Origin of the sequence: Blautia ammoniilytica, assembly GCF_025566965.1 — a bacterium.
GTDB lineage: Bacteria > Bacillota > Clostridia > Lachnospirales > Lachnospiraceae > Blautia_A > Blautia_A ammoniilytica.
Map to the genome: position 1 here is coordinate 1 of NZ_JAOQJL010000023.1, position 57,671 is coordinate 57,671.

Below are 57,671 nucleotides of genomic sequence, written 5' to 3' on the forward strand. Positions count from 1 at the left end.
ACGAGATGTTAGGAGATTTTTCAGCGGATAAATATTTGAATTTAGAAAACTTACAAAAATCATCTTGACAAACTCGTTCCCGAAGGAACAGGATATCGTGCAAAGTCCAGATTTGCACGGTTTTATAATATCCCGGAACTGATGAATATGTTCAAGGAGATTGCAGATATCAAGACTTCCGATCAGTTAAAGCTTCCTGTGCCGGAAGCAGAATATGAAACAGTGGTGCTGAAACCAACGGAACAGCAGAAAGAAATCGTAGAAAGCCTTGGAGAACGTGCGGAAGTTGTCAGAAATGGCGGAGTAGATGCCGCGGTTGATAATATGCTGAAAATCACCAATGATGGAAGAAAGTTAGCATTGGATCAGCGTTTAGTGAACGAATTATTGCCAGACAATCTGGAAAGCAAGATATCAGTCTGTGCAGAGAAAAGCTATGAAATCTGGAAAGACACAGCAGCACAGAAATCAGCACAATTGATTTTCTGTGATTTGAGTACACCGAAAGGCGATGGCAGTTTTAATGTCTACGACGACCTGAAACGGAAACTGATGGAAAAAGGAGTGCCGGAAAAAGAGATTGCTTTTATTCATGATGCAAATACAGAAGCAAAGAAGACGGAGCTGTTTGGAAAAGTGAAATCCGGACAGGTTCGTTTTTTGATTGGTTCTACAGCAAAGATGGGTGCAGGAACCAATGTGCAGGATCGTCTGATTGCGTTGCATCATCTGGATATTGGCTGGAAACCATCTGACTTGGAACAGAGGGAAGGACGTATTATCCGTCAGGGAAATCATAATAAAAAGGTTCATATCTTCCGGTATGTAACTGAATCCACATTTGACAGCTACATGTGGGTGCGACACGAAGTCGCTTAATTTAACTGTTTGGCGGTAATTCCGACCAAACCATCCATTCCGTTGGATGAAGCCAATATCCCCGGCTTTGCCAGTAATGGCATTGTTCGGAAGCGGGTATAAATGGAACCCTATTTGGAGCAAATCCCGTGAGGGAGAAGCAAAACTGCCAGCTACAAGGCGGTTAGGGTGCAGGCTTTCTGATAGCATGGTTAATTAACTGAATCACCGTAAGCTTCGTTAAGGCTGAACAAGCCAAAGTAGCTGACAGGCTTGAACCAAAAGGTGTGCAGTTGGATATTCCTCTCCACGATAGGAATACACGGACATAAAACTGCCGGAGTAGAGGTGGAACCTAAACTATCAATGATTGTTGATTAAGTGGAACGTGTCAAGCCCGTATTCTCGCCTGCAAAGGCAAGTGGACCATAAGGGAAGCCGTTGGGAATGCGGGTAAAGGATTGCGGAGGAAGCGAATGCCGACCTTGTAATGAGGACGGACAGAGGTTCAAAATTTGCCCCACCCGAAAGGGGAGCAGAATTCCGCATGGTGCTTAATTACGAGAGAGTTTATAGAATTTTTGAAAGGAGTAAGGCAAATGAACATGAAAATGTGTGCGACTTCTGACGTTGCTAAGGCATGGGACAGCATCGACTGGAACAAAGCGAATGCATACGTTAAAAAACTGCAAATGCGTATCGTAAAGGCTCATCAACAGGGCAGAACCGGCAAAGTAAAGTCTTTGCAATGGCTGCTTACACACTCTTTCTACGGACGTGCTTTAGCTGTAAAAAGAGTAACGAGTAATAAAGGCAAAAAGACAGCAGGTGTAGACAAAATCTTATGGTCTACTCCCAAACTGAAATATGAAGCAATTCTCAGCTTAAAACGCAGAGGCTATAAACCATTACCGTTAAAGCGGGTATATATCCCGAAAAAGAACGGAAAAATGAGGCCGCTCAGTATCCCATGTATGAAGGATAGAGCGATGCAGACATTGTACAAATTTGCACTGGAACCGATTGCGGAAATCACTGCTGACCCTAACTCCTATGGATTTAGAGCAAAGAGATGTGTACAGGATGCAATCGAACAGTGCTTTACCTGTCTGAATAAAGCAAAATCCCCTAAATGGGTGCTGGAAGGAGACATTAAGGGCTGTTTTGATAACATCAGTCACGAATGGATACTGAACCATATCCCAATGGACAGAGATATTCTGCGAAAATGGTTAAAAAGCGGGTATATCGAGACCGGAAGATTATTTCCAACAGACCTCGGCAGCCCACAGGGTTCGGCTATCTCACCAACTATCTGCAACATGGTGTTGGATGGTCTGGAAGTCCAGATTAGGAAGAAATACCACAAAACTAAAAGGGATGGAAAAGCATATTTTCCAAAAGTGAACTTTATACGTTATGCTGACGATTTCATCGTCACAGGCGAAAGTAGAGAGCTTTTGGAAGCAGGTGTTCTCCCGATTATCCGGGAATTTTTATCAGAGAGAGGATTGGAACTGTCAGAAGAAAAGACAGTGATTACCCATATCGAAGATGGTTTTGATTTTCTCGGATGTAATATACGGTGGTATAAAGAAAAGCTTCTTACAAAACCATCCAAAAAGAATTATAAAGCCATTGTGAATAAGATACGGGGGATTATAAAGCAAAATCCATCTATGAAGCAGGAAGATTTGATAAGAAAGTTAAATCCGGTCATCAGAGGATGGGTAAATTTCCAAAAGTATAATGTCTCCTCGCAGGCGTTTGACAGGTTTGATTTCGATGTATGGAGATGTCTGTGGAGATGGTGTAAACGTAGGCATCCGAAGAAAAGCCACAAATGGATAGCAAAGAAATATTTCAGGAGAGTCGGCACAAGGAACTGGACATTCAGTGTAAATATGGCAGACTCATTTGAATTACATCTGATATATGCTACTGATACTAAAATAGTAAGGTGGCTGAAAACAAAATCAGAAGCGACACCATTTGATGAGCGTTTCACAGAATATTTTGAGGACAGAGACACAAAGAGAATGCTTCGAGAAATCAATGGAAGGAAGAAATTAAATGCACTGTACAAAATGCAGAAAGGCATTTGTCCGCATTGTGGTGAACCCATCACAGTGGAACGGGGATTCCGAATCCATACGGAAGTGGGAGCAGATTTTAAAGAAAAGAATGTCTTATTACATGCTGATTGCCACAGAGAACTTCATTACTCGAAAAATGTTGATGAACTGGTTCTGCTAACGCAGGGCTTATAAGTGCTTGAGCCGTGTGAGGGGAAACTCTCACGCACGGTTCTTAGAGGGGAAAGCGGTAGTAATACCGCTGACCTACTCGACCAGTTGATTGAGAACAAGCAGAAATTCATTTCTCAGATTATGACCAGCAAAGCACCTGTGCGAAGCTGTGAAGATGTAGACGAAGCGGCACTTTCCTATGCAGAGGTCAAAGCTCTTGCAACCGGAAATCCGGCAGTAAAAGAGAAGATGGCATTGGATGTTGATGTGGCAAAATTAAAACTTTTAAAAGCCAACCACATGAATAACCAGTATCGACTGGAAGATGATATTGCAAGGAATTTTCCACAACAGATTGCAAAACTGACAGAGATCATTGACAGCTACAAGGCAGACATCGCTCATTTTTCTGAGTACAAAATCACAGATCCAGAGCAGTTTTCTATGGAAATCAGTGGCAAAGTGTTCACAGAAAAGAAAGAGGCAGGAGCGGCTCTTCTGGCGGTCTGCAAAGAAATTAAGTCTGTGGATGCAGCTATGGATATTGGAAGCTATCAGGGATTTAACATGAGAATCCAATTCGACAGTTGGAGCAAAGAGTTTATCCTGTCTGTAAAGCATGAATCGGTAGCTAAAGTTCGATTGGGAGCCGATGCGCTAGGAAATATCACTCGTATCAATAATCTTTTAGAAAGTTATCCGGAGAAACTGGCAGAAGCAGAACAACGGCTGGAAACGGTACAGGAGCAGATGACAAACGCCAAAGAGGAAGTCGGGAAGCCATTTCCAAAAGAAGAGGAACTGAACCAAAAACTGGAGCGACTGTCAGAGTTAAATGCACTTCTCAATATGGATGAACGGGAAGATACAGAAACAGAGCAGTCGGAATCAAAAGAGAAAGAAGAAAGACCGGCACGAGGTTCTATCCATGAGAAACTGCAGATTTATAAGGAAAAGAGTCAGCGGGAAAGTGAAACTGGCAAGGAAACCAGAAAACGGGACTTCGGTCTGGAATAAAGAGGAAAGATGGCATAATTTGGTAGAAGAAGGTTCTGTCGGTTATGCCATTTTTTAGAACACAGGAGGAATTTATATGGCAAGAAACAGGATAACGGGTAGAGAAACACAGAAAATGCAGGAATACACGCAGGGACAGATCAGTCAGGCAGAGCGTAGAGGCATAGAATTTCCAACAGATGTAAAAGAACAGCTTTTTGAATATGCGAATCTGATCGGTGAGGAAGAGAAAGTTAGGACTCTGGTAAGAAATCTAGCAGATGCAGTGATCCAGGCAGATGAAGAAGGGGTAGAGGATCTACTGGATGATGCAAGAATGGATATTCAGGATCTACCAGATCCAACCATAGGTAAGCTGGAATTACGTGATTATGGATATACAGCAGAAGACATGGTGCCGCTTAGAAAAGAAGCAGCTTTGGATTATCACAGAATGGGTTCTAAGATTTATTGCCTGGGCAGCGATGGCAGCAAGGGAGAGTATGCAAGTAAAGAAATGATACAGGCGCATGAAGGTCTGTTTGGCATGGAATCGCAGATGTGGGAACGGATAGAGGAGAATGACCTGGATTATGCCGATGAAGATTTTGGAGCATTTCAGGAGCCTATGAGTGTCATTGAGCAGGAAGAAGCACTGAAATTATACGATGCCGGAGCAGATATCTATCTGATCACTAATTTTTCATCACCAATGTATGTCACGGAACGCATGGAAATTGAACGAGGACCGGAGCATTATCAGATGTCTATGACAGAACTGGAGCGTTTCCGTAACCTGGAATGGGAAATGCAGAAATATCCGCAGATTCAGTCTTTGAAAGAGGCAAACCTGTTGTTAGGAACAAGGCGAACCTTTGGTATTTATCAGATCAAGGACGATTCACCGGGCGAAAACTATGCATTTATGAATATGCGCTTTATTGAAAGTCATGGTATGCAGATAAAAAAAGAAGATTATAAGCTGGTCTATGTTGGGGAATTATCGGGAAATATGTCACTGGATGATATTTTTGAAAGGTTCAACATTGATAGACCGGAAGATTTCCGTGGGCATTCCCTGTCTGTCAGTGATATCATAGTTCTGAATGACGGGGAAAAAGTAACCGCTCATTTTGTAGACAGTATCAGTTTTGAACAGCTGGATTCTTTCCTGAATCTGGAAGAACAGGTTCTTAGTGAACTGGCATATGAGGTAGGAGAACGTTACTTTGCTATTCAGAGAACAGAAGAAGGATATGATTATTCGTTTTACGATGAAGATTTTCGTCTGATGGATGGTGGCGTCTATGAAAATGATCAAATTTCTATTGAAGAAGCGGCAGAGGAACTTCTGGAAGACGAAGGCTGGACTGGAGAACGCATCCGTGGAGATTATGATCAGTTGATGGAAAAAGTAGAAGAAATGGATGAAGTTGTAATGGCAGAGATTCAGAAAAGCCAGGGCGAATATAAGCCTTTGGCAAAGGTGGAGGAACTGGAAGAGGCGAATTATAACATGATTGATAACGTCCTTAATAATATGCCACCGAAGAAAGAGCCTTATCTGGAATATTTCGCCACAGAATGTGATGAGTTCCATGATATGGGAGCTTATGAAAAAAGTACCGATGTTAATCAGATTGCTGCGGTCTATGAAAAATATAGGGAGAATCCTAAAACTGCGTATCTGGGATGCTCAATGGGAATTATTTATCGTGATCCGGAAGACAGTTACTATGATGAAGCCGAATTTGCGATCGTTAAAGGGAATACCGTATTCGGAAATCTGATGGATGATGTTCGATTTTATGGAGAACTTGCACTGGTACGGGAAGGGATCGAGAAAATTCATGAAGCATTGCCGGACTACAAGTATGTACCGATGAGGGATGTTCGAGAAGCAATGTATCCTGAGAAAATGACCACAGAACAGCTGGCAGAGGCACTGGATGAGATTGCAGAAGCTTTTGATCCGTATGAGTATCGAGATAATGTGGAGAGGGGAGAAAATACGGTGCAGGAAGTAATGCTGGATTTGAGAAGTGGAAATATTCATTCCTATATTTCATATCTGAAGGATATTGTAGACGAAGAATGCGATCTGTCTGTTCGTGCAGGAGTATTGATTGAAAGACTGAAAGCCTATGAACCTGAACTTCCAAAGGATATGGAACCAATGGTGTATGTAAACTATTGTGAAGAAAGTGATCTCATGAATCCAAGATGTCAGAAGCTGTCTGAGCTGGATGCAAAAACAGCAGAAATGGATAAAGAATGGTATGCAAAACGTGATCCGAAGACAGAGGAACCTACAAAAATTGCAAAGATATATGTGACTGTATATTATGCGGAAAAAGGTGAACAGATGCTGCATCATTTTAAGAAGTCAATGGATATTGGAAATGGACATGGCGGTATTGTGAGTCAGTTGAAGTATGATAATGAAATGAAGCTTACAGATGAGTATTGGATCAATTACCAGAAAGGCAAAGGAAGTGAAGAGTTCCAAAAGTATATGGAAGATCTGACAGACATGCAGAATCATGTGCTTCCGTATCTGCAGAGTTTTTGCAATCTGGAGGAAAAAGGTGTGAAGGAGAGACGAGAACAGCAGATAGCAGAAAGATATGAAGGAAGAGCAGATGAGAGGGTAACAAGTACCGAAGCGAATGAAGTTGTTAAGGATGTAGGAAAAACAGATAGAAAACCGGCACAGCAGAAGCAGGCGGTAGATGGAAAAGATAAGAAATTATCCATTCATGAACGGCTTGAGATCAATAAGAGGATTATTCAAGAAAAGCAGGGAAAAGATAAAACGGAGAGAGGAGTTGATTTGGGTGTAAGGACAGTGTAGAATAAGCAGAACGAGTCGGAGGTCATGGATGATAACGTGGCTTCCGGCTTTATTGCGTATTGTCGGAAGAATTATAAATGGTATAATGAATGTAAATGCGATAAAAGAATGTCGCCTGTTATGCGACTTCCAAATGAGAAAAGTGTGTTATTCTGAGATCAAACAAGAGGCTAATAGAGTCAGGAGGATGACATTATGAGTAAAAAAGGATATAGCAGACCAGGATTCTTTGGATCCATAAACCATTATGATGCAAACGGAAAAAAGTAGGCGAGAGCAGACCAGGATTCTTTGGTGGTATGAACGACTATGATGCAAATGGAAAGAAAATCGGACATAGTTCGCCTTCCTTTTTTGGTGGTATGAATCATTATGACAATAACGGGCATAAAGTAGGTGAGAGTCGACCAGGATTCTTTGGCGGTTTAAACCATTATGATGACAAGGGGCATAAGCGGGGGCATAGCAATCCAGGATTTTTAGGTGGATTCAATCATTACGGTTAAAACTGCACAGAGAGCAGCACAAGCGGCAAGGGCTGCGGCAAAAGCCGCCGTGGTTACGGTAAAGGCGATTGCCAAAGCGACCGCACTTGCCATTAAAGCGATTATTGCCGGAACGAAAGCCTTGATTGCCGCTATCGCCGCAGGCGGCTGGGTGGCGGTTTTGGTTATTATCGTGATTTGCCTGATTGGTATGATCCTCGGCTCAGTATTTGGCATTTTCTTCTCAGACGAAGATTCCGGCACTGGAATGAGTATGCAGACCGTTGTGCAGGAAATCAATACTGAATACGATACCAAGCTGCAAGAGGAAAAGAACTCGGTATCCTATGATGTTCTTGAAATGAGTGGCAGCAGAGCCGTTTGGAAAGAGGTGCTTGCCGTTTACTCTGTAAAAACGAATACGGATCAAGATAACCCCCAAGAGGTTGCCACAATGGACGATGGCAAAAAGCAACTCTTAAAAGACATCTTTTGGGAGATGAATCAAATATCTTCCCGAACAGAGAGCAAGACCGAAACAGTTATTACCGAAACCGATGACGGACACGGTAATATCGTGGAAACTGAAAGCACGGTCACACAAACCTATCTGTATATTACCGTCAGCCACAAGACTGCCGAGGAAATGGCGGCGCAATATGGTTTTAACGAAGAACAGAAAGGCTACCTCGCTGAACTGCTTGCGGATGAAAACAATTACCTTTGGTCACAGGTGCTTTACGGCATTACAGGCGGCGACGGACAGATCGTGACCGTTGCACTCTCTCTGGTTGGCAATGTGGGCGGTCAGCCGTATTGGTCGTGGTACGGTTTTAACTCCCGTGTAGAATGGTGTGCTTGCTTTGTATCTTGGTGTGCCAACGAGTGCGGCTATATCGACGCTGGAGTTATCCCAAAATATGCAGGCTGTGTCAACGGAGTACAATGGTTTAAGGATCGTGGACAATGGCTGGATGGAAGCGCCGAGCCTGCCCCCGGAATGATTATTTTCTTCGATTGGGCAGACGAAAGTGGTCAGGATGGATTATCCGACCATACGGGTATTGTTCAAAAGGTCGAAAACGGCAAGGTTTATACGGTCGAGGGCAACTCCGGCGACAGTTGCCGAGTCAATGAGTATTCTATCGGTTATTACGAGATTCTTGGCTACGGCGCACCTGCCTATTAAAATACACAAGCCGCCTGCATTTTGCAGGCGGTTGGATTACATATCAGAAAGATATTGTGCCGGTTTGAAAACTAAAAGTCTCAAAATACAGACTTAATAATTGCGATTTCACTCTCAAAGTGCTATAATACAAACTATATTTGGGTGGAGGTGCGGAAATGAAAGTACGGTACAACAAACTTTGGAAACTTCTGATTGACAAGGGAATGAAAAAGAGTCAATTACGAGAAGCGGTCGGGGCAAGCAAAAGTACATTTGCGAAACTCGGAAAAAATGAAAATGTTACCCTTCCCGTGCTGTTGAATATATGCGAATACTTAGAGTGTGATTTTGGCGACATAATGGAAGCCGTACCCGAAAATGAGGTGTAGGATCAATGAACAAGAAGATTTTAATTGTGGATGACGAAAAAGAAATCGTTGATCTGCTTGAAGTGTATTTGAGTAACGATGGTTATTCAGTATATAAATGTTATAATGGGTTAGAGGCGATGAAATGTATCAAACAGTCGCAGATTGATTTAGCGATACTTGATATTATGCTGCCGGATATTGATGGTTTTCGACTTTGCCAAAAAATTCGGGAAAAGTTTTACTTCCCTATTATTATGCTTACCGCCAAAATTGAGGATAGCGACAAGATTATGGGGCTTACGATTGGTGCGGATGATTATATAACGAAACCGTTTAATCCTTTAGAGGTTGTGGCAAGAGTAAAGACGCAATTAAGGCGTTATCAGAGCTATAACAGTCCTAATTTGAGCCAATCCGAAGAAAAAGACGAGTATGACATCAGAGGTCTACTGATAAACAGAGTCAGCCACAAGTGCTACTTGTATGGCAAAGAAATAGCCTTGACTCCGTTGGAGTTTTCTATTCTGTGGTATCTGTGCGAACATCAGGGTAAAGTTGTCGCCTCGGAGGAATTATTTGAAGCCGTGTGGAAAGAAAAGTATCTTCGCAACAGTAACAATACGGTAATGGCGCACATTGGGCGGCTTCGGGAAAAATTGAATGAACCTTCAAAAAATCCGAAGTTCATTAAAACTGTTTGGGGGGTAGGGTATGAAATTGAATAAAAAAGAAAAAAACTATCTGCTCTCTACCTTGTTCAAAGGGTATGTAATTCAATGTGCGATTTGCTCTGTGCTTATTTTTGGCGGTACTTTTCTTTTAGGAATTATGGCAGAGGAAATTCTCCGCAAGTATGTTTTGTATTATTACTTGTATTACAGAACAGTATATCTTTATATAGTGGCTGTAATCGTGTGGGGTGGCTGTATTATATACATGACATACCTACTTTTGAAAAAAGTAGTCGCCTATGTGTACGAGGTACAGGCTGCGACAGGAAAAATGTTCGATCAGAATGTCAGTTACATTGAAATGTCCCCGGAGTTGAGTGAAATCGCCGCTAACATCAATCAGTTAAAACAAGAGGCTGAAAGTAATGCAAGGCTTGCAAAAGAAAATGAGCAGCGAAAAAATGACCTGATTATGTATCTTGCACACGATTTGAAAACACCGCTTTCTTCTGTAATCGGGTATCTTACTTTACTGCGTGATGAGTCGCAAATCTCAAAGGAACTTCGAGAAAAGTACCTTTCAATCACTCTTGGTAAGGCAGAACGGTTAGAGGATCTGATTAACGAGTTTTTCGAGATAACACGATTCAATATATACGATATTACATTACAATACACGAAAATCAATTTAACTCGCCTGCTGGAGCAACTTGTATATGAATTTAAGCCTATGCTCAAATCAAAGAATTTGCAATGTAATCTTTGTGTTGATGATGATATAATGCTTCGATGTGACGCAGACAAAATTCAGCGTGTTTTTGATAACCTTTTGAGAAATGCGGTTATCTACAGTTTTGAAAATACGGATATCACGATCAGCGCACAATGTCAGGAAGATACGGTCAGCATTATTTTTTGTAACCACGGCGATACTCTGCCGGAAGAAAAGTTAAACAGGATTTTCGAGCAGTTTTATCGGCTTGACGCAGCGAGAAGTACAAGCAGTGGAGGAGCTGGATTAGGTTTGGCGATTGCAAAGCAGATTGTTGAACTACACAATGGTACAATCGTTGCAGAGAGCCAAGAGGATCAAAACAAGTTTTCAATTACTTTGCCGTTGGCGTAGGAAAATTGTAAGAATTTGCATAGAAAAAAAGAGGAATATCTTACGAGCAATCAAGAAAATACGGGCTTCTGTTTTGGTACAATAAAAGTATCAAGATAGAGGCTCGTATTTTTTGTGATACAGCATAAGGAGGAATGATGAAGTTGCTAAGAAAACAAATGCTGCTATGTTCTATTTTGTTTCTTGTATTTACGCTATCTGCCTGCTCTGCAATTGGGCAGACAGACGAAAACAATCTTACAGATAGCGCAACATCCGCAGAAAAAACGGTATCAGTTGTACGAGGGACAATTACTCCAACCGTTTCAATGCAAACGACTATTGTTCCGGCAGTACCGTTTATTATTTCCTCACCCGAAAATGGCATATTTAATACAGCGGTAGAATTAGAAGAAAAAATCACTGCCGGGCAAATTATTGGAACTGTGAACGGCAAAGAATTGAAATCTCCGGTGGATGGTACAATTACCTCTATTGCCCCATCCAATGAAAGCGTACCGAGTAATTATCCCGTAGCGATAGTGCATTATACAGGATTTGCCCTCAATGTAGAGGCAGATAATTTTTTGAGTACCTTACCGGAGTATGCAGAGTTGAAAGCAAAATTTCAAGTATATGATGGTGTAGGACCAACCGATATGATTGCCGTGGTGTCGCCTGCCGCAGATGAAAATGCGTTTACGGGAATCGTGCCGCAAGAGGGCATTCTGCAATGCTTGATCAGTCAAACAGTCGATGTGAAATCGGGGCAAAGTGCAACGGTAGTCATAACGGCGACAACGAGAAATGATGTCCTTATATTGCCGCTGTCGGTAATAGCGGGTAGACAAGGGACGGGATTGGTTACTGTAATTACTCCGAATGGAGAAAGAGTGGAAACAAAAGTGACATTGGGTGTGACAGACGGAGCCAATATAGAAATACTGTCCGGCTTAGAGGAGGGCGATGTAGTTTCTGCTACTCCGCCAAACCTTGATCCGAGGGGGATTTGATAAAATGAAAGGAATTTCCGAAAAGACTTTAATCAAAATAAAGGATTTGAAAGCAAGCGTCAAATTGAATAATGGCGATATGCTGACAACAGTAACCAACGCTAATATGGAATTGCAACGAGGGCGCAGTTATGCCATTGTCGGAAAGTCCGGCTCAGGCAAAACAAGCCTTATATCCATTATTGGCTTGTTAAATCGGGAATATGAGGGCGAGTACCTTTATGATGGTATATCTATTTCTGCTTTGAAAGACCGTGATCTGTCTATACTGCGAGCCAATAATATCGGATTTGTATTTCAGAACTACTCTCTGATTAAGCACTTGCGGGTATGGGAAAATATCGAATTACCCCTACTCTATGCCAAAAAGTCGTTTACCGCCAAACAGCGTCACGAGATAATTACAGGCTTGCTAAAAAGTGTCGGCTTAGAAAGCAAGGAAAATGATTACCCAATCAATTTGTCCGGCGGTGAACAACAAAGAGTTGCAATCGCAAGGGCGCTTGCAGTATCTCCGGAAGCCATTTTATGTGATGAGCCTACGGGAGCGTTGGATAAAAAGACGGGAACGCAGATTATGGAACTGTTGCACAGCGTCGTAAAAGAAAATGGAATTATGCTGCTGTTGGTTACGCACGATCCTGATATTGCAGATACCTGTGATACGATTTTTGAAATGGATGGAGGGAGGATAACTTGTGCTAAAAATGATACTTAAAGACCTTCGTCTGTCTCCACTTAGAAGTATTCTGACAAGTGTTTCAATGCTTGTAGGCATTATCGCAATGCTTGGATCGGTATTAGTTGGTACGCTTGGACGGGAGTATTTGATTTCCGTAAACGCACAGGTATATGGCTGGTCACCTACTTACTCATTCGTGATAACGGAATCCGATTTTCACGATAGAAATAAAATGGAACAATTATTCCAGAGATTTGAAGCCATTGATGATGTAGCCGCTGTTACTTTTTCTATGGGAGAAGATATTCGATTTGCACCAATGAAAGATTTAACGCCAATACCGCCGAATGATGTTTACCAAAACCTGATGGCTTTTGATTTAGTTTGCACCACGGAGGCATATAGTCAAGTCTATAATCTTCCAATGACATCCGGTAGATGGTTAGAGCCTTCGAGTGAGGGCGGATCGCTTGAAGTGGTCATAAACAAAGAAGCTAAAAACTATTTTAATGATTCGCCCTATGCTGCAGGAAATGTAAAAAGCACACTTTCGTTAACCCCATTCAATATTGTCGGAATAGTAAACGATGGCAGGGATTTTCCGACTATCTATGCGGATTCTGCGGCGATCCTCAATTTCGCACCAGCAATGTGGCAAGTACAAAATGCAAATGTGTATTGGCATCCCACAACAGGACTGACAATCGAACAGATACATTCTGCCCTTGGCGACATTTTGACTGATACCATTGGCGGTTACTGGGAAAGTGCTGGGCGGAGTGATATTGGAGATACCTATGATTCGGTATTGTCCATACTGCAATTAGGGCTTTTGGTTACTTCGCTTTTGTTGCTGTTTGTTTCCGTATTAGGGCAGATCAATATCGGACTATCTTCATTGGAACAGCGCACACATGAGTTGCTGATCCGCAGAGCGATAGGTGCTTCACGAACAAATATTGTGGCATTGGTTTTAGGCTCACAGTTGATTTTATCAATATTCGTTTGCTTTGCAGCTATTTTGATTTCGCTGATTTTGGTGCATTGTATTGGAGCGTTGCTCCCTGTGGATTCCCCGGTGGGAACACCGAGTTATCCAATCAGCGTTGCTGTTGTTGCAGTTGCTGTGTCTGTGCTTACAGCATTATTGGGCGGATTATTACCAGCATTGAAAGCAGCAAAATTAGAGCCTGCATTGGCTCTTAGATAATAAAACTCAATTCAAGGAGGAAACAAAATGAAACGAACAATCTCAAAATCCGAAAGACCGTACAGACTGTTATTGTGTGTTATGATTTCTTTGCTGGTGATTATGCTGGCAGGCTGCTCCACTTCTTCGGACTCCGACACAAACACAAGAGGTTTCACGGACTTTGCTACCATTGAAGAAGAATACCTAACGACCATTGAGAGTTTGAATTGGCCGGAGGGCTTTACGCCGCCTGATGCTTTGGAAGGCGAAGATACGGGAGCGTCTTTTCAGATAGGATATGGCGATACAAGAGCATCTAACCTTTGGGAATATTCTTGGATGCAGGAATGGCTTGATACTTACAATACGGATTCGGAAAGGGCGGCAAAAGCCTTAGCTGAACTCGAAAAAGCCTTTGATATGCCTTATATGGGAACAGATCGCTGTGATGACGCCACACGCAAATATCTTCGTGATAATATTGATAAAGCTAAGTTGGGAGATCCGTCTGGATTTACAGAGTGTATTCAGGCAAATTATGCCGATTAAAAATGGCACATAGGAGTTTTGGTGTTGGGAGGTGAGCACATATATGCAGAGAAAACACCGTAAGAAAAAACGATTTGGAGTATTTTTGTTTTTGCTTGTAGTTTGTATCGGCATAGGTATAATGTTTGTGCCGTGGGCAATGCAGCCGGAAAATTTCAGAGAGGTAAAGAATAAAATAAATGGTTTTCTCTACAAAGAAGATTTTCCTGACTCTTATAATGCAAAATCGCTGATTTTGGTGGATTGTTCTGATGATGAAATATTTGTTTCAAAAAACGAGAACGAGCCACAAATTCCTGCAAGTTTAGCCAAGCTGTTTGTTATTGAGTATGCGTCAACTTTAGCAGACCTTGATAGTATCGTTGTTGCAGACTATGGTGCTATTTCACTCACGAAACCTGGCTCGTCTGTTGCTCAAATCAAGGAAAAAGAATACTTTTTACACAATCTATTTGCGGCAATGTTAGTACCGTCAGGGAATGACGCAGCTTATGTGGTTGCTGATTATTGTGGAGGATTACTTTCGCCGCAAGCAGAAAGCTGTCAAGAGCGTGTGAGGATTTTTATGGAGAACTTAAACCTGCATTTGCAACAGCAGGGGTACTTAGACACAGTTTTATATGATCCGAGTGGTTTTGATATGGAGGCATTTACCACCACTTTAGATTTGAAAGAAGTAGTATATCGGTTGTTGGAATACTCGTGGTTTAGAGAAATTGTATCTCAAAACACTTATACGGCAACACTGCCTGATGGCAGTACACAAATATGGCAGAATACAAACGCCTTTCTTGATCCGACATCCGAATATTACAACGAAAATGTATGCGGAATTAAGACTGGCTCTCTGTCTGACGACTATAACTTGATTGTGCTTTATCAGCAGCACGGAAAAGAGTTTTTGATATGCAGTTTAGGCTCTCAGTCCGATTCCTCTCGTTATGACGATGTGAATTTTATTCTGAAAACGATTGATGAATCGTATTATCTCACGCAATAAATCTTATGTTGTCCAAGACAAAAAAACTAACCAAGGGGGGTGATAATATCGGACGAATCGTAATAATGGAGTTCAAAGCACAAGACTCAACAGCCTTTGACGATATGCTGGCTTTTGTAAAACAGCACCCTGATTTTGAAAAATTAGAGATTTCATATGAGCCGACATTATCCCTTTCCGGCTTAGAAATCAATTTGAGCCGGCGCAGAGTTATCAATAACGGTCAGGAAATTGAACTGACCGTCAAAGAGTACGATATACTCTGCTTGCTCGCAGCCAATAAAGGTCGTGTTCTTACATACGAGCAGATTTATGATAAGGTGTGGGGCGAAATATCAGCAGGCAATGAAAAGGATACCGTAGGCTTTCACATTCGGAATCTTCGTAAAAAACTTTGTGATACAAACTCTCGCTTTTCCATAGATAGTGTTCGTGAGATCGGCTACCGCTTTAACAGTCAGTAAGCAGTCCCTCGTAGTTCATAATGAATTGCGAGGGATTATTCATTTTCTAAGACGGTATGTCGGAATTTGATAAATCCCTGCAAATGTTGATTTTATACGACTGTTAAGAGCAATATCGTGTCTAAACTTGCGACTGGACTTTGCATTTTCTACGAGTTATCTTCGTAATATCTCGGCATTATACTACTGGAATGTTTATCATAAACAGGGCATGATTTATGGCAGAATGGGCAGTCGTTCTCGTGCCATTTATTAGGTCTTGCTTGGATACGAATATGTTTAACTCCATTCTTATCAGAGTAAAGATTACAATTTTTTATAACTGTGTTCTTGACATTAAGGACACTTTTGCATAATGTATTAACTGAAGCCACTTGTGAATACTCCTTTTGTGTTTTTCTTCGCAGTTAATACATTAAAGGACACAAGTGTTTTTTCAATATGGTGTTGTTAATTTATGGTGTTAGGCTTCCACCATTATGCCAGAAGCCTCATATAAATTTATTGGGAAGAGTTACCGATCAAGTTTTCTCAGAATCCGAAGAATGGGATATTGATACGGTGTCAGAAACTATTGCATCGGAATATGAAAGAGCAACGAATCTTTCGATAAATAAAGAGAAGCAGAATTTGCCAATAGAAGAAAAACGAACGATAGATGTTAAAGAAATACGAGAATGGCTGAACTTTATTATTACGATTATATCAGTTGTTTTGGGAGTTACGAATTCTTCAGCAACAACGATAAATAATTACAATTATACACAACAAGTCAATAATTATTACATCGTTGGAATGGGATATGATGCGAAGGAGCTAAATACGACTAAATATAGAATCGTTAATAGAGAATCTATTGTACGACTGAAGCATGACTGCCATTCGATTGTAATTGAAAAGCTTGAGGAAGGGAAAGTTGTTAGAATTATAGATAAATATAAAAAGTGGCGACAGATAATTTGGGAGAATGAAGATGGTGAAGAATGTATGGGGTGGATTCAAAATTATAAATTAACTGAGTTTAAAGTGCCTAGAAATAAATGATGTATATTTGATGAAATAGAATCTATAAGTGAAGGAAGTATTATGTGTGGTAGATATTATATTGATTCTGATATGGCAGATGAAATCGAAAAAGTAGTGCATGATATAGACCAACGGATCCGGCAGGAACATTTTGCAGGAGATATCTTTCCAACCAATGTAGCACCGATCATTGAAAAATCAGAACATGGATTGAAACTGGATGTTTGCAAGTGGGGATATCCATTGTCACAAGGAAAGAATCTGGTTATAAATGCAAGAGCAGAATCTGTTATGGACAAACCTTCTTTTCGAAATGGAATCCTCTATCACCGCATTTTGATACCGGCAAGTGGGTTCTATGAATGGAATCGGTTAAAAGAGAAAAATACATTTTCCAGATATGATGCACCAGTATTGTATATGGCTGGCTTCTGTGATTGGTTTGAGAATGAACGACGATTTGTGATTATGACTACAGCAGCCAATGAATCTATGATAAAAGTACATGATCGTATGCCGCTGATATTGGAAAAAGGACAGCTGAAAGATTGGTTCGATGACAGGAAAATGGAGCAAATTCTGCATCAGGTACCGGTTCAGCTAAAACGAGAGGCAGAATACGAACAGCAGAGCTTATTCTTATAATGGTTCAGAGGAGAAATAGAAAGATGCAAATATTTGTTGATGCAGATGCCTGCCCAGTGGTTGCGATCATTGAAAAGATTGCAAAAGATAATAGTGTTCCGGTAATGTTGTTGTGTGATACAAACCATGTTCTGTCATCGACTTATAGTAAAGTTGTTGTTGTCGGTGCAGGAGCAGATGCAGTAGATTATAAACTGATTAGTATCTGCCATAAAGGAGATATTGTCGTATCACAGGACTATGGTGTGGCTGCAATGGCATTGGGAAAAGGTGCTTATGCTATTCATCAATCAGGTAAATGGTACACGGATGATAATATTGATCAGATGCTAATGGAACGTCACCTGAGTAAAAAAGCCAGAAGAAGTTCCCGTAAATGTCATGTCAAGGAACCGAAGAAGCGGACGGAGGAAGATGATGAAAGATTCGCTCAGTCTTTTGAAAAAATGCTTTTGATGGCACGGGAGAAAGAAGGCAGATGAGGAATTGTAGATGCAGAGGAACGACAGAAGCTATAAAGACTTAAAACAAAAACAGAAGAGTGCAATAGCAGATAAAACATACAAAATGCACTTGAAGTTTTATCTTGAGAATCAGCGAATGCCGGATGCTACTGAAATGAATGATATATGCAAAAGTTTGTTTACGGCAGTTCAATCGCTTGCTCCTAAAACGGAATATGAAGAATTTTATAAAATTGTTGAAAAGCGTGAAAAGAGTTATGAAGAACGTATCCTGAGAGACATTCAGAATGGAATTATAATAGAAACACTTATGGCAAAAAAACATAAGAAAACGCCGGAAGAAAAAGCAGCTGTTGCGAAACAAAAGAAGCAGCAGAGGCGAGCAAGACGGAAACAAGAAACAAGAGATAATCTGGCTAAAGAAGAAATCTTGCAAGATGACAGATTTTTCGTTATTGCCGGTTATACCTCCGGAGGTGCACCGTATGGTGTCACCTGGGAGGAAATGGGTCTGAAACCTTGGGAAGATTTGGAAGAGAATAATTGAGTTGTCAGTGCAATCTTATTTATCTCTTGTGACAGAAACAGGTTCCCGTTTTGCCGGAAGTAAGTCTGAATTGATTTCAGGAGCATCGAGCAGCACAGAGAAATTTTGCTGAATGATATCCAGTGTTTTCTGCTTTTTCTGTAATTTCTGTTTTTCCCGGACGGTAGCAGCTTGTTCAGATTCAAGATTTTCAATCCGCTTCTGGATTTTTTCAGAGCTAGGGATTTTGGTAACACCGAGATCCTGAAGCTCTTTTTTTAGTGAATCGTGGAGTTGGTATTCTGCCAGATGCTTGGAACGGTATTCTTTTGGATTTTTTGCAGATTTGCAATCTTCTATCACTTTACGGCAGAGCCGGTAAGAATCACAGTGTTTCTGAATGACTTTCTGCGTGCTTAGCTCACTGGTGATGTGTGCTATTCTCTGATCAGCCGCTTTAACAGAAGCATCAACATCAGAAACATGCTGCCTGAAATCCTCATAATTCAGTAGGTTATTTTCTGAAAGATAGTTGAAGGTGCGGGCTGCCTCTTTTAGATTATTGAGTTTTGCCCAATGTTCAAATCCTTCTCGATTGCCAGTCGTTACATACGTGGAGATATTGATATACAGGCGAGCTTCTCTGGACAGATGTTTTGTAGTTTTCACTTTGCTACGATTTTTAGCTAAGCGGATGCGGACGTTTTCTTCCGTATAATAACTTCCCAGAGATTTCATATAAGTGAAATTTTTTTGTTCCGGTGCACGGAAAGAAAGATGCTTTCCCTGCCGGACTTCATATCCAGCTAACTGCATTTTTTGTAGAAATTCCTCATAGTTGATGGAAGTCCAGATTGCTTTATCAACTGCAACACGTAGCTTGGCTTTCCAACTGGTGCCACGATGATATTCCATGTTCTCTTTATAGCTTTTTCCTTTTTCTCCGGTTGGCATACTGGTGGCAAGTCCATTTTCCAGGCAGATACGATTACTGATTCTGCAGAGTTTATGGTAGCTCCGCTTATTGGAAACATACTTGTGATGATCAACAAAGCTTGCAGCGTTGAAGATGATATGGTTATGAATGTGCTTTTTATCAACATGGGTACTGATCACGTATTCATATTTTCCTTTCAGTACTTCGGCTGCAAATTGCTGTCCTAAGCGATGGGCAGTTTCGGCATCAACTTCTCCAGGTTTAAATGACTGGATCAGATGAAATGCCAGGTTATCACCTTTGTCCATTCCATTCTTTTTTGCCATTTCTCTAGTCATGGAAAATTCGAGATCAGCAGTTTCCGGGGAACAGCCAAAACTGGAAACCAGCAGTTTTTCATCAGTCTTGTCTGGATTCGTGATATAGTCCAGAGCTTTCTTGTCTGTTACTTTAATGGGGAAGATCTTAATATATGCCATAGTTCTTTCACCATCTCTTTCAATTCTTGCATTTCTTCCGGATATAGATCTCCGGTGGTATTTACCTTTTTTGCAATCTGGTTGATATTTATGCCAATCTTGTGCATTTCCTCATACTGTTTCTTCAGAGGAGTTGTATCTGTGTTGACGATGTAGCCGTCGATTGCCATCTTACGCAGATAAGCTCCCATGTTCTTGGTTTTTGATTCTATCATCTTCCTGCGGATTAGCTTTCGTTCTTCTTCTGTGACATAAAAATGAATTTCTTTGTTTCTTTTTCTTTCAGCCATTAGCAGTTTCTCCTTTCTGAGAGGGCAGTAGTATCGTTGCTTTCAGCGTTTTTCAATTCAGGGCAGGGTACCCTAAATTGGGATTTTCCGGAAGTGTATCCTCACTTCCTGTCCTTGCTGTTTTACCCCTCTATTAGTTAAAGTCAGGAGAACCGGGAAAATGCAAAAGAATTTGGCAGGTAGTACGGGAACTGAAAATATGGTATGATTATGGGCAGGATATCAGAAGAATCAGGAGTTGAATAAACTGTGAAGAAAGAAGAAATTTTTGAATATGTGAAGAAACAGTATGGTACGGTGCCGGAGTATTTATGGGCACAATCACCAGATAATGCTGTGCTACGACATAAGAATGGAAAATGGTATGCTGTGGTCATGACGGTTGAAAAATCGAAACTGGGATTAGAAGGAAAAGATCCGGTTGATATCATGGACGTAAAGTGTGATCCGGACATGACGAATATGATTATTCAGACTTATGGATTTTTACCTGGATACCATATGAATAAGCAGCACTGGATCACGATTTTACTGGATGGTTCTGTCAGTGAGGCTAAGACACTGGACTTTTTGGATATGAGCTATGACCTGATTGACGGAGCAGGCAGAAAAGAAGAAAATGTAAGTGGATTACAGTGATTTTTGAGCAAAAGGAAAACCGGGGATTTTACTCCTCGGTTTTCTGGCTGTTGTGCTTCAGTCTTCAACTTGAAAAATATCTTCTACAGGCACTTTCAGGTAATGTGCCAGCCGGATTGCAATCTCAAGAGAGGGATTTCGTTCTCCACGTTCGATGCGGCCTATCGTCTGGCTGCAGGAACCTATGGCTTCAGCCAAATCTGCTTGAATGAGATTCCGTTCTTCACGAATATCTTTTAATGTATTATTGATTGCCATTCAATCACTTCCTTTGCTTATTGTTATCAGTAGGATCATGAACCTGCTGTTGAAATCTAATGAAATCCTGGAATTTCTGCACCTTTGCATTTCCCGATTACTTTTCCAAAAATCTTAAAAGAGTCAGATTCCAAAACTTGGATAGGACGATATTTTTGATTTAAAGAGATCAGATAAACACCATCTGGCTCATCGTGTAATTCCTTGATGTAAGTATTGCCGTTGAGATAGAAGATTCCAATTTCACCATTAGCAAGAGAATCTTTTTTCTGAATCCATGCAACATCGTCTGTATGATAAAGTGGCTCCATACTATCACCAGAGATCCGCACACCAAAGTCAGTCTGCTCAGGAGCAAGATGTCCTACGTCATAGGTTTCTTTTACAGAATCTTCCAGGTAATTTCCAGTACCAGCAGAAACTGGTTCCCAGGTAATTTCTACAGGATGATGGAATGGGATAATCTTTGCAGACAGTGGAGAAAACTTTTTAGAAGCTTTCAAAATATCAGCAAATTCAATCAATTTATTTCTGCCTTCTTCATTCAATCCACTCATAATGTTATATGGATTTTCTCCAAAGAAGGATTCATATATATCTTCGATATCAAGTAACTGGCAAAGTGTCAGGAAAACATGTAAAGCGGGTTCTCGTGCATTGTTCTCCCATTTGGAGAGTGCTTTTGTAGTGACCTGAATACCTTCCTGAGAAAGCAGGTTTACCAGATCTGATTGAGAGTATCCTTTCTTTTTTCTATTTTCTGCTAATATTTCCCCGAAATCACGCATTTGTTCGCCTCATTTCTATTTGAATTTTCTATATGCATTATACCGTATGTTAGAAATAAAATCAACAATAATCTCCGAAATGGAGAAAATACAACCAAGATGTTACTTGACTATCTCCGAAATGTCGATATATACTAAACATACAGAAATTGATAAGACATTATGTTGAAGGAAGCAGCTGGGAGGTGAAAAGTTTGAGTGAGCGTGTGATCCTGCATAGTGATATGAACTGTTTTTATGCCAGTGTAGAAATGCTACATCATCCGGAATTTGCTGGAATGCCTCTGGCAGTCGGTGGTGATCCGGAAGCCCGGCATGGAATTGTGCTGACAGCAAATTATATTGCCAAGAAAAAAGGAGTAAAAACCGGAATGGCATTATGGCAGGCGAAACAGGTTTGCCCGGAAATTATTTTTGTACCACCACGGATGGATTTATATTTGCGATTTTCTCAAATGGCAAGGGAAATCTATTCAGAGTATACAGATAAAATTGAGCCATATGGAATTGATGAAGCCTGGCTGGATGTATCAGATAGTGGAAATCTGAAAGGAAGCGGAATGACGATTGCGAGAGAAATCAGCCATCGGATTAAATACGAACTTGGAGTAACAGTGAGTATTGGAATTTCCTGGAATAAGATTTATGCGAAACTTGGTTCAGATTACAAAAAGCCGGATGCAATCACAGAGTTTAATCGAGAAAATTATAAAGACAGGATATGGCAGCTTCCTGCGTCAGATTTGCTTTATGTCGGAAGACAGACAAATAAGAAATTGCAAAAACTTGGAATCCGGACAATCGGGCAACTTGCGGAATCAGACGAAAAGTTGTTAGAGAGCCATTTTGGAAAAATAGGAAATGTATTATGGGCTTTCGCAAATGGCTGGGATGAAGATCCGGTTTGCAAGGAAGGGTATGAAGCTCCAGTAAAGTCGATAGGTAATAGCACCACAACACCGAGAGATCTGGAAAATGATCTGGATGTTTGGATCATTCAAATAGCATTGGCAGAAAGTGTAGCTGCACGATTGCGGAAACATGGATTTAAATGCAAAACAGTAGAAATTACAGTTCGAGATAATGGATTGTATAGTTTTTCCAGACAGATACATTTACGACAGCCAACGAATATTACAAATGAGATTGTAACTGCAGCATTTCAGCTATTTAAAGATAATTACAAATGGGAACATCCCATTAGAAGCCTGGGAATCCGAGCTGCGGATCTTGTGTTAGATGATATTCCCGTGCAGTTGGATTTATTTGGAAATCAGGAGAAAAAAGAAAAGTTAGAGAAGCTGGATCGTACTGTAGATGAGATAAGACGACGGTTTGGATATTTCAGTATACAGCGAGCGGCAATGTACCAGGATAAAGTCTTATCCCACTTAGACGCTGGTACGCACACGGTCCATCCACACAGTTATTTTCATGGGTAATTGGAGGGATAGATTTGAAAAAAGCATTAACCAGAAAACAGGAAGAAAGTTATCAGTGTATTTTGAATTATACGAAGGAGCATGGATATCCGCCGACAGTTCGGGAATTTGGAGAGTTGATCGGGGTGAAATCAACATCATCTGCTTTTTCCAGAATCAAGCAGTTGGAGTTAAATGGATATATCCGCAGAATCCCGGCATCGCCAAGAGCAATCGAGATTTTATAGTGAGGTGTCGGCATGAACAAAGTATATGTAGATGTAGTGGCAGAGTTTCGGAAAGACGGACAGCTGGTTCCCATATTTTTTACATGGGAGGATGGAAGAAAGTATAGCATTGACAGAATTTTGAAAATCGAGCGATGCGCCAGCAGAAAGGCAGGCGGTGTAGGAATGATGTACACCTGTATGATACAGGGACAGGAAAGCCATTTGTTTTACGAAGTGGATAAATGGTTTATGGAGAGAAAAACAGCATAAGGAGAGATAGGTATAGACGATATTATTTGGATTATTAACCGGCAGGGATAGTCACTTTCCCTTTATATTCCTGCAGGTTTTACATAAGAAGATGGATTCCGGTCAGCAAAGGCAACTCCCACAATGCCTTTTGGATATCCGCTTCTGCAAATTGTAGTAAGTAATTGCTTCCCATCAAAATCATGGGGAAAGCGAACTGGTCTGAAAGACCGCCAGTTAGTGTGATGATGATAAGGAGATTTTGAAACTGATGACAGACAGAGATTATGCAATTAAATCAATGAAAGAGATTACCTTCCAGATGGCAAGCCATGCACAGGATTATCTGGAAGTTACAATCGAAAGACATTATACTGATATTAAAGAACTGATGACAAGTTACCAGAAGCTGATTTTGGAAAATCAGGTCGTATTGGAAGAACTGGATATGGAGTGCCAGGAGAAGATCAATGAAGATATGGCATATGCGTTAAGCTACCTGAGCATTTATAATCATCAGCTGAACGTGCCAAAGATGCACCGGGAGATGAATAACCTGATGATTATTTATGGACTGTCGGACATGATCTATCGGGGAATGACACTGGTGAAATTTTATGCTCCCAATGGTGTGACACTCAGTGAAATTCTTCATTCCTGCTTTTGCAGTCATTACAATAAGACAGATGTGGAAGTGCAGCAGGAACTGGGAATAGGCAGGACTTCTTTTTATAAGATGAAGAAGCAGGCCCTTGGATATTTAGGATTTTATTTTTATGAGATCGTGGTACCGCAGGCAAAGGATAAAAGATTTAAACCGTCACTGGGCGTAGAGGAAGAGTAGGTGAGTAATATGAGATACGAAGATTCGATGAAAGGTGTAGCTGCTCAGATAATCAAAGAACAGCAGCGAGCCAGTAAAATAAAAAACAATCCAGAAGAGTTCCATTGGCATGACGAATATGCAACGTTGAATTTCTTTCGGTTTATCTGCAAAAATATCGGTAACTTGGGAAATGGAGAAATTGAGAAAATGGTCACACGCTTGAAAAGCATAGATCAGAAAGCAGTGGAAAACCATGTGAATGGTGCTGTTTGGGCATTTGATTATGATAAGATGTTCTGTGTACTGATGGAAAATGAAATTTGCCGAAAGGTGTGTGAAAAGAATAAATATAATAGTTGGATGAAGTTGATTGGACAGTATTGTGTTTCAATGGCTTAAAGATGAAGAAAGTTGTTGGAGGGAAAAAACTCTCCAGCAACTTTGTCTTTGATGAATAGAGGTCAATTTTTTGTTCAATTATTTTCACTATTGTTTGATTCAGTGATTTTTTTCTTCTTTGGAGAAACCAGTTTGTGACCGGAATAAATGGACATGCCCATACAAAGCAATGAAGAATAGGCAAAGTATTTATGTGCAGTCATAGATTTTCTGATTCCAGAATAAATGCATCCCAACATACAGAAAAGTGCGCCTAGGGACCAGTATTTATGTGATTTCATGATTTGATACCTCCTTTGATTTAGCTGCTTCAATCATAACTCTATTTTACGAATATGCAAAGAAAATCTTGAAATATAGTTCTGTAGAATTAGAACTTGGCTTTGCGATTCTGTATATTTAAGATATCCACAAGTATACTAAATCCAGAACGATTATTCGTTCTGGAGGAGGTGTTACGATGGATTTGAAGGCAGTAGGACAGCGAATCAAATCAGCACGAGAAGCAAAAAATCTCACGCAAGAGGAACTGGCTGCATTAGTAAATTTAAGTCCGACGCATGTGAGTGTAATAGAGAGAGGCTTGAAAGTTACAAAATTGGATACCTTTGTTGCAATTGCAAATGCATTAGATGTTTCTGCAGATACTCTTTTGATTGATGTTGTGGCACATTCAGTTACAGGTGTTACCAATGAGCTGACAGAGAAAATAGAAAAACTTCCGATCAAAGAGCAGAAAAAAATTATCAAAGTAATTCATACATTATTGGAAGAGTAATATGACAAAATGGGAAGAGCAAGTAGCTCTTCTTTTTTTTGACTTTTTATTCCGCTTTAAATTGTAAAGTGTCTTTTCATGATAATAGAAATATGCTAAATTAGTTCTATAGAACAATGTGTAATTCTACTTATATATTGGAGGAAAATGAATGAGAGAGAAAACTATTTATGAGAAAATTGCAAAAAAGTACAACACAACACCAGAAGAGGTACGCAGAGAAATGCAGATAGCCATAGATGCAGGATTTGATAATCCTGATCCGGATGTGCAGGAAGAATGGAAGAAAATGACACTTAAAGGAGACAGACCCACACCGGAAGAAGTAATCAATTACGCAGTAAAACAATTAAAAGGAAATTAATGAAAATATGAAAAGAAAGATAATTGCAGTAATCTCAGGAGCAGTCATCTTGATAATTGCTACAGGAAGTATTTATGGGAAACCTGAATCTGGTCATAAGGAAGGTGAACCTGATGTAGTAGGAACATTTTCCATAAATCAGGATGAAAATCTAACCGTAGTAGCTAACCGGGAAAATATTGAGGATAGAGAAGCGTTTGCAAGAGAACTTTTGCAGATGTACAAGGAGAATTCTTTTCATTCGACAAAATTCTCCACAGACAGGGGATATGCGACGAGTCTTGATATGAACATCTATTTATGGAAAGAGGATATTGAAGATGGGGAATCGGTAATGACAGCCGAATACAGACCTGTAGAATATGGAAAGGACTATGATGTTGTCAATAATCCTGATAAATTTCAACTATATATAGATGGAAAAGAAGTAGAAGAATAACACGGTGAACTTTTTATACTGAAATATGTACGATTTCAATAATGATGTGAACTTATAGGAATGTATTGCGGATACTTTGTGAACTTTATCCTGATACAATGATTATGCTGATGAAAGAAGGCATAGATAACTGAATATAAGAAAGAGACGAAAGCCTCAGTAGTTAAGAAAAAAACTACTGGGGCTTTTTTTCGTGCCTGAATTTCTCAGCCAATAACTGCGGGTATGTCCCGGCAGGATAAAGGCGGAGCAGGCATGATTCTAAACAGAGGTCCGCCTTCTGGATTTGAAACAAGCAACGAGATTTCAAATTCAGGAGGAACGGACATGTATATTGAACACCCATATTTTTATGAAGGAAAGTATTACGCAAATATTGATGGAGAGATGATTGAGATTACAAAAGAGGTTGCGTATGCGATGAACAATTTTTATAGAAGCAGCAAGGCAAAAAAGGTAGAAATCAAAAACGAATTGGGAGAGGTCGTGGACAAGATGTTGAGGGAAGTACCTTACAGTGGTCAGTCCATTGATGGAGAAGGCTTTATGATAGAGGATTTTCCGGATCTGAATTGTGATGTGGAGCATAGTGTGCTGACAAAAATGGAACAGCAGGATATCCACAAAGTGATCAATCAGCTGAACTCCGAGGAACGCATGATTATTTACGGTATTTTCTTTGAAAACAAGACACAGACACAGATGGCAGAGATTATGGGAATTTCCAGACAGATGCTGTCATACAAGCTGAAATCCATTCTTAATAAGATGCGTGAAATGTATATGAATAAATTTTTTTAAAAAATTTTTCAAAATCTTTTGCATCTTCCGAAGTCATTTGACTTTAGTAATTAGAGGAGCTTTAAGGACTCCCTAAAACGCACCGTGATAACTGAATATCCAATAATAACTGACGTGACATTTCATACAGTGAGCACGAGGAAGATGCCGCTATAGGATTATAAGACGTAAAAACATTTTTAGAGCTAATAATGCTGCGAAAAAGCACTGACCAAAGCCAGTCGGCAGGCTGGTGATGCGATGACATGTGTGAGATGCGATACACTTGCAGACCCTGAGAAGTCTGTAATTGGTAAACCTATGAACTGCCAGAGCCTGGAAACGAGAGTTTTTGGGTTGTGGTCCGGAGTATAGCATTCGGACAGGTTATTATTCCCTTCCTGCAGATGCAGGAGTAACGATTCGGGGTATCGAGGATAAATAGAATCGAGCGAGCACTGTTTAATAATCAAATTGGTTATAGAGGTTATGCGGCAGAGCTTTCCATCTTGGAAAGGAACTCTGCCGTATTCCTGTGGAGCCAATATAGCGCTAGGGATGCTTTACAAATAAAAAAAGATTGGAGAGATGACAAGTGACGATTCGAAGAGGAGATATCTTATGGGCGGATCTCGGTATGTTTCCGACAACTTCGGTTCAGGGTGGAGTAAGACCGGTGATCGTAGTAAGTAACAACAAAGCTAATACATACAGTTCAGTCATTACAGTAGTTCCGCTGACGTCAAGAATATATAAGAAGCGGTATTTGCCAACACATGTATTTATCAGTAAGTACGATATGACAGGGATCCGAAAAGGAAGCCTGGCATTGGCTGAACAGGTTATGAGTATTTCTACAAAATGTATTATTGAGAAATGCGGAAGAGTAAATAAGTGGAGCCTGGATCGGGTACTGAAAGCAGTACGGATTCAGATGGGAATGGAAGGAGAAGGGCATGACAGCAGAGGAATATAGAAATTATCTGGATCAGGATTTCAGTGATGTGGATATCAATGAAATGACTGATCTACGGATGATAAAAACAGACAGAAATAAATCGCTTCAGGAACGGAGAGATATTTTTCTGAATAAAGTAGGAAATCCTTATCTGGTCCGGATCGGTAATATGAAAGTAAAAGTCAGATTTGCAAATAACGGTATATCTATGGAGCAGGCATTTGAGAATATGCTTCTGAGTGTCTGAAAAAGTACTGGTAAAATTGAGGGGACTGTGTTAGAATGTCGGTAAGGACAAATTATGCAGCCCCCTTTTATTACATGGATTTTCTGACGTAATAAAAGGAGGTAAGATATGTATCAGAATATCAATAAAATCTATCATGCCGCCATCTATGTCAGATTATCTAAAGAAGATGGCGATATTTCCAGTTCAGCAAAACTGGAAAGTAACAGCATTTCTAACCAGAAAGCTTTGATTCTGGATTTCCTGAAAGACAAAAAAGATATTGAAGTTGTTTCAGTCCGAGTTGATGATGGCTACTCAGGCTCTAATTTTGAGCGCCCTGCATTCCAGGCAATGCTGGAAGATATCCGGCATGGGATTGTAGACTGCGTAGTGGTAAAAGATTTATCACGATTTGGAAGGGAATATATTGATTCCGGGAAGTATATCGAGAGATTATTCCCGGCTCTTGGTGTGCGTTTTATTGCTATCAATGATAATTATGACAGTCTTAAGGGAAAGAATCAGGCAGACGAAATCATTATCCCATTTAAAAATTTAATCAACGATGCTTATTGTCGTGATATTTCTATTAAGATCAGGAGTAATCTTGAGATTAAGAGGAAAAAAGGTGAGTGCGTGACTCCGTTTGTAGCATTTGGATACAGGAAGACAAAGACAGATAAGCATAAATTAGAGATTGACCCATCTGCAGGCAGCGTAGTACAGGATATTTTTAAGATGAAGCTGCGGGGAATGAGTCAGGATGCGATCGCTAATCGTTTAAATGAACTGGGTATTCTTTCCCCATTTGAATATAAAATCAGCAGCGGCAGTCATTATGAAACTGGCTTCCGGCAGAAAGAACAGTCACTTTGGAGTTCCGTTACAGTCCGTAGGATACTGGAAAACGAGGTTTATATCGGAAATCTTGTGCAGGGAAAAAGGACAACACCGAACCATAAAGTGAAGCAGACTTATGTGAAACCGGAAGATGACTGGATCCGGATTGAGAAAAATCATGAGCCACTGGTGAGTGACCGTGATTTTGAAATTGTGCAGAGGCTTCTGGGCATGGATACACGTACTTCACCTTACCAAAAGCAGGTATATCTGTTGTCCGGAATTGCTGTATGTGCGGATTGTGGTGCACCTATGACAAGAAAGGTTTCCACTGTGGCAGGAAAAAAATATGCTTATTATCTATGTTCCACAAATAAAGAAACAAAACACTGTTCCAGTCACAGAATACCGGAAAAGGATCTGGAAGATGCCGTACTGGTGATGTTGAAACAGCATATCCAGAATATCCTGCACCTGAAAAGAATCCTGGAATTTATTGGTACTGTGCCATTTCAGAAGATCAATATGAAGAAGCTGCAGGACAGGCTGGAGAAGAAAAAGCAGGAGACAGAACGCTGTAAGGAGTTACGGATAATGCTCTATTCGGATATGAAAGAGGGCATTGTATCAAAAGAAGACTATGTAGAGCTTCATGCAGCCTATGGAAAGCGGCTTAGAAATGCGGAAGAGAGTATCCGTGCGATCCAGAAAGAAATGGATAGTGAGCTGGAAAAAGCAGACAAAGCCAATACCTGGCTGGATTATTTTGTGAAGTATCAGGATATTGAAGAACTGTCCCGCACAGTGGTGGTAGAACTGATCAGGCAAATCAGAGTATATGATAAAAAGAATATAGAGATCACTTTTGATTTTGATGATTGTTATCAGACATTGCTGAATCAATTACCGTCTATGGGAGTTGATACGGTAATAGATGATGATAATAATCTGCAGGTCAAGGTAAAGGAGGTTGTATAAAATGGCACGAAAGAGCAGGAAAAACATTCCGGAAGTAGTCAGCAGTGCAATCGTCCAGACAGAGGTGAGCAGACCGTTCCGGGCAGGATTGTATGCCAGAATTTCAATGGAAACAGAAGAAACATTGGAAAGAGGAACGATAGAAACCCAGGTGGAATTGATGAAAAACTTTGTAGCAGATACGGAAGATATTTCGGTTGCGGAACTTTATAAGGACTCAGACTATTCAGGTACAAATTTTGACCGTCCTGGATTTGTACAGATGATGGAAGATATCAAGCATGGAAAAATCAATTGTGTTATTGTAAAAGATTTGTCCAGACTTGGAAGAAATTATGTCGAAACCAGTAATTATATTGAACGAGTATTCCCTTTTTTCCATGTAAGATTCCTGGCTGTGACAGATGATTTCGATTCCTTCAGAGAGGGTGTGGATCTTACAGTTCCACTGAAGAATATTATCAATGAGTTCTATTCGAAAGATCTTGCCAAAAAGAGCAGCAGCGCAAAAAAAGCTCTTTGGGAAAAAGGAAAATTTACAAGTGCCTGGGAACCGTATGGTTACAGAAAGTCAGAAGAAGACCATCATCAGCTGATTGTTGATGAAGAAGCTGCAGACCATCTGAAAAGTATATTTTCTATGTATATGGATGGCAGGAACTATAGTGATATTGCAAGACAGCTCAATAAAGATGGAGTTTTATCACCGACTTTACAGAGAAAATTCTATAAAACCGGTGAAAAGCCGCTTCCGGAGTCAAAACCCTGGAACAATTATGAAGTGAAACGAGTTCTTCAGGATGTTCATTGTACAGGTGATTCTGTATTTGGAAAATATCAGCAAAGTGTTTTCCAGGGAAATAAACAGAGAAACCGACCAGAGAGTGAATGGGTGCATGTGGAGAACACGCATGACGGGATTATAGATAGAGAGTTGTTTCAACAGGTACAATCTAAAATCCAGGAATATACGGAAGCTTATAAAAAGAAACATCAGCAGAACAATGGGGCTATTCGAAACCATAATTTCTATACAGGAAAGATATGGTGCGGAGGCTGTGGCAACCGCATGACGTTGTCCAGAGAAAGAAATGGCACATTCTTTTATATCTGCGGAGCCAATACCAACCATAAATCAGGGGGAAAGCAATGCAAAGGGCACAGAGTCAGAAAAGAATATGTGGATGACGATGTTCTTCGCCTGATTCAAACGCATATGAAAACCGTATTGGATACGGAAAAAATGATTCGGGAAATGAATACAGCTTCTAAAAATCAGACACAGTACCTGCTTTTGGATAAAGAGGTGGGGAAACTTCGACGGGAACTAAGCCGTATCAGTAAGCGTAAATCGGATTTATATGAAGACTATTCCGAACGTTTGATTACAGAAGAAGAATACATACAGTTTTCTCGGATCTATTCCAATGAAATTGAGCATATCAAGAGCCGTATGGACACAGTATTGGCGGCACAGGTTCGGTATTCCCAGGATTACCACATTGAAGAAGGCTGGGGAAATGTGATACATACTTATATGTCAAAGCGTAAGCTGACAAAAGAAATGGCAGATGCCTTTGTGGATTCAATTATTATCCATGGTAAGTATGATTATGAGATCAAGCTGGTATATGACGATCAGTTTGCAGATTTACAGAAACTAAAGAAAGAGAAGGAGGCGCAGTCAAGATGACAGATCTTAGAAAAACAGCTGTTTACATCCGTTTGTCTGCAGAAGATGACAATGTAGATGGCAGAGCCAAAAAAGAGAGCGACAGTGTAACTTCTCAGAGAATTCTGTTAAAATCATTTGCAATTGATGAGCTGGGTGTGGCTGAGTCGGATATTCTGGAATATGTGGATGACGGTGTCAGCGGTACTCATTTTAAAAGGCAGGGATTTCAACAGCTGCAGGATGACATGAAAAGCGGAGAAATCGGCTGTGTAGTTGTAAAAGACTTTTCCAGATTCGGAAGAGACTATCTGGAAGTTGGATTTTATATTGAATATATTTTCCCACTTCTACAGATTCGATTTATTTCGATTAATGACAGCTATGACAGTGCGGCAAGCAGCGGAATGACTGGTGGAATGAATGTAGCATTGCAGAATCTGGTATACAATATGTATAGCCTGGATTTGTCCAAGAAAATTTCATCAGCATTGCAGACAAGAACAAGAAATGGTACACGCCTTCCGGTAAATGCCAGATATGGCTATAAAAAAGGAAAAGATGGAAGGCTGGAAGTTGATCCGGAGGCTGCAAAAGTCGTGAAAATGATTTTTAAGATGGCAGCAAAGGGAACAAGTTTTGCAGATATTACAAGGGAATTGAACAGACAGGCGATTGCCACTTGTGATGAGCAGAAATTATCAAGAGGGGATCAGGTGCAGTTCCAGAGGTTTGATACGATCAAAAAGAAACACTGGAGCCCTACGACAGTAGCGGCAATTGTCCGGGATGAGATTTATATTGGAACCAGAATCTGGGGAAAAACACGTTGCAGTATGCATACCGGTCATAAAGCAGTTCTGAATGATGAAACAGAATGGGTTCGCCTGGAAAATCATCATACGGCAATTATAGACAGGGCATTGTTTGAAAAAGCAAATGAAATGCATCCGAAAAAGAAGAGAAGTGTTGCGGAATCACGCACCAATTTTACTCTGGAAAGGCGTAAAAAACAGCCGGCATTACTGATATGTGCCAACTGTGGGCATTCTTTACTAAAAGAAACGGAGCATCTGCTAAAATGCTCAGATGCTCGAACCAATGGAGATCCTGTGTGTCGAAGTCTGGTGATCCGACGGGAACCGCTGGAGGAGAATATCCTTGGGCTTGTTCATCAGTATGCAGCGTCAATGTTGGAAAAAGAAAAGAAAGTATCTTCCAACAGGCAATGCGACTACAAAGAGATCAATACCGCAGAATTGCAAAAACAGAGCCGACAGTTGACCTCGGAAAAGATGAAACTCTATGATGATTACAAAGATGGTCGTATAGATCGTGATTCGTATAAGCAGAGAGCTGCAACGATAAGTGTACAGCTGGATGAAATAAAACGAAAGATAGAAGATGCGGAGAATAGCAAAAAGCTTCTTGAACAAAATGAACTTTCTGATAAAATAAAACTAAAAGATTTCTTGGGAATTCAGAAGTTCGATACAGAGAAGCTGCGTGAGATTATCAAGGTGATCCGTGTTCATAGTCAGGATGAAATTGAAATCGAATGGAATTTTGACGATATTTTTTCGGAACAGAGATAACTTGAGCAGGACAAGAATGACTTATCAGAAGATAATCAAGGTGCTGGGACTACCTGATGGAAGCGTCAGATAGTCTTCGGCAGAAAAAAATAAAATTTTTTTTGTCCTATACTTGACACATCCACATGTATGTCGGCACACCTATTGCTCAAATATGGCAAAATCCGGAATGAATCCAAAAGCATTGCAATATTTGATGGGCCACTCAGATATCAGCGTAACGCTGAATACATATACGCATGTAAATCTTGAGGATGCCAGAGAAGAAATCGCCAGACTTCGGATTGTTTAATTAAGATTTTTAATTAAAAACAGCAAGGTGTAAAATCTAAAAACATACACCTTATTTTACACCTTTTGCTGACGATATTATGCGAAAATAAACCAGGTTATGCCAGAAAGCAAATATTTACAAAGGCTTACAAAGCCCCGAAATACCAAGAAAAACTAAGAAATGCGAGGTTATGCAACAATGATAAAAGTGCTATTTGTATGCCACGGCAGAACCCGTACTTTTGTCTGAAGAGGTTTAAAATCAAGGCTTTTGAGGAATGAGAATGGGATTTGTACCCCCATTGTACCCCTATTTTATTAAAACAGTAGGATTATCAACCGGACTGTCCTCGATAAAAATGAATATGATTTGTGGTGAAAGGAGTTCCTACGGGGGACTTCTTTTCGTTTACAAAAAAATGTCGGTTTGAATGTCGGTTAAGTGTCGGTTTGTTTATATGGAACTGTTGCATTTGCAGTCCTGAGATGGAAGTTGATAAGTATGAACATTACGATGCACCGAAATGTTATCAAAATGTTCCGAATTGTTATTAGAATAATTATTAGTTCCGGTATTTGTATCAAAATTGATAAAAATGAAAGAAACAATTTGATGATTGACTGCAATACATACTATGTGGTTGTACTATTAATAATAATCTTATACCTTACCTAAACATGCATAAAAACCAAGCTGATCACAATAAAATAACATAAATGATTGAAAAGTAACAAAGAATATGTTATCATATATAAAAATATGTTACAAGGAGACGTCATATGCAAAAGCAATTAGAGCAGTATTTCGGCTGCAAAGTAAAGATAGCAGAATACAAGAATAAATTACCATTGCCGATTTTTATGACTATGCGTGAGATTACGATGGTTGAAATATATGGTGTTAATTTTGCCATAATAGATGTTATGAAGGAAACGGAGCTAAGTGTTGCTGCAATGAAAAAGCAGAAAGCAAAGTATGAGGAAGCATTGCAGTGCCCGGTAGCATATGAAGTAGCGTTAAACAGCGTATCCATGAGAAATGCTCTGGTAAAAAGCGGAGTTCCGTTTGTGGATCTGCCGGGAAATGTATTTTTACCATTTATGGGAATTATATTGCAGGATGTGTATCGCAAGCAGTTTGTCAAGGCAGATAAGATGATGCCTGCAACACAGATGGTGTTCCTTGAATTGTTATATATGGATGATGAGGAATCTGTGTTAAAAAGTGAAGTTGCGAACAAGTTGAATCTTACCAAGACGTCCATTACAAGAGCAACAGCCCAATTAGAGGGAATGGGACTCATCCGCCAGATGAAATCCAGAACAGAGATTGCTATTAAGAGAAATTACTCACGCAAAGAGTATTATGAAAATGCAAAAGCATATTTGATTAATCCGGTCCAGAAAGAGATTACAATTATGCGATGTGAAGCAACCTTTGAATCATTTAGCGCAGGAGAAACCGCTCTTAGTCAGGAGTCAGAATTGAATCCGCCTAGAATTGAGGAACGGGCAATCTATAAGGGCGAGGAAGTTGTTGACCAATTGGAAATTGTGGATGCCAGATCGGAAGACATGGACGACTGCTTGAAGGTACAATTATGGAAATACAATCCTTCTTATTTTGCAAGAGAAGGATGTGTTGATCCTGTTTCGCTTGCATGTACATTCAAAGGTAACGAAGACGAAAGAATAGAAATGAGTATTGAGAAACTGTTGGAGGAATTATAAATGGTACCAGGGCTAGACTCTTTTAGAGAAAAATTTAAAAATTATACGGATTATTACACTATTATCGGCGGAACTGCTTGCGATATTCTACTCTCAGAGGCAGACTTGCCGTTTCGAGCGACAAAAGATATTGATATGATCCTGATTATGGAGGACAACTTCCCAGAATTTGCGAGCGTATTCTGGGAATACATAAAAGAAGGCGGCTATAAGTGCGGATGGAGGAATGAACAGAATATGCACTTTTATCGCTTCACAGAAGGCAAATTCGGTTATCCTACTATGATTGAGTTGTTTTCAAGAAAGCCGGGATATCTTCTTGAAATTGAAGAAGGAATTGTACCGATTCATATTGATGATGATACTTCCAGTTTATCAGCGATTCTTCTGAACGATGATTATTATAAATTTATGATGTCCGGACGTAGAGTGGTTGATGGTATTGGTGTTCTGGGAGCAGAGCATCTGATTCCATTCAAAATGTATGCGTGGATTAATCTTTTAGAACGAAAGAGAGCCGGCGAGCATGTCAATGAAAAGGATTTAAAGAAGCATAAGTACGATGTATTCCGCTTGCTACAGATTGTCACAGCTGGAACAAAAGTTGAATCAGAAGGGCTGGTGACAGAGAGTATACATAGATATATCGAGGAAATCAGTGTACTAGATGAATTGGAAGTAAGACTTTTGCAGATGGGAATGCCTTTTGATAGAGATAGGGGTGTGGAGTTGCTGAAGGAGATTTATTTGTAAGCCAAAACTGTTTTACATCCAACCTGTTCTGCTAATTTTCAGATAAGTGAGATCCTTTTGCATATGGAATAATTATAGTGAAACTAAAAATAAAAACGGAAAATCCGTAGATAAATTCAGAATGTGGTAGTATATCGTGCGAAAAACCAAAATAAAAACGGAAAATCTGTTTATGATTTTGCAGCATGAATGAGACAGGCCCAGGTGAGTTATGCATATTGATCGCTGATGCCGTAAAAAAAATACGGAATAAGTTGAAATTTTCTACAGATCTTCTACCGGAACCAGATCATTGGCTCTGTTTTATTATTGGTATATCCGTATGGAGAAAGCATCCTTTGTATTCATAGATGAATTTGATGCATTTTACCATTTTGAATTATCGGAATCGGTGCAGAGGCATCTGAAACAGATATCCGGTGTTCAGATATTTACAACGACTCATAATACAGATTTGATGAGCAATGATCTTCTCAGACCGGACAGCTACTTCTTACTTGAAAATAATAGAATCCAAGATATTTCTGAATTAACAGAGAAGGAACTGCGACAGGCACACAATCTTCAGAAAATGTATAAGGCAGGTGCATTTAATGGCAGATAAAGACTATAAAGTGTTTATAGTCGAAGGAGAGGTCAGAGAATCACAAATCATTGATAATATTTCAAAATTTTCTCTCATGGGTTCACGTTTCTGACCGGAGAATTTGCAAGTTTTATGGAGAATCTTGTAAAATACAAAAATATAGTAGAATTGGGAAAACTAGGAAAAATGAGACATTTTTATTTGTAGCGATTGGCAATAAGGAATATAATTAAAATACATAATCTAAGAAAGGCTAAAAAATGAGCAGTAGTGTAGCAAAGCCAATTATTAAGCAAATTAAAGATAGACAAGATGCATTAGATTTCTTTGAACACGTGTCTTTGCCCAAGGAGGATGAGAAGACGCAGGAAATCATTATGAATTTTCCAACGGTGTATATTCACAATTGGCAGGAATCTGGAGACTTTGAAGTATATGTTGGTGAGTCAAATGACATATTCAAGAGAACACGTCAGCATTACGATGCTGCTTCAGATAATTCAAAATGGCAAAGCAAGTTGCTAGAAAAAGATGCAAGTCTTTTTATTATAGGACATGAGCATTTTAATAAATCTTTGACACTTGATATAGAGAATCGATTAATGCATTACATGATGAGTGTAGATCGTGTGAAGCATGTGCATAATCTAAGAGATAATCCTCAGACAAGTTATTATCCAATGGAAGAATTGGATGAAATTTTTAGCAAGATTTGGAGAGGACTTAGAAAAGAAAATAAGGAGTTATTTCCAACTGAAAGTGTAATAAAGGATTCGGCAATATATAAAGCATCGCCACTTCATAAGCTTACTAAAGAGCAGGAAAAAGCAAGAGAATTAATTATCCAAAAGGTTTCGGATGCACTTGAAAATGGGGAGACAAAGCAACTCATTTTTATAGATGGAGAAGCCGGAACTGGAAAGACTGTTCTAAATAGTAGCACTTTTTATGAATTGTATTGTCAGGCGGAAGAAAATAACAAAGAAATAAAATGTCATTTGCTTGTTAATCACGATGAGCAGATCACTGTATATGAGCAGATAGCAGAGAAGCTTGGATTGACTGAAAAATATGGAAAGGTTGTTAGTAAACCTACGACTTTTATCAATAATCATTCAGAGGGTGATCCTGTTGATGTGGCATTTGTTGATAAAGCGCATTTGCTTCTTACACAAGGAAAACAATCTTATCAAGGTGAGAATCAGCTAAAGGATATCATAGATCGAGCGCGAGTGACTGTAGTAATGTTTGATGAGAATCAAATTCTAACCACGGAACAGTTTTGGGAGTCTCAAATTCTTGAGAAGTATAGAAATCAAGCTAAGGCAACGAATAATTATATTGTGTTAGATAAACAACTTCGCATGCAGGCTGATGCGGCAACTATGGATTGGATTGATTCTTTTACAAAAAAAGGTCAATTGAAAAAATTACCTAATACATTTGGGGGATATAGTATCAAGATATTTGACAATCCAGAATTACTTGATATGGAAATTCAAAAAAGAGCAAAAGAGAGTGATTCTGCTTTGTCGAGAGTGATAGCAACCTATGATTGGGAATATAGTTCAACGCGAAAACCCATGGCGCAGGATCATTTAGTGAAGTATTGGGGAGTTCTTATTGGAAAATGGCACAAACCTTGGAATCGAGAGCTTGAGTCCGAACTTACAAGAAAAGAAAAACGAGATATAAAAGGCTTGGCATGGGCAGAGCAACCTAAAACAATTAATGAGGTTGGATCAACATTCACGATTCAGGGATTTGATCTTAATTACGCGGGTGTAATACTCGGTCCATCGGTGAAATATCGTGACGGAAAGATCATATTTGATCCGTCGGCAAGTCATAATGAGAAGGCTGTACGAAACAGAACATTATCAGATGGAACGAAGAAGAAGTTTGGAGAGACATTGATTCAACCTGAAGTTAGAGTACTTATGACACGTGGAGTCAATGGAATGTACATATATGCATGTGATCCGGAACTTCGAGCAGCGCTTTTAGCGGCAGCAAAATAAAGGAGCAATTATGAAACAGGAAACGATAGATAGAATCAGAAAGTTTACAGAAGACAGAGATTGGGACCAGTTCCATTCACCGGCAAATCTTGCAAAATCAATTGTGATTGAAGCAGCAGAGCTTTTGGAGTGTTTTCAGTGGAATGATGAAGAGTATGATATACAGCATGTTAAAGAAGAACTAGCTGATGTCATAGTTTATTGCCAAAATCTGATGGATAAACTGGAAATCAATGCAGATGAAATCATCAATATGAAGATGTCGCAGAATGAAGCAAAGTACCCAGTGGAAAAGGCAAAAGGAAGTGCTGCAAAGTACGATCAGCTGTAGAAAAGATAGGCGAACATGAATAATGGGGTATATATAAAAGAATAGTTACATCATTAATTATCAGAATATTCAGGGCAATGGTATGACTGGGAATTTGGCATTACCTTCATTTATAGCATTGTGCTTTATTGCTTTGGGAAGAACGGTACAAAGTTCATTAACTGTTATGGGAGAATTAGTATAAGCGGAAAGATGATCAAAGTGGATGAATTAGGCAATCCCTACAAGTGTGTTTAGAAAGTTTTGATTCTGACGGTTTCAATGATGGATTTGGCCACAGTACCAGCAGATTTGATGAGTGCCTTTCAGTTGATTCCGTATCAGAGTGCAGAAGATACAGTGTTTAAGGCATTAGGAGTTGAATAAAGAATAAAAGAGAAGATGTATATGAGTAAACAGGTTTATATTAGCGCAGATTATGCTACAGATAGTGGAGATCGGGATGTTGTTGATGTTCTTCAGACATGGGGATCTGATAATTATCACAGGGTGGATTTTATCGACATGTCTCAAGTTTCATCGGGGAGTGTGTCAAATGATCCTGATTGCCGTCCATGTGATTTAAAGAGTGAATTTAACAGACAGATTAATGCTTCTTCAGCGGTAATTTTTGTTGTAGGAGATAAGACAGCAAGTAGAACAGCAGGAAGTAGTTGTAATAGAAATGGAAGTACACAGGCTGCTAGTTCTTGTACACCATATAAGCAAAATACAAATGGTAAGAAGTCATGTAAGGTGCAGTCAACGGTTAGCGCTGGTTCAGACAATGTCGGAAGTATAAATTCGTATTCTTACCTTAGACATGAATTTGAACAGGCTAAAAAAGCAAAGAAAACTATTATTATTGTGTACAACTCACTTAGAAATGAATCAGCTTGGCTTCCTTCATATATGAATGGGTACGAAGGTATTGCTCGTCCATTCTGGAAAAAGAATGCATATGAAAATAAGGTTGGAGACTATGATTCATTAAAGAGGGAGCTTGGATTTGAATAAATACATAAAGAGAAGCAGGGCATGGGCTGTTAGTATTGTATCATTTATATTTATGTTTGTTCCCGAGGAAATGTTTAAGTCGCAAATCATATTTTCAAATTTGTCAATAGAAAAAAATGTGATAATCAATAGAGGAATTGTATTCTTGGCTGTTTTCTTTTTAGCGTTATTAGTGAATGCAATTTATCTTGGTTATAGAAGAAAAGTCAATATCAAAGGGAAAAACTATACCATCCAAATCAAGTATGGGGATCTCTTTAAGCAAAAAGACTGTAAGGTTGTTATTCCATTTGATGAATGCTTTACCACAAATGTCGGGATGGGGACTGCGGATATTAATCCTAAATCGTTATGCGGGCAGTATTTGCAGGCAAATCCATCTATTGATATGGAACAACTGATACATTCTTCCGGCATTTTGGTAAAAGGCAAATCGAAATATGCTGGCAAGGAAAAGTACGAGTCTGGTAGAGTGATTCAAAATGGTAAATATCTTTTGATGGCATTTGCGAAACTTGATAAAGTGGGAAAGGGCATTCTAACAAGAGAAGAATACATAGAGAGTTTATCTGTATTGTGGGAAGAACTTGATAATTACTATGGGCAGCAAGATGTATGTATTCCTATCTTAGGTTCTGGAACAACGAGAATAGGAGACAATGAATTGACCCAGCAAGAGTTATTGGACATCATTATAAATTCTTATAAATTGAGTGTTCATAGAATAAAAAAGCCGAACAAGCTATGTATTGTATGCAGGTGTATGGATGATTTTTCATTAAATAAAATTGAAGGAATATAGTGCAAATCGTGGTGATATTTGTTTTAGGTATATAAAACGTTGAATATCCCTTAGAAACTAAGGGCGCACTTCTATACCTACCTAATGGCAGGTATAGAAGTGCACCTTTTCTAATTCGATAATTCGGTGGTATACTCTTTGTGGATTTCAGAATTTGTTTCTCAGCTTTCGGTATTCTCTTGGCGAATATCCTTTCAGCTTGTGAAAAAGCCGGCTGAAATAAAGCTGGTTATCATATCCGACAATCTTAGAAATCTCATTGATGGAATAAGTTGTTGTTTCAAGTAACATCTGAGCATTGTTGATGCGGATTCCCACAATGAATTGCATTGGTGTAGAACGGTATATTTTTTGAAATTTCGGATAAACCAGCTGACACTCATGCCTCGTGAGGCAGCATAATCATCAATATTGATATTTTGATTGTAGTTTTCACTGAAAAAGGTAACAGCATTATCCATCTCATGATCAAGATATTCATTTTTTAATATGTGCTCTTTTGTTAGTTCCCGGTGGAAACTAATCAGAAGATGACGTAGCAAAAGGACAAGCATTTCCTCATAATTATCTTGACAGCGTTGGAGCTCGATAATGATACGTTTGAAAATTTGTTCATATTCATTAGATGTACCCACTTGAAAGACACGTTCTTTATCCGGAAACCCATATTGATGTAAGATATTTTTCACATTGCTTCCTGTGAAGTGAATCCAGTATACTTCTGTCTTATCTTCTCCGTAATATTCATATTTCTGAAGTTCTTTCGGTCTGTACAGTACAATGTTGCCGGCTGGAACAATCGTTTCGTTATTTACATTATCAAAATGAAAATGCCCACAACCAGCAGTGATATATATAATCTGATAATCCAGACGACCCCTTGGACGGTAGGTAGGAAGTTTGGGATGTCTGGAAAGACGGTAAGTACCACAGCTACCTACAATCAGCGGACGACTTTTGTCTTTGAAATCCATATGTGAGTGGTTCAAATAACCGGTGTTCAAATACATAGGACAGCACCTCTTTTCGCACTTTTTATCATTGTATCATTTAGTGCATATTTTGTCTAATCCAATTCATAGACATATTTTGCGGATTAGGATAAGCTATATATAGCATAACTAAGGAACGTAAACAAAAAAGTAAAGTATAAGGTTTGCTTTAGGGAAACAAAGAACAAAAAAGTATATGTATTGGAGGAGAGTTATTTATGATCGTACCACGTTATTATGAAAATCTAAGCGTACTGCACGAAAACACAATGCCAGCCAGAGCCTATTATATTCCGGCATCCAAAAGAATGGATAACTTGGTGGAACACAGAGAAGAATCAGATCGTATGCAGTTATTGAATGGAACTTGGAAATTCCAGTATTTTAACAGCATCTATGACATTCAGGATTCTTTCTTTGAGAAGAATTATGATACAGAAAATTTTGATGAGATTCAGGTTCCAAGTGTATGGCAGATGGCAGGATATGATACACACCAGTATACAAACATCCGGTATCCGTTTCCGTTTGATCCACCATATGTGCCACAGGATATTCCGTGTGGAGTTTATGTACATAATTTTGAGTATAGCAGAGATGAGAAAGCATCAAAAGCTTTTTTGAACTTTGAAGGAGTAGACAGCTGCTTTTATGTATGGATCAATGGCTCTTACATAGGATACAGCCAGGTTTCACATATGACCAGTGAGTTTGATGTTACCGATGTACTTCAGGATGGAACGAATACGGTGGCAGTGTTGGTAATGAAATGGTGTGATGGTTCCTATTTGGAAGATCAGGACAAATTCCGTATGAGTGGTATTTTCCGGGATGTGTACATTTTGAAACGCCCAAAACAGGCAATCAGTGATTATCATATTAAAACAAGAATTGAGGATATGCTTGCGAAAGTAGAAATTGAAATGAAATTCTACTCTCCCTTAAATGTAAAAATTTCGATTGAAGATAGAAACGGAGCAGTTGTAGCACTAGGAAGTATTGCTGAAGAAGGAACAGCTGTATTAGAAATTGCAAGTCCGGAACTTTGGAATACAGAAAATCCATATCTATATAAACTGATTCTTGAAACAGAGAATGAAGTAATTGTAGAACACATTGCATTAAGAAAGATAGAGATTAAAGACCAGATCATTTACCTAAATGGACAGAAGATTAAATTCCGTGGTGTCAATCGACATGATTCCGATCCGGTTACTGGATTTACAATCAGTCTGGAACAGATTACAACCGATCTTACGTTAATGAAGCAGCATAATTTTAATGCGATCCGTTCCAGCCACTATCCGAACGCACCATTTTTCTATGAAATGTGTGACAAGTATGGATTCATGGTAATAGATGAAGCAGATATTGAAGCTCATGGTCCATTTATGATCTACAGAAAAGAAGACACTGATTACAATCGGTTCAAACGATGGAATGAGATGATTGCAGATGATCCGGCATGGGAAGAGGCAATCGTTGATCGCGTAAAACTCATGGTGGAACGTGACAAAAACCGTTTCTGTATTGTTATGTGGTCAATGGGAAATGAGAGTGCTTATGGCTGCAACTTTGAAAAAGCACTGGAATGGACAAAGAATTTTGATCCAGACCGCATCACACAATATGAGAGTGCAAGATACCGTAATTATGATGAAATATATGATTACAGCAATCTGGATGTGTACAGCCGGATGTATCCGGCGCTTTCCGAAATTCAGGAATATCTGGATAAAGATGGAAGCAAACCCTTCCTTTTGGTAGAGTACTGTCACAGTATGGGAAACGGACCTGGAGATTTTGAAAATTACTTCCAGATGATTCAGGATAATGATAAAATGTGCGGAGGCTTTGTCTGGGAATGGTGTGACCATGCGATTGCTCATGGAACTGCTGAGAATGGAAAGACTATATATGCTTATGGGGGCGACCATGGCGAAGAAATTCATGATGGCAACTTCTGTATGGATGGATTAGTATATCCGGACAGAACGGTACATACAGGACTTTTGGAATACAAGAATGTTTATCGCCCGGCAAGGGTTATTTCCTATGACAAAGAAAGCGGAGAACTGGTGCTTCATAACTACATGGATTTTGATGACTTGAAAGATTATGTGAAGATCAGTTATGAACTGACGCAGGACGGGCTTGTAATCAGCAAAGGTAAACTCCCAGAAGTTTCAGCAGCACCACACAGTGAAGGAAAAATAAACCTTAAAATCAATGTGCCAGAGAGTGGAAAATGTTATTTAAAATTTATTTACCATCTGAAAAAGGAATTGCCACTGTTGGATGAAGACCATATCCTTGGATTTGATGAGATCGAAGTAAGCCAGAAGGATGCCAAATGCCAGTTAGCAGAAAAATGGGTTGAAAAAACAGTGACGGATTCTGAATTACAGGTGAGTGAAGATGATACACAGATTCATATCAAAGGTCGTGAATTCGCATATACAATCGACCGACGGACTGCACTTTTTACAGAGATGAAATTTGCAGGTCGGGAATATCTGAACCACCCGATGGAATTAAATATTTGGAGGGCACCAACAGATAATGATATGTACATCAAGTCTGAATGGAAGAAAGCCCATTATGATAAAGCTTATACAAGAGCATACACGACAGAGGTCGTGCAGGGAAAGCATGGTGTGAAAATTACAAGCCATGCATCCGTTGTGGCAGAGACAGTACAGAAGATTCTTGATGTGACGATCACATGGAAAATAGAAGCTGCTGGAAAGATCGATGCAGATATTGCAGTAACAAAAGATGATGAATTTCCGGACCTGCCAAGATTTGGTGTGAGGATGTTCCTGGATAAAAAACTTTCAGCTGCACGATACTTTGGAATGGGACCACAGGAAAGCTATTGTGACAAACATCAGGCTGCGAGCCACGGTTTGTATCATGCAAATGTAGATGATTTGCATGAGGATTATATTCGTCCACAGGAAAATGGAAGCCATTATGATTGTGAATATGTAGAGCTTAACAACAGCCGATATGGAATTGTGGTATCTGCGGAAAATGCCTTCTCATTCAATGCTTCTTATTATACGCAGGAAGAACTTGAGAAGAAAACGCATAATTATGAACTGACAGAATCAGATAGTGTAGTATTTTGCGTTGACTACGCATTAAATGGCATTGGTTCTAATAGTTGTGGTCCAGTTGTATTGGATCAGTACCGATTTGATGATGTATTATTCCGGTTCCAGTTTACGCTGATACCGTATGTAAAGGGATAATAAAGTTTCTTGTAACTCGTAAACAAAGAAGGATAGTCTGATTGCAATGTAAAGTCCGGATATACAGAGCAATCAGACAAAAACAGAGAAAAAAATATAATTAGACATCATACGGTTAGACATATTGAAATTCTAAGTGCGATGAAGATGAGGAGCAAAGAAATTCGATAGAAGAAAAAAAGTATTTGAAATGGTATAACAAAATTGGATATGGATCAGGTGATATTGCAGGTAATGTAGTCTATGCCTTCCTGACATCTTTCATGATGGTCTATCTGACGGACTCAGTAGGACTTGCTGCAGGTGTCGTAGGTACCCTGATTGCCGTATCAAAACTATTTGATGGTTTTACGGATATATTTTTTGGATCAATGATTGACAAAACACACAGTAAAATGGGAAAAGCGAAGCCATGGATGCTATACGGATACATTGGTTGTGCCATTACGCTGGTCTGCTGCTTTGCAGTACCAGTCAGCTTTGGAACAACGGCTAAATACGCATGGTTCTTTATCTCTTATACACTGTTAAATGGTGTGTTTTATACAGCAAACAATATTGCTTATTCAGCACTTACGTCACTGATTACAAAGAACAGCAAAGAGCGTGTACAGATGGGATCTTACCGTTTTATTTTTGCATTTTCAACAAGTCTTCTGATTCAGGCGATTACAGTTGGATTTGTAGATAAATGTGGTGGAGATGCTGCGGCATGGAGAACGGTTGCTATTATCTATGCAATCATTGGTCTTGTCATAAATACGATTTCAGCACTTTCTGTTAAGGAACTTCCTGAGGAAGAACTTAACGAAGGAGAAGTAAAGGATGATAATGAAAAGTACGGAATGGTACAGGCATTCAAGCTTCTTGTTAAAAACAAATATTACATGATGATTTGTGGAACATATATTTTACAGCAGTTATATGGTGCCATGATTGGAGCTGGCATTTATTACATGACATGGGTACTGAAAAATAAGAATTTGTTTGGACAATTTGCATGGGCAGTTAATATTCCACTGATCATTGCCTTAATTTTTACACCAACCTTAGTTGGTAAGTGGAAAGGTATGTACAAACTGAACTTAAGAGGTTATGTTTTAGCAGTCATTGGTAGAGCACTTGTTGTTATTGCCGGATATATGGGCAGTGTTCCGCTGATGATGGCGTTTACAGCTCTTGCAGCCTTAGGTCAGGGACCATGGCAGGGAGATATGAATGCAGTTATCGCATCCTGCTCTGAATACACTTATCTTACACAGGGAAAGAGAATTGACGGAACGATGTACTCTTGTACTTCTCTTGGCGTAAAAATCGGTGGAGGTATTGGAACCGCTGTTGTTGGATGGATGCTTGAGTTCAGTGGATATATCGGAGCAAATGCAACTCAGCCGCAGTCTGCACTGGATATGATGCAGTTTATGTATCTTTGGCTTCCGTTAATCTTTGATGTATTGATTATGTTTGTACTTTCAAGAATGAATGTAGAAGATGCAAATAAAAAACTGAAAGCAGAAAAAGAAATTGCTACAGATGAAGTAACAGATGCATCGGACATAAATTAGAATTGACAGGAGAAAGCGTTGTCTGATCGTTGTTCGATGAGACAGTGCTTTTTTCTATATATAAAGTGATAGAACTGTATTTTGAAAATAAAAAAGGACCACTTCATTTTTGTGAAATGGCCTTAAGAAAATATTCAGTTTTCACAAAATAGTCCTTTTAGTATTTATACATGGTAAGGATGCTCAAAATATTCAGTGTAGAATACTAAAAGGTCATTCAGATATTTTTTTAGGTTGCTCATTTGCAATTCCTCCTTTCCTTATTTACAAGCTGATTATAAGATAGGTGTAAAAGAATTGCTTGCCAAATCGAAAGAAGATATAGACAAATGTTGCAAAGGGGAGTATTTCATGCAGTTAAAATATGTTGACACAAAAGAGGAGATTATAGCAATAAATAGGAAGTCAAAACATATTGAACCACATCTTCATAATGCACTGGAGATCGTTTGTGTAACAAGTGGATCATTAGAACTTGGTGTCGGACAGGAACTATACCATATGGAAAAAGGAGATATAGGCTTTGTATTTCCAGATGTTATTCATCACTATCAGGTACTGACACCCGGTGTAAATAAAGCGACTTATCTGATTGCATCGCCATTTACGATAGCCAAATTTGCAGATATCATGCAATCCATGGCTCCTGAATACCCAATCATCAAAGCGGAAAAGCTTGAACCGGAGGTATATAGGGTTATAAATGCAATTTTAGAGACAGAACAGTCGGATATTACTGTTGCACAGGCATATCTTCAAATTGTGTTGGCACGCTGCATAGGAAAATTAAATTTGGTAGAAAAGAGCAGTGTGGGGAGCAACGATCTTATTTACCAGACAGTTTCCTATATATCAGCAAATTTCAAGAAGAAGTTTTCGTTGGAAGAGATGGCAAAAGACCTGGGCGTGAGCAAATATGTTTTATCCAGACTCTTTTCCAAGACATTCCATAGAAACTTTAATCAATATCTTAACGATGCACGGCTGAACTATGCATGCCATCGTTTAGAAAATACGAGTGATTCTATTACAAATATTTGTCTGGATAGTGGATTTGAAAGTCAGAGAACGTTTAACCGAGTATTTAAAGAAAGATATAAAATATCACCAAGTGATTATCGAAGTACTTGTGTGAAAGAGATGTTGTCATAAAAGGTTCTGTTGATCGAAATATTTACTTTGATTTTACAGTGCTATGTATTTGATTTCATGTGTGGATGATATAATATAAAAATATTTGTAGAAAAAAGAGTTTTATTCTATTATGAAAAGAGTAAGGTGTATTCTAAAGAAACAAGAAAGGCAGGGCGCATATGAACATGATAAAATCCATAATCGATTTTAATGAAAAAAAAGGATTCATCTGTGATATGGATGGTGTGATCTATCATGGCAATCAGATATTGCCAGGTGTTCCAGAATTCATCCAGTGGTTGCATGATGAAAAGAAAGAATATTTATTTTTGACAAATAATAGTGGATATACACCACGGGAATTAAATCAGAAACTGGCAAGGATGGGACTTGATGTGCCAGAAGAACATTTTTATACCAGTGCATTGGCAACAGCCGCATTTTTAAAAGAACAGGCGGCAGGCTGTTCGGCATTTGTGATAGGAGAAGCCGGCCTGTTAAATGCACTTTATGATGTAGGTATCACAATGAATGATGTAAATCCGGATTATGTTGTTGTGGGAGAGGGACGCTCCTATTCATTGGATACATTAACAAAAGCAACGAATTTAGTTCTGAAAGGTGCAAAGTTGATCGGAGCAAACTCAGATGTTTCCGGACCGATTGAGAACGGCATTGCTCCTGCTTGTCGTGCATTGATTGCACCTATAGAAATGGCAACAGGTACACAGGCATATTTCTGTGGGAAACCGAATCCACTGATGATGAGAACAGGATTGAATATGCTTGGATGTCATTCAGCAGAAGCTGTAATGGTTGGGGATCGTATGGATACAGATGTGATTTCAGGAATGGAAAGTGGTATGTCTACTGTATTGGTTCTCTCTGGATGTTCAACGAAGGATACACTCAAAACTTATGCGTATCGTCCAACTATGGTTTTAAATGGTGTGGGGGATATTGCTATGTTAGCAAAGTCAAAGGCAGAGTAATAATGAATAATCTGAAGTACTAAGAGATAAACAGAGCTTGATAGACAATCGAAAATGTGGTTGCCTCTCAAGCTCTGTTTGATTGTGTGACAGTAAAAATAACCCCCCTGCTATGCAGGGGGAGGGAAGCTCTTTAGATATAAGTAATCTCCTGTGTTAAAATAAATGTAGGTCTGCAAACCACAAATATTAAATCACAGGAGGTTCATAAAATGAACGTAAATAGTTTAGCTCATACTAAATGGGAATGCAAGTACCATATTGGTGCGACCTGCGGTCATTGCTTGAAGTGCGCGCATGCGCTATCACCTCCATTCGTGATATTTCTACCACGAAATGCCTAGTAAGTGATGAAAGGTGTGAAGCAGTGGGACAATGCGGGTAAGTGGAAGTCACATCCACCCAACCGCTAGGAATTGATGCACACGGCTAACATATGTGAACCATTGTAAGGGTCGTGATACTTGAAATGGTGAAAGTGACTGATACACCATTACCAAAACGGTTAGAGGGCGTGGGCTGGCGGTTTCGATATGCGCTGAGCTGAATGGACGAAGCACCTCCGGCCTAAAGATGGAGCCTAAATGCATCGCAATAATTCAAGCAATGGAACTGGGAAACCCTCTTGTGCTCCTTTCACAGGTAGGTTAATCGTAAGAAAAATACAATGCACAGGAGGAATGGATGCCAGAAGAAGCGAATGCTGTTGTGTAATGCAACAGATAGGGATTCAAACTTTGTCCCATCCGAAAGGAGGCAGACGTCTGGCGCGTGTCTAATCATATGAAAGACTGGGAATCTATGAATGCACAAAGTTCAATGACGCCATCTGCGAGGACAATGCAGACATACAGAAAACTGAAATGGAAAGAGATTAACTGGAAACAGGCAGAATTGTATGTTAATAGACTACAAGTACGGATTGTGAAGGCAGTACAGGCTGATAAGTGGAGACTTGTAAAGAGACTCCAAAAGTTAATCACAAATTCATTTTATGCAAAAGCCCTGGCAGTTAAGAGAGTGATAACAAACAAAGGTAAAAATACACCTGGAATTGATGGAGACATCTGGTCGACAGACGAAGACAAAATCCAGGCAGTTCACAACCTTACAACTTCTTCATACAAAGCAAAGCCATTGAAGAGAACTTATATCGAAAAGTATGGGAAAAAGGAAAAACGTCCACTAGGGATACCAACTATGACTGACAGAGCCATGCAAGGGTTACAATTGCTGGCTCTTGCCCCGATAGCAGAAACAACAGCAGACAAGGTTTCCTTTGGATTCCGGCAAAACCGATGTGCACAGGATGCAATGGAATACATGTTCAAACTTCTGTCAAGAAAAACTTCTCCGGAATGGATTTTGGAAGGTGACATTAAAGGATGCTTTGATAACATCAGCCATGACTGGATGTTGGAAAATATCCCAAGTGATAAAAGAATAATGAGGCAATTCTTGAAGTGCGGCTATGTGGAGAATAAGAGATTATTCCCCACAACAGGAGGTAGCCCCCAGGGAGGGCTGATCAGTCCGACCTATGCAAATATGACATTGGATGGACTTGAAAGATTGTTGCTTGAAAGATACAGTACGAGCAGTACAGGGCACTATCACCCGAATTACAATAAACATAAAGTACACCTATGCCGCTACGCTGATGATTTCATTATAACAGCAGACTGCAAGGAAGTTCTTGAAGACGTTAAACAAGTGGTTGAAGAGTTCATGAAAGAGCGGGGGTTGAAACTATCAGAAGAAAAAACGGCTACTACAAATATAAATGACGGCTTCGACTTTCTGGGATGGAATTTCAGAAAATTCGAAGACAAACTTCTGATTCAACCGTCGACTAAATCTAAGAAGAAAATCACGAAAAAGCTTAGCCAGACAGTGCGGTATTATCGTGAGTCAAAACAAGAGCTTTTGATTGTAAAACTAAATCAGATAACAAAAGGATGGGCAGAATACCACCATTGCGTCTGTGCAAAAAGCACATTCGCTCTCATAGATCACAGACTCTGGGAGATGCTATGGAAATGGGCCAAACGAAGACATCCGCAGAAATGTAATAAATGGGTGAAGAACAGGTATTGGCATCCAAAATGTGGAAGACAGTGGTCATTCAGAACAGACACGATTGTTCTCTATCAAATGATGGACATGCCGATAGTAAGGGTAAAATCACTGTATTTGAATAAAAATCCCTTTTTGAACAGCGATTACTTCATAAAGCGGAAAAAGGAGCATGAAATGAAGCGAAAACTAGCATATCAGAAGAGTACAGCCGCACGTAGTGAATACTATGTGTTATAGATGCGTGAGCGGAATGCGGTGAAAGTCGCACGTTCCGTTCTTAGGGGAGGGACGGCCAGTAATGTCCGTCTCTTACCCGACTTTTTGCACCAAAATATAGAAGACAGGTAATCTATAAAGATATAAAAGCAGATGTAGGACAAATATTAGGATCATTATGCAGAAGAAAAGGAATAGAAATAATAGAAGCAGAGTGTTGTCCGGATCATATACATATGCTAGTAAGAATACCACCTAAATATTCGGTATCAGAAATAGTAGGATATTTAAAAGGAAAAAGCTCACTAATGATATTTGAAAAACATGCAAATTTGAAATACAAATATGGAAATAGACATTTCTGGTGTAGAGGATATTATGTAGATACAGTAGGAAAAAATACGGCTGCAATAAAAGAGTATATTCAGAATCAATAAAAAGAAGATTTAGAATATGACCAGATGTCATTAGTAGAGTATATCGACCCGTTTACGGGTGAGCCGGTGAAGAAAAACAAGAAATAAACTGCTTGGAGCAGTAGTAGGAAATCAAAGCAAACCAGCAAGCCCCTTTTGGGGCAGCGCCGGAATAAGGAAGCACTGAAATAGCCCCTGGAAGGGGCTGCTGTAAATGTGGTGCAGTTGGCAGACTGTCAGTGCGCCTTCCGGGCGCAAGCAGGGAATAGTCCCTTATAGGGACAGAGCAAGCCACCCGCTAATGGTGCTGTTTGGGCATTTGATTATGATAAGATGTTCTGTGTATTGATGGAAAATGAAATTTGTCGAAAGGTGTGTGAAAAGAATAAATATAACAGTTGGATGAATCTGATTGGACAGTATTGTGTTTCAAGGACTTAAAGACGAAGAAAGTTGTTGGAGAGAAATAATTTCCAGCAACTCTGTCTTTAATGAATAGAGTTCATTTTTTTATTCAACTATTCCCATGATATATACAATATGTAAATGTGCAATTCAAATATCAGTTTATGCTAAGTACAAAAATAATAATAATTACTATTATTGACAAAAGAATAATTATCATGTATAATACAGATATATAAAAAACAAAGTGTTAGAAAAATTGCTAGGAACTTGGTAACAAAAATAAATCGACATTGAAAAGGGAAAATGACTATGAAAAAATATGAATGTGAACCATGTGGATATATTTATGATCCGGCAGTAGGAGATCCAGACGCCGGTATCGCTCCAGAAACTGCATTTGAGGATATTCCAGATGACTGGACATGCCCAATCTGCGGATTAGGAAAAGATGTTTTCGTTCCTGTAGAAGACTAAGCAGAAAATGCAGGTACGAAACTGCCAGACATTAAAAGAGCCTAAGAGAACATATAAAAGAAATGGAGGTCAAATTATGACTTACGATTTAAACATTACCTTTGATGACAATTTAGTAACAGGAAATAAAACAATCGATACACAGCACAAAGAATTGATTGACCGTATTCAGAACTTTGTAATTGCCTGTCAAAATGGCGACAGCAAGGTAAAGGCAATCAAACTTCTGGATTATCTTAACGAGTATACTGACTTTCATTTTAAAGAAGAAGAAGCACTTCAGGAAAAAGCCGGTTATCCAGAGCGTGAAAAACATTATGAAAAACATGAAGAGTTTAAAAAGACAATTCAGGAACTGTATGAATACCTTCAGGAGTATGAAGGACCAACAGATCGGTTCAGTGAACTTGTACAGAAAAATGTAATCGACTGGCTGTTTGGACACATTAAAACATACGACCGCTCTGTGGCAAAATTTATCTTTATGAAACAAAATCCAGATCGATGCTAAAATAAACCAGGGAACGAGTTCACTCAGAATGTAGACAACGTGATGAAGTAAACTAGGGGCTGTCACAATGCAGCCCCTTTCCTGTTATAGCGATGTTCTAGGTAATATATTGCACTGGCATGACATATTATTTTACTACTACTATATGGGAAGAGCAAGCAGCTCTTCTTTTTTTGTCCTTTTTATCCAATTTTAAGTTGTAAAGTCTCTTTTCATTCGACAAAATTCTCCACAGACAGAGGATATGCGACGAGCATTGATATGAACATCTATTTATGGAAAGAGGATATTGAAGACGGGGAATCGGTAATGACAGCCGAATATAGACCTGTAGAATACGGAAAGGACTATGATGTTGTCAATAATCCTGATAAATTTCAACTATATATAGATGGAAAAGAGATTAAATAGTAATCTCCTGAAAGCAAGCTTTTTGTCAATTATTTCAAAGAAAAATTAAAGGATAACAATACATAGTTTTGACAATGATATTTTGAAAAAATTTATAGGAATGCTCTATTATCAAATTGACATAGGAATATGGTAGCGTATAATTAGAATTGAATACACTGAAAAAATGGAGGAATTACATGAAAGCACATAAATATTGGTCAGTAGGAGCATTGATCACAATGCTTGGGACTTTTTACACTGGATATAAAAAGCAAAAATCAAGTCACAAATACTTTGCTTTAAGTTCTATGTTATGTATGGTAGTGGCGATATATACAGGTCATAAAATGATTACCGGGAATAGGAAGAAAAAGGCGAATAAAGAGAAAGATACAGAAAGGGAGGGATAAATAATGTTGGAAGTAGGGGTTAAGGCACCGGATTTTGAGTTGCCAGATCAAAATGGGAAAATACATAGATTATCGGATTATACAGGAAAAAAAGTGATTTTATATTTCTATCCCAAGGATAATACAGCGGGATGCACGAAACAGGCATGTGGGTTTTCTGAGCGATACCCTCAGTTTACCGAAAAAGGAGCAGTTATTCTTGGAGTCAGTAAGGATTCTGTATCCTCTCATAAGAGATTTGAGGAAAAATATGGATTGACATTTACACTTTTAGCAGATCAAGAGCGGAAAGTTATTGAAGCATATGATGTATGGAAAGAAAAGAAAAATTATGGCAAAGTCTCTATGGGAGTAGTAAGAACCACATATCTTATTGATGAACAGGGGATTATTATAAAGGCAAATGATAAAGTCAAGGCTGCAGATGATCCTGAAAATATGCTCAAGGAATTAGATTAATGAAGATAATATTATCCCCTGCTAAAAAGATGATTACAGATACTGACAGCATAGCGCCGGATGGATTGCCTGAATTTATTGAAAAGACGACAGAGATACAAAGTTGGTTGAAAAGTAAGTCAAAAGAAGAACTGAAGACTATCTGGAAATGTAATGACAAAATTACAGAACAGAACTTCAATAGATTGGAAAACATGGATCTTTATCATTTACTTACCCCAGCTGTCTTATCATATGAAGGAATTGCTTTTCAATATATGGCTCCATCCGTGTTTGAGGACAGTCAGTTCGAGTATGTACAAAAGCATTTGAGAATAATATCTGCATTTTATGGTGTGTTAAAACCAAGGGATGGTGTGACGCCTTATCGTTTGGAAATGCAGACGAAGGTTGGAATAGGAGAAACAAAAAATCTGTATGAGTACTGGGGAGATTTATTATACCGCTCAGTGATTGATAACAGCAGGATTATAATCAATCTGGCATCGAAAGAATACTCTAAGTGCATAGAAAAATATCTGACACGACAGGATAGATACATTACGATTACATTTTGTGAGTTATCAGGAGATAAACTGGTGACAAAAGGTACATATGCTAAGATGGCCCGTGGTGAAATGGTTAGGTTCATGGCTGAAAACAGAATTGAAAATCCTGAGGATATTAAGAAATTTGATAGACTAGGCTATTCATTCCGCTCTGATTTATCATCAGATGCAGAATATGTTTTTGAACGGAAAAAATGATGATTGAATGATTATTTTAAATAAAAGGTAATCAGTAATATTGATTATTATAATAATAGAAGGAGGAACAAACTAATGAAATATGTATGTGACGTTTGCGGATGGGAATATGATGAAGAGGAAGGTTATCCTGAAGGTGGTATTGCATCAGGAACAAAGTGGGAGGACGTTCCAGAAGATTTTGAATGCCCATTATGTAATGTTGGAAAAGATCAGTTTTCAGAAGTTGAATAAAATTCTGATTATTTAAATACGGATAGATAAACAAAAACCCTGGTGCGTGTGAGCAACAGGGTTTTTTATTGCGATAGTTTGTGATGATATCACAGAAAATGATTTACCTTTTGCTTATAATGTAACTACAAACAAAGTAAGGAGGTAGTCTAAATGAGATTAAAAGATAAAGTTGCAATCATTACGGGTGGAAGCCGTGGTATAGGATTTGCTACAGCTGATAAATTCTTGAAGGAAGGTGCTTCAGTTGTGTTGGCAGCAAGTTCACAGGAATCGGCAGATGTTGCTGTAGATAAATTAAAAGAAAAATATCCCAATGCAATAGTTGCTGGAATTAGTCCAAATCTGGCAAGCATGGAGTCTGTCAGAAAGGCTTTTAAAGAGGCAACTGAAAAATATGGATGTGTCGACATACTGGTAAATAATGCAGGGATTTCAGAAAACACCTTATTTATGGATTATACAGAGGAGACTTTTGATAAAGTCATGGATCTAAATGTAAAAGGAGTATTTAATACTACTCGTGTAGCAGCAGAATGTATGGTGGCAAGAGGCAAGGGGGTCATTCTCTCAACTTCTTCCATGGTGAGTATTTCGGGACAGCCACGTGGGTTTGCTTATCCGGCATCGAAGTTTGCAGTAAACGGATTGACTGTATCATTAGCAAGAGAACTAGGACCTAAAGGTATTCGTGTTAATGCTGTTGCACCTGGGATTACAGAAACTGATATGATGAAGGCCGTGCCAAAGGAAGTTATCGAACCTATGATTGAAAGAATTCCATTGCGTCATCTTGGACAGCCAGAAGATATTGCCAATGCGTTTGTGTTTCTTGCTTCAGATGAGGCGAGTTACATTACAGGTGTTATATTAAGTGTAGATGGTATGGCAAGAAGTTAAGTTAATGAGGTATGGTGATGTAATCACGGAAAATAAATGAAATTAAGACTATAATAAATCTACAAAAAGAAAAAGATAAGGAGGACTGTAAAATGTCTGCTATTAATATCAATAAAAATAATTTTCAGAACGAAGTACTGAATTCCGATAAACCCGTTCTTTTAGATTTTTGGGCATCTTGGTGTGCGCCTTGCCGCATGGTAGTACCTATTGTAGAGGAGATTGCAAGTGAGCGTAGAGATATTAAAGTTGGAAAGATTAATGTAGATGAAGAGCCTGAACTGGCAAATAAGTTCAGTATTATGAGCATTCCGACTTTAGTGGTTATGAAGAATGGGAAGATTGTACAGCAGGTTTCAGGGGCGAGACCTAAGAATGCGATTTTAGAAATGCTTTAGGGAGGTGTGCTAATGGGATTTTTTGATCTCTTTAAACAGTCGAATATTAATCAAGGCATAGAAGAATATAAAAGGACTGATGATGCAGTTCTGCTGGATGTACGTACACCGCAGGAATATCAGGAAGGACATATACCAGAAAGTAAAAATGTGCCGTTGCAGCAACTTGACAATATTGCTTCTGTAGCGAAGAATAAGGATATCCCACTGTTTGTATACTGTTATTCCGGTTCACGAAGCCGTCAGGCAACTGGGATACTGCAACGAATGGGATATTCTAAAGTAAATAATATCGGTGGCATTGCAGCTTACTCAGGAAAGGTGGAAAAATAAGATGAAAGTAATAATTGTAGGAGGTGTAGCCGGAGGAGCTACAGCCGCAGCAAGAATACGCAGACTGAATGAACATGCTGAAATTACTATGTTTGAAAGATCCGGATACATATCCTATGCAAATTGTGGACTTCCATATTATATTGGAGACGTGATCACAGACCCGGAAGAACTCACACTATAGACACCAGAGAGTTTTTTTAAACGCTTCCGTATTAACATGAAAATTCATCATGAAGTTATCTCCATACATCCAGAACGTAAAACGGTTTCAGTGAAAAATTTAGAGAATGGTGAGATATTTGAAGAAAAATATGATAAGCTGATCCTCTCTCCAGGTGCAAAGCCAACACAGCCGAGACTTCCCGGAGTAGGTATTGATAAACTTTTTACACTTCGTACTGTAGAAGACACTTTTCGGATAAAGGAATATATAAATAAGAATCATCCAAAATCGGCTGTATTGGCAGGTGGCGGTTTTATTGGTCTGGAACTGGCAGAAAATTTGAGGGAGCTTGGCATGGATGTTACGATTGTCCAGCGGCCTAAGCAGCTGATGAACCCTTTTGACCCGGATATGGCATCCATGATCCATAATGAAATGAGAAAGCATGGGATAAAACTGATACTGGGCTATACAGTAGAAGGATTTAAAGAAAAAGACAACGGAGTGGAGGTCCTGTTGAAAGATAATCCATCCCTTCAGGCTGATATGGTAGTTCTGGCAATCGGAGTCACACCAGACACAGTATTAGCAAAAGAAGCCGGTCTGGAACTTGGCATCAAGGAAA

General features: G+C 39.2%; 60 protein-coding genes and 6 pseudogenes (1 of these 66 running past the window's edge). 60 read left to right on the forward strand and 6 right to left on the reverse strand.

The genetic code is table 11. From position 1 onward, the window contains the following. Positions 1–69 precede the first annotated feature (69 nt). From OCV61_RS11655 to OCV61_RS11745, 19 genes and pseudogenes are all read left to right on the forward strand, one after another. A pseudogene (locus OCV61_RS11655) lies at positions 70–858 on the forward strand (helicase-related protein); the annotation flags it as partial. 599 nt (positions 859–1,457) lie between these two features. Continuing rightward, on the forward strand, positions 1,458–3,128 hold the full coding sequence (gene ltrA / locus OCV61_RS11660) for a group II intron reverse transcriptase/maturase (RefSeq protein WP_158421988.1): 1,671 nt from the start codon (positions 1,458–1,460) through the stop codon (positions 3,126–3,128). Further along, the gene (locus tag OCV61_RS11665; RefSeq protein ID WP_158421989.1) at positions 3,129–4,124 is read left to right on the forward strand and encodes a helicase; all 996 of its coding nucleotides are present in this window, start codon (positions 3,129–3,131) and stop codon (positions 4,122–4,124) included. A 76-nt stretch (positions 4,125–4,200) separates the two neighbouring features. Further along, positions 4,201–6,957, forward strand: a complete 2,757-nt coding sequence (locus OCV61_RS11670) for a YodL domain-containing protein (protein WP_117764029.1) — start codon at positions 4,201–4,203, stop codon at positions 6,955–6,957. Between the two features lie 299 nt (positions 6,958–7,256). Next, on the forward strand, positions 7,257–7,463 hold the full coding sequence (locus tag OCV61_RS11675) for a hypothetical protein (RefSeq protein ID WP_012744284.1): 207 nt from the start codon (positions 7,257–7,259) through the stop codon (positions 7,461–7,463). Continuing rightward, the gene (locus OCV61_RS18990; protein WP_008703824.1) at positions 7,441–8,631 is read left to right on the forward strand and encodes a CHAP domain-containing protein; all 1,191 of its coding nucleotides are present in this window, start codon (positions 7,441–7,443) and stop codon (positions 8,629–8,631) included. The genes OCV61_RS11675 and OCV61_RS18990 overlap by 23 nt, the downstream gene beginning before the upstream one ends. 158 nt (positions 8,632–8,789) lie before the next feature. After that, positions 8,790–9,002 (forward strand): helix-turn-helix domain-containing protein, encoded by a 213-nt coding sequence (locus tag OCV61_RS11685; RefSeq protein WP_008703822.1) that lies wholly within the window; start codon positions 8,790–8,792, stop codon positions 9,000–9,002. Between the two features lie 5 nt (positions 9,003–9,007). Beyond that, positions 9,008–9,709, forward strand: coding sequence for a VanR-ABDEGLN family response regulator transcription factor (gene vanR, locus OCV61_RS11690; protein WP_004853366.1), 702 nt, complete (start codon positions 9,008–9,010; stop codon positions 9,707–9,709). Further along, positions 9,696–10,781, forward strand: a complete 1,086-nt coding sequence (locus OCV61_RS11695) for a sensor histidine kinase (RefSeq protein ID WP_008703821.1) — start codon at positions 9,696–9,698, stop codon at positions 10,779–10,781. Before vanR ends, OCV61_RS11695 begins: the two co-directional genes overlap by 14 nt. A gap of 134 nt (positions 10,782–10,915) precedes the next feature. Continuing rightward, positions 10,916–11,773 carry an RND family efflux transporter gene (locus OCV61_RS11700; RefSeq protein WP_158421990.1) on the forward strand — a complete coding sequence of 286 codons (858 nt, stop codon included), beginning with the start codon at positions 10,916–10,918 and terminating at the stop codon, positions 11,771–11,773. 4 nt (positions 11,774–11,777) lie between these two features. Next, positions 11,778–12,491 (forward strand): ABC transporter ATP-binding protein, encoded by a 714-nt coding sequence (locus OCV61_RS11705; RefSeq protein ID WP_004853372.1) that lies wholly within the window; start codon positions 11,778–11,780, stop codon positions 12,489–12,491. Continuing rightward, entirely contained in the window at positions 12,481–13,665 is a 1,185-nt protein-coding gene (locus tag OCV61_RS11710) for an ABC transporter permease (RefSeq protein WP_158422010.1), read from the forward strand. The genes OCV61_RS11705 and OCV61_RS11710 overlap by 11 nt, the downstream gene beginning before the upstream one ends. Before the next feature lie 27 nt (positions 13,666–13,692). Next, positions 13,693–14,196, forward strand: coding sequence for a hypothetical protein (locus OCV61_RS11715; RefSeq protein ID WP_015514509.1), 504 nt, complete (start codon positions 13,693–13,695; stop codon positions 14,194–14,196). 43 nt (positions 14,197–14,239) lie between these two features. Further along, the gene (locus OCV61_RS11720) at positions 14,240–15,196 is read left to right on the forward strand and encodes a D-alanyl-D-alanine carboxypeptidase family protein (RefSeq protein ID WP_158421991.1); all 957 of its coding nucleotides are present in this window, start codon (positions 14,240–14,242) and stop codon (positions 15,194–15,196) included. Positions 15,197–15,261: 65 nt separating this feature from the next. Beyond that, positions 15,262–15,660 (forward strand): winged helix-turn-helix domain-containing protein, encoded by a 399-nt coding sequence (locus tag OCV61_RS11725; RefSeq protein WP_243257161.1) that lies wholly within the window; start codon positions 15,262–15,264, stop codon positions 15,658–15,660. Between the two features lie 441 nt (positions 15,661–16,101). Further along, complete coding sequence (locus OCV61_RS11730; protein ID WP_012744278.1) at positions 16,102–16,704, forward strand: hypothetical protein; 603 nt, start codon at positions 16,102–16,104, stop codon at positions 16,702–16,704. 42 nt (positions 16,705–16,746) lie between these two features. Next, on the forward strand, positions 16,747–17,331 hold the full coding sequence (locus OCV61_RS11735) for an SOS response-associated peptidase (RefSeq protein WP_012744277.1): 585 nt from the start codon (positions 16,747–16,749) through the stop codon (positions 17,329–17,331). 23 nt (positions 17,332–17,354) lie between these two features. Beyond that, entirely contained in the window at positions 17,355–17,813 is a 459-nt protein-coding gene (locus OCV61_RS11740) for a YaiI/YqxD family protein (RefSeq protein ID WP_158421993.1), read from the forward strand. A 10-nt stretch (positions 17,814–17,823) separates the two neighbouring features. Then, complete coding sequence (locus OCV61_RS11745; RefSeq protein WP_012744275.1) at positions 17,824–18,342, forward strand: hypothetical protein; 519 nt, start codon at positions 17,824–17,826, stop codon at positions 18,340–18,342. A gap of 15 nt (positions 18,343–18,357) precedes the next feature. Here OCV61_RS11745 and OCV61_RS11750 read toward each other — a convergent pair whose 3' ends face one another. Beyond that, a complete protein-coding gene (locus tag OCV61_RS11750) occupies positions 18,358–19,737 on the reverse strand; it encodes a relaxase/mobilization nuclease domain-containing protein (RefSeq protein ID WP_158421994.1) in 1,380 nt (459 codons plus the stop codon). Next, on the reverse strand, positions 19,704–20,027 hold the full coding sequence (locus OCV61_RS11755) for a MobC family plasmid mobilization relaxosome protein (protein ID WP_012744273.1): 324 nt from the start codon (positions 20,025–20,027) through the stop codon (positions 19,704–19,706). Before OCV61_RS11755 ends, OCV61_RS11750 begins: the two co-directional genes overlap by 34 nt. Positions 20,028–20,276: 249 nt before the next feature. On the opposite strand from OCV61_RS11755, the gene OCV61_RS11760 reads away from it, so the two are divergent. Beyond that, the gene (locus OCV61_RS11760) at positions 20,277–20,666 is read left to right on the forward strand and encodes an MmcQ/YjbR family DNA-binding protein (RefSeq protein WP_012744272.1); all 390 of its coding nucleotides are present in this window, start codon (positions 20,277–20,279) and stop codon (positions 20,664–20,666) included. Positions 20,667–20,723: 57 nt separating this feature from the next. On the opposite strand, the gene OCV61_RS11765 is transcribed toward OCV61_RS11760, so the two are convergent. Further along, positions 20,724–20,924 (reverse strand): helix-turn-helix transcriptional regulator, encoded by a 201-nt coding sequence (locus OCV61_RS11765; RefSeq protein ID WP_005344265.1) that lies wholly within the window; start codon positions 20,922–20,924, stop codon positions 20,724–20,726. A 56-nt stretch (positions 20,925–20,980) separates the two neighbouring features. Further along, positions 20,981–21,712: a helix-turn-helix domain-containing protein gene (locus OCV61_RS11770; protein ID WP_012744271.1), complete on the reverse strand. Its 732-nt coding sequence runs from the start codon at positions 21,710–21,712 to the stop codon at positions 20,981–20,983. A gap of 194 nt (positions 21,713–21,906) precedes the next feature. On the opposite strand from OCV61_RS11770, the gene dinB reads away from it, so the two are divergent. From dinB to OCV61_RS11795, 5 genes are all read left to right on the forward strand, one after another. Further along, positions 21,907–23,154: a DNA polymerase IV gene (dinB, locus tag OCV61_RS11775; protein WP_023922632.1), complete on the forward strand. Its 1,248-nt coding sequence runs from the start codon at positions 21,907–21,909 to the stop codon at positions 23,152–23,154. 14 nt (positions 23,155–23,168) lie between these two features. Beyond that, positions 23,169–23,381, forward strand: coding sequence for a LexA family protein (locus OCV61_RS11780; RefSeq protein ID WP_158421995.1), 213 nt, complete (start codon positions 23,169–23,171; stop codon positions 23,379–23,381). Positions 23,382–23,393: 12 nt separating this feature from the next. Then, a complete protein-coding gene (locus OCV61_RS11785; protein WP_005344271.1) occupies positions 23,394–23,633 on the forward strand; it encodes a hypothetical protein in 240 nt (79 codons plus the stop codon). 250 nt (positions 23,634–23,883) lie between these two features. Continuing rightward, a complete protein-coding gene (locus tag OCV61_RS11790) occupies positions 23,884–24,456 on the forward strand; it encodes an ArpU family phage packaging/lysis transcriptional regulator (RefSeq protein WP_012744267.1) in 573 nt (190 codons plus the stop codon). A 9-nt stretch (positions 24,457–24,465) separates the two neighbouring features. Continuing rightward, complete coding sequence (locus OCV61_RS11795; RefSeq protein ID WP_012744266.1) at positions 24,466–24,837, forward strand: hypothetical protein; 372 nt, start codon at positions 24,466–24,468, stop codon at positions 24,835–24,837. 74 nt (positions 24,838–24,911) lie between these two features. On the opposite strand, the gene OCV61_RS11800 is transcribed toward OCV61_RS11795, so the two are convergent. Continuing rightward, entirely contained in the window at positions 24,912–25,118 is a 207-nt protein-coding gene (locus OCV61_RS11800) for a DUF6219 family protein (RefSeq protein ID WP_015524569.1), read from the reverse strand. 179 nt (positions 25,119–25,297) lie between these two features. Here OCV61_RS11800 and OCV61_RS11805 point away from each other — a divergent pair, with 179 nt between their 5' ends. From OCV61_RS11805 to OCV61_RS11890, 18 genes and pseudogenes are all read left to right on the forward strand, one after another. Further along, positions 25,298–25,615, forward strand: a complete 318-nt coding sequence (locus OCV61_RS11805; RefSeq protein WP_008688152.1) for a helix-turn-helix domain-containing protein — start codon at positions 25,298–25,300, stop codon at positions 25,613–25,615. Positions 25,616–25,766: 151 nt separating this feature from the next. Next, positions 25,767–25,979 (forward strand): sporulation initiation factor Spo0A C-terminal domain-containing protein, encoded by a 213-nt coding sequence (locus tag OCV61_RS11810; RefSeq protein WP_012744264.1) that lies wholly within the window; start codon positions 25,767–25,769, stop codon positions 25,977–25,979. A gap of 7 nt (positions 25,980–25,986) precedes the next feature. Continuing rightward, entirely contained in the window at positions 25,987–26,418 is a 432-nt protein-coding gene (locus tag OCV61_RS11815) for a hypothetical protein (protein WP_012744263.1), read from the forward strand. 327 nt (positions 26,419–26,745) lie between these two features. Then, complete coding sequence (locus OCV61_RS11820) at positions 26,746–27,219, forward strand: sigma-70 family RNA polymerase sigma factor (RefSeq protein ID WP_023922628.1); 474 nt, start codon at positions 26,746–26,748, stop codon at positions 27,217–27,219. 574 nt (positions 27,220–27,793) lie between these two features. Further along, positions 27,794–28,174 carry a type II toxin-antitoxin system PemK/MazF family toxin gene (locus OCV61_RS11825; protein WP_012744261.1) on the forward strand — a complete coding sequence of 127 codons (381 nt, stop codon included), beginning with the start codon at positions 27,794–27,796 and terminating at the stop codon, positions 28,172–28,174. Beyond that, positions 28,155–28,403: a DUF6870 family protein gene (locus OCV61_RS11830; protein WP_012744260.1), complete on the forward strand. Its 249-nt coding sequence runs from the start codon at positions 28,155–28,157 to the stop codon at positions 28,401–28,403. Before OCV61_RS11825 ends, OCV61_RS11830 begins: the two co-directional genes overlap by 20 nt. 108 nt (positions 28,404–28,511) lie before the next feature. Next, positions 28,512–30,203, forward strand: coding sequence for a recombinase family protein (locus OCV61_RS11835; RefSeq protein ID WP_158421996.1), 1,692 nt, complete (start codon positions 28,512–28,514; stop codon positions 30,201–30,203). 1 nt (position 30,204) lies between these two features. Further along, the gene (locus OCV61_RS11840) at positions 30,205–31,896 is read left to right on the forward strand and encodes a recombinase family protein (protein ID WP_158421997.1); all 1,692 of its coding nucleotides are present in this window, start codon (positions 30,205–30,207) and stop codon (positions 31,894–31,896) included. Continuing rightward, positions 31,893–33,470, forward strand: a complete 1,578-nt coding sequence (locus tag OCV61_RS11845; protein WP_158421998.1) for a recombinase family protein — start codon at positions 31,893–31,895, stop codon at positions 33,468–33,470. The genes OCV61_RS11840 and OCV61_RS11845 overlap by 4 nt, the downstream gene beginning before the upstream one ends. Positions 33,471–33,591: 121 nt before the next feature. Continuing rightward, positions 33,592–33,762 (forward strand): annotated as a pseudogene (locus tag OCV61_RS11850) (tyrosine-type recombinase/integrase); the annotation flags it as partial. A gap of 761 nt (positions 33,763–34,523) precedes the next feature. Continuing rightward, complete coding sequence (locus OCV61_RS11855; protein WP_158421999.1) at positions 34,524–35,474, forward strand: helix-turn-helix domain-containing protein; 951 nt, start codon at positions 34,524–34,526, stop codon at positions 35,472–35,474. Next, positions 35,475–36,227: a hypothetical protein gene (locus tag OCV61_RS11860; RefSeq protein WP_158422000.1), complete on the forward strand. Its 753-nt coding sequence runs from the start codon at positions 35,475–35,477 to the stop codon at positions 36,225–36,227. 259 nt (positions 36,228–36,486) lie between these two features. Beyond that, positions 36,487–36,831: an AAA family ATPase gene (locus tag OCV61_RS11865; protein ID WP_262582910.1), complete on the forward strand. Its 345-nt coding sequence runs from the start codon at positions 36,487–36,489 to the stop codon at positions 36,829–36,831. Positions 36,832–37,073: 242 nt separating this feature from the next. After that, positions 37,074–38,834: a DUF2075 domain-containing protein gene (locus OCV61_RS11870; protein WP_158422001.1), complete on the forward strand. Its 1,761-nt coding sequence runs from the start codon at positions 37,074–37,076 to the stop codon at positions 38,832–38,834. Between the two features lie 10 nt (positions 38,835–38,844). Continuing rightward, positions 38,845–39,165 carry a nucleotide pyrophosphohydrolase gene (locus OCV61_RS11875; protein ID WP_158422002.1) on the forward strand — a complete coding sequence of 107 codons (321 nt, stop codon included), beginning with the start codon at positions 38,845–38,847 and terminating at the stop codon, positions 39,163–39,165. Between the two features lie 46 nt (positions 39,166–39,211). Continuing rightward, positions 39,212–39,531: pseudogene (locus OCV61_RS18820) on the forward strand (protease Lon-related BREX system protein BrxL); the annotation flags it as partial. 21 nt (positions 39,532–39,552) lie between these two features. Then, positions 39,553–40,161, forward strand: coding sequence for a hypothetical protein (locus OCV61_RS11885; RefSeq protein WP_158422003.1), 609 nt, complete (start codon positions 39,553–39,555; stop codon positions 40,159–40,161). Beyond that, the gene (locus OCV61_RS11890) at positions 40,148–40,963 is read left to right on the forward strand and encodes a macro domain-containing protein (protein WP_262582903.1); all 816 of its coding nucleotides are present in this window, start codon (positions 40,148–40,150) and stop codon (positions 40,961–40,963) included. The genes OCV61_RS11885 and OCV61_RS11890 overlap by 14 nt, the downstream gene beginning before the upstream one ends. Positions 40,964–41,110: 147 nt before the next feature. Here the strand turns inward: OCV61_RS11890 and OCV61_RS11895 are convergent. Continuing rightward, a pseudogene (locus OCV61_RS11895) lies at positions 41,111–41,973 on the reverse strand (AraC family transcriptional regulator). Positions 41,974–42,173: 200 nt separating this feature from the next. On the opposite strand from OCV61_RS11895, the gene OCV61_RS11900 reads away from it, so the two are divergent. The 17 genes and pseudogenes from OCV61_RS11900 to OCV61_RS18825 form a co-directional block, all read left to right on the forward strand. After that, positions 42,174–45,212: a glycoside hydrolase family 2 TIM barrel-domain containing protein gene (locus OCV61_RS11900; RefSeq protein WP_158422004.1), complete on the forward strand. Its 3,039-nt coding sequence runs from the start codon at positions 42,174–42,176 to the stop codon at positions 45,210–45,212. 167 nt (positions 45,213–45,379) lie between these two features. After that, positions 45,380–46,777 (forward strand): MFS transporter, encoded by a 1,398-nt coding sequence (locus tag OCV61_RS11905; protein ID WP_158422005.1) that lies wholly within the window; start codon positions 45,380–45,382, stop codon positions 46,775–46,777. Positions 46,778–47,128: 351 nt separating this feature from the next. Then, positions 47,129–47,929, forward strand: a complete 801-nt coding sequence (locus tag OCV61_RS11910; protein ID WP_158422006.1) for a helix-turn-helix transcriptional regulator — start codon at positions 47,129–47,131, stop codon at positions 47,927–47,929. A 161-nt stretch (positions 47,930–48,090) separates the two neighbouring features. Continuing rightward, positions 48,091–48,903: an HAD-IIA family hydrolase gene (locus OCV61_RS11915; protein ID WP_004074351.1), complete on the forward strand. Its 813-nt coding sequence runs from the start codon at positions 48,091–48,093 to the stop codon at positions 48,901–48,903. Positions 48,904–49,686: 783 nt separating this feature from the next. After that, entirely contained in the window at positions 49,687–51,219 is a 1,533-nt protein-coding gene (ltrA, locus tag OCV61_RS11920) for a group II intron reverse transcriptase/maturase (protein ID WP_262582906.1), read from the forward strand. An 80-nt stretch (positions 51,220–51,299) separates the two neighbouring features. Further along, positions 51,300–51,722, forward strand: a pseudogene (gene tnpA, locus OCV61_RS11925) (IS200/IS605 family transposase); the annotation flags it as partial. Between the two features lie 609 nt (positions 51,723–52,331). Next, positions 52,332–52,496 carry a rubredoxin gene (gene rd / locus OCV61_RS11930; RefSeq protein WP_015524975.1) on the forward strand — a complete coding sequence of 55 codons (165 nt, stop codon included), beginning with the start codon at positions 52,332–52,334 and terminating at the stop codon, positions 52,494–52,496. 76 nt (positions 52,497–52,572) lie between these two features. Then, positions 52,573–53,007: a bacteriohemerythrin gene (locus tag OCV61_RS11935; RefSeq protein ID WP_019161195.1), complete on the forward strand. Its 435-nt coding sequence runs from the start codon at positions 52,573–52,575 to the stop codon at positions 53,005–53,007. Between the two features lie 261 nt (positions 53,008–53,268). After that, positions 53,269–53,418, forward strand: a complete 150-nt coding sequence (locus tag OCV61_RS11940; protein WP_015524977.1) for a hypothetical protein — start codon at positions 53,269–53,271, stop codon at positions 53,416–53,418. Positions 53,419–53,597: 179 nt separating this feature from the next. After that, positions 53,598–53,810, forward strand: a complete 213-nt coding sequence (locus OCV61_RS11945) for a DUF6219 family protein (RefSeq protein WP_158422007.1) — start codon at positions 53,598–53,600, stop codon at positions 53,808–53,810. A gap of 3 nt (positions 53,811–53,813) precedes the next feature. Then, positions 53,814–54,269, forward strand: coding sequence for a thioredoxin-dependent thiol peroxidase (gene bcp / locus OCV61_RS11950; protein WP_118035232.1), 456 nt, complete (start codon positions 53,814–53,816; stop codon positions 54,267–54,269). Then, positions 54,269–55,015 carry a peroxide stress protein YaaA gene (gene yaaA, locus OCV61_RS11955; protein WP_118583128.1) on the forward strand — a complete coding sequence of 249 codons (747 nt, stop codon included), beginning with the start codon at positions 54,269–54,271 and terminating at the stop codon, positions 55,013–55,015. The genes bcp and yaaA overlap by 1 nt, the downstream gene beginning before the upstream one ends. A gap of 75 nt (positions 55,016–55,090) precedes the next feature. Then, on the forward strand, positions 55,091–55,249 hold the full coding sequence (locus OCV61_RS11960; protein WP_117989806.1) for a rubredoxin: 159 nt from the start codon (positions 55,091–55,093) through the stop codon (positions 55,247–55,249). Between the two features lie 153 nt (positions 55,250–55,402). Beyond that, complete coding sequence (locus OCV61_RS11965; RefSeq protein WP_158422008.1) at positions 55,403–56,149, forward strand: SDR family NAD(P)-dependent oxidoreductase; 747 nt, start codon at positions 55,403–55,405, stop codon at positions 56,147–56,149. A gap of 92 nt (positions 56,150–56,241) precedes the next feature. Then, positions 56,242–56,547, forward strand: coding sequence for a thioredoxin (gene trxA / locus OCV61_RS11970; RefSeq protein WP_005421612.1), 306 nt, complete (start codon positions 56,242–56,244; stop codon positions 56,545–56,547). A gap of 12 nt (positions 56,548–56,559) precedes the next feature. Continuing rightward, positions 56,560–56,880: a rhodanese-like domain-containing protein gene (locus tag OCV61_RS11975; protein WP_005421613.1), complete on the forward strand. Its 321-nt coding sequence runs from the start codon at positions 56,560–56,562 to the stop codon at positions 56,878–56,880. A 1-nt stretch (position 56,881) separates the two neighbouring features. After that, positions 56,882–57,671, forward strand: a pseudogene (locus OCV61_RS18825) (FAD-dependent oxidoreductase) (it continues 902 nt past the right edge of the window).

Coding starts and splice junctions, on each gene's coding strand:
- ltrA (WP_158421988.1), top strand. CDS start 1,458: ATGAACATGAAAATGTGTGCGACTTCTGACGTTGCTAAGGCATGGGAC.
- OCV61_RS11670 (WP_117764029.1), top strand. CDS start 4,201: ATGGCAAGAAACAGGATAACGGGTAGAGAAACACAGAAAATGCAGGAA.
- OCV61_RS11675 (WP_012744284.1), top strand. CDS start 7,257: ATGAACGACTATGATGCAAATGGAAAGAAAATCGGACATAGTTCGCCT.
- OCV61_RS11685 (WP_008703822.1), top strand. CDS start 8,790: ATGAAAGTACGGTACAACAAACTTTGGAAACTTCTGATTGACAAGGGA.
- vanR (WP_004853366.1), top strand. CDS start 9,008: ATGAACAAGAAGATTTTAATTGTGGATGACGAAAAAGAAATCGTTGAT.
- OCV61_RS11695 (WP_008703821.1), top strand. CDS start 9,696: ATGAAATTGAATAAAAAAGAAAAAAACTATCTGCTCTCTACCTTGTTC.
- OCV61_RS11700 (WP_158421990.1), top strand. CDS start 10,916: ATGATGAAGTTGCTAAGAAAACAAATGCTGCTATGTTCTATTTTGTTT.
- OCV61_RS11705 (WP_004853372.1), top strand. CDS start 11,778: ATGAAAGGAATTTCCGAAAAGACTTTAATCAAAATAAAGGATTTGAAA.
- OCV61_RS11710 (WP_158422010.1), top strand. CDS start 12,481: ATGATACTTAAAGACCTTCGTCTGTCTCCACTTAGAAGTATTCTGACA.
- OCV61_RS11715 (WP_015514509.1), top strand. CDS start 13,693: ATGAAACGAACAATCTCAAAATCCGAAAGACCGTACAGACTGTTATTG.
- OCV61_RS11720 (WP_158421991.1), top strand. CDS start 14,240: ATGCAGAGAAAACACCGTAAGAAAAAACGATTTGGAGTATTTTTGTTT.
- OCV61_RS11725 (WP_243257161.1), top strand. CDS start 15,262: ATGGAGTTCAAAGCACAAGACTCAACAGCCTTTGACGATATGCTGGCT.
- OCV61_RS11730 (WP_012744278.1), top strand. CDS start 16,102: ATGGTGTTGTTAATTTATGGTGTTAGGCTTCCACCATTATGCCAGAAG.
- OCV61_RS11735 (WP_012744277.1), top strand. CDS start 16,747: ATGTGTGGTAGATATTATATTGATTCTGATATGGCAGATGAAATCGAA.
- OCV61_RS11740 (WP_158421993.1), top strand. CDS start 17,355: ATGCAAATATTTGTTGATGCAGATGCCTGCCCAGTGGTTGCGATCATT.
- OCV61_RS11745 (WP_012744275.1), top strand. CDS start 17,824: ATGCAGAGGAACGACAGAAGCTATAAAGACTTAAAACAAAAACAGAAG.
- OCV61_RS11750 (WP_158421994.1), bottom strand. CDS start 19,737: ATGGCATATATTAAGATCTTCCCCATTAAAGTAACAGACAAGAAAGCT.
- OCV61_RS11755 (WP_012744273.1), bottom strand. CDS start 20,027: ATGGCTGAAAGAAAAAGAAACAAAGAAATTCATTTTTATGTCACAGAA.
- OCV61_RS11765 (WP_005344265.1), bottom strand. CDS start 20,924: ATGGCAATCAATAATACATTAAAAGATATTCGTGAAGAACGGAATCTC.
- OCV61_RS11770 (WP_012744271.1), bottom strand. CDS start 21,712: ATGCGTGATTTCGGGGAAATATTAGCAGAAAATAGAAAAAAGAAAGGA.
- OCV61_RS11785 (WP_005344271.1), top strand. CDS start 23,394: ATGAACAAAGTATATGTAGATGTAGTGGCAGAGTTTCGGAAAGACGGA.
- OCV61_RS11790 (WP_012744267.1), top strand. CDS start 23,884: ATGACAGACAGAGATTATGCAATTAAATCAATGAAAGAGATTACCTTC.
- OCV61_RS11795 (WP_012744266.1), top strand. CDS start 24,466: ATGAGATACGAAGATTCGATGAAAGGTGTAGCTGCTCAGATAATCAAA.
- OCV61_RS11800 (WP_015524569.1), bottom strand. CDS start 25,118: ATGAAATCACATAAATACTGGTCCCTAGGCGCACTTTTCTGTATGTTG.
- OCV61_RS11805 (WP_008688152.1), top strand. CDS start 25,298: ATGGATTTGAAGGCAGTAGGACAGCGAATCAAATCAGCACGAGAAGCA.
- OCV61_RS11810 (WP_012744264.1), top strand. CDS start 25,767: ATGAGAGAGAAAACTATTTATGAGAAAATTGCAAAAAAGTACAACACA.
- OCV61_RS11815 (WP_012744263.1), top strand. CDS start 25,987: ATGAAAAGAAAGATAATTGCAGTAATCTCAGGAGCAGTCATCTTGATA.
- OCV61_RS11820 (WP_023922628.1), top strand. CDS start 26,746: ATGTATATTGAACACCCATATTTTTATGAAGGAAAGTATTACGCAAAT.
- OCV61_RS11830 (WP_012744260.1), top strand. CDS start 28,155: ATGACAGCAGAGGAATATAGAAATTATCTGGATCAGGATTTCAGTGAT.
- OCV61_RS11835 (WP_158421996.1), top strand. CDS start 28,512: ATGTATCAGAATATCAATAAAATCTATCATGCCGCCATCTATGTCAGA.
- OCV61_RS11840 (WP_158421997.1), top strand. CDS start 30,205: ATGGCACGAAAGAGCAGGAAAAACATTCCGGAAGTAGTCAGCAGTGCA.
- OCV61_RS11845 (WP_158421998.1), top strand. CDS start 31,893: ATGACAGATCTTAGAAAAACAGCTGTTTACATCCGTTTGTCTGCAGAA.
- OCV61_RS11855 (WP_158421999.1), top strand. CDS start 34,524: ATGCAAAAGCAATTAGAGCAGTATTTCGGCTGCAAAGTAAAGATAGCA.
- OCV61_RS11860 (WP_158422000.1), top strand. CDS start 35,475: ATGGTACCAGGGCTAGACTCTTTTAGAGAAAAATTTAAAAATTATACG.
- OCV61_RS11870 (WP_158422001.1), top strand. CDS start 37,074: ATGAGCAGTAGTGTAGCAAAGCCAATTATTAAGCAAATTAAAGATAGA.
- OCV61_RS11875 (WP_158422002.1), top strand. CDS start 38,845: ATGAAACAGGAAACGATAGATAGAATCAGAAAGTTTACAGAAGACAGA.
- OCV61_RS11885 (WP_158422003.1), top strand. CDS start 39,553: ATGAGTAAACAGGTTTATATTAGCGCAGATTATGCTACAGATAGTGGA.
- OCV61_RS11900 (WP_158422004.1), top strand. CDS start 42,174: ATGATCGTACCACGTTATTATGAAAATCTAAGCGTACTGCACGAAAAC.
- OCV61_RS11910 (WP_158422006.1), top strand. CDS start 47,129: ATGCAGTTAAAATATGTTGACACAAAAGAGGAGATTATAGCAATAAAT.
- OCV61_RS11915 (WP_004074351.1), top strand. CDS start 48,091: ATGAACATGATAAAATCCATAATCGATTTTAATGAAAAAAAAGGATTC.
- ltrA (WP_262582906.1), top strand. CDS start 49,687: ATGAAAGACTGGGAATCTATGAATGCACAAAGTTCAATGACGCCATCT.
- rd (WP_015524975.1), top strand. CDS start 52,332: ATGAAAAAATATGAATGTGAACCATGTGGATATATTTATGATCCGGCA.
- OCV61_RS11935 (WP_019161195.1), top strand. CDS start 52,573: ATGACTTACGATTTAAACATTACCTTTGATGACAATTTAGTAACAGGA.
- OCV61_RS11940 (WP_015524977.1), top strand. CDS start 53,269: ATGAACATCTATTTATGGAAAGAGGATATTGAAGACGGGGAATCGGTA.
- OCV61_RS11945 (WP_158422007.1), top strand. CDS start 53,598: ATGAAAGCACATAAATATTGGTCAGTAGGAGCATTGATCACAATGCTT.
- bcp (WP_118035232.1), top strand. CDS start 53,814: ATGTTGGAAGTAGGGGTTAAGGCACCGGATTTTGAGTTGCCAGATCAA.
- yaaA (WP_118583128.1), top strand. CDS start 54,269: ATGAAGATAATATTATCCCCTGCTAAAAAGATGATTACAGATACTGAC.
- OCV61_RS11960 (WP_117989806.1), top strand. CDS start 55,091: ATGAAATATGTATGTGACGTTTGCGGATGGGAATATGATGAAGAGGAA.
- OCV61_RS11965 (WP_158422008.1), top strand. CDS start 55,403: ATGAGATTAAAAGATAAAGTTGCAATCATTACGGGTGGAAGCCGTGGT.
- trxA (WP_005421612.1), top strand. CDS start 56,242: ATGTCTGCTATTAATATCAATAAAAATAATTTTCAGAACGAAGTACTG.
- OCV61_RS11975 (WP_005421613.1), top strand. CDS start 56,560: ATGGGATTTTTTGATCTCTTTAAACAGTCGAATATTAATCAAGGCATA.